Source organism: Acinetobacter sp. YH16042 (assembly GCF_013417245.1).
GTDB lineage: Bacteria > Pseudomonadota > Gammaproteobacteria > Pseudomonadales > Moraxellaceae > Acinetobacter > Acinetobacter amyesii.
Genome location: NZ_VPEJ01000006.1, coordinates 115,343 through 158,503, shown reverse-complemented (window position 1 = coordinate 158,503; position 43,161 = coordinate 115,343). Strand labels below are relative to the sequence as shown.

At 42.3% G+C, this 43,161-nt stretch carries 38 protein-coding genes and 1 rRNA gene (1 of these 39 running past the window's edge); 20 read left to right on the top strand and 19 right to left on the bottom strand.

Annotated features, from left to right (window positions below; translation table 11 throughout):
• The 6 genes from rrf to FTV37_RS06830 form a co-directional block, all read left to right on the top strand.
• Window positions 1–104 (top strand): 5S ribosomal RNA (gene rrf / locus FTV37_RS06855); the annotation flags it as partial.
• Window positions 105–707: 603 nt separating this feature from the next.
• Window positions 708–2,081, top strand: a complete 1,374-nt coding sequence (locus FTV37_RS06850) for an MFS transporter (protein WP_180041594.1) — start codon at window positions 708–710, stop codon at window positions 2,079–2,081.
• 361 nt (window positions 2,082–2,442) lie between these two features.
• A complete protein-coding gene (locus FTV37_RS06845) occupies window positions 2,443–3,888 on the top strand; it encodes an aldehyde dehydrogenase family protein (RefSeq protein ID WP_180063356.1) in 1,446 nt (481 codons plus the stop codon).
• A gap of 117 nt (window positions 3,889–4,005) precedes the next feature.
• Window positions 4,006–4,536 (top strand): DUF1287 domain-containing protein, encoded by a 531-nt coding sequence (locus tag FTV37_RS06840; RefSeq protein WP_373683561.1) that lies wholly within the window; start codon window positions 4,006–4,008, stop codon window positions 4,534–4,536.
• A gap of 368 nt (window positions 4,537–4,904) precedes the next feature.
• On the top strand, window positions 4,905–6,389 hold the full coding sequence (locus tag FTV37_RS06835; RefSeq protein ID WP_180063355.1) for a sodium-dependent transporter: 1,485 nt from the start codon (window positions 4,905–4,907) through the stop codon (window positions 6,387–6,389).
• A gap of 1 nt (window position 6,390) precedes the next feature.
• Window positions 6,391–6,501, top strand: coding sequence for a methionine/alanine import family NSS transporter small subunit (locus FTV37_RS06830; protein ID WP_180005359.1), 111 nt, complete (start codon window positions 6,391–6,393; stop codon window positions 6,499–6,501).
• An 82-nt stretch (window positions 6,502–6,583) separates the two neighbouring features.
• On the opposite strand, the gene rsmB is transcribed toward FTV37_RS06830, so the two are convergent.
• Both rsmB and fmt read right to left on the bottom strand, forming a co-directional pair.
• A complete protein-coding gene (gene rsmB, locus FTV37_RS06825; RefSeq protein WP_180063354.1) occupies window positions 6,584–7,891 on the bottom strand; it encodes a 16S rRNA (cytosine(967)-C(5))-methyltransferase RsmB in 1,308 nt (435 codons plus the stop codon).
• Complete coding sequence (gene fmt, locus FTV37_RS06820; protein WP_180063353.1) at window positions 7,891–8,850, bottom strand: methionyl-tRNA formyltransferase; 960 nt, start codon at window positions 8,848–8,850, stop codon at window positions 7,891–7,893. The genes rsmB and fmt overlap by 1 nt, the downstream gene beginning before the upstream one ends.
• Before the next feature lie 437 nt (window positions 8,851–9,287).
• On the opposite strand from fmt, the gene ilvD (FTV37_RS06815) reads away from it, so the two are divergent.
• The 5 genes from ilvD (FTV37_RS06815) to FTV37_RS06795 all read left to right on the top strand — a co-directional run bounded on the left by ilvD (FTV37_RS06815) (window position 9,288) and on the right by FTV37_RS06795 (window position 16,036).
• Window positions 9,288–11,117: a dihydroxy-acid dehydratase gene (ilvD, locus tag FTV37_RS06815; RefSeq protein WP_111885144.1), complete on the top strand. Its 1,830-nt coding sequence runs from the start codon at window positions 9,288–9,290 to the stop codon at window positions 11,115–11,117.
• 625 nt (window positions 11,118–11,742) lie between these two features.
• On the top strand, window positions 11,743–13,428 hold the full coding sequence (ilvD, locus tag FTV37_RS06810) for a dihydroxy-acid dehydratase (protein ID WP_180063352.1): 1,686 nt from the start codon (window positions 11,743–11,745) through the stop codon (window positions 13,426–13,428).
• 151 nt (window positions 13,429–13,579) lie between these two features.
• On the top strand, window positions 13,580–14,902 hold the full coding sequence (locus tag FTV37_RS06805) for a hypothetical protein (RefSeq protein WP_180063351.1): 1,323 nt from the start codon (window positions 13,580–13,582) through the stop codon (window positions 14,900–14,902).
• Window positions 14,883–15,170 (top strand): chorismate mutase, encoded by a 288-nt coding sequence (locus tag FTV37_RS06800; RefSeq protein WP_078191648.1) that lies wholly within the window; start codon window positions 14,883–14,885, stop codon window positions 15,168–15,170. The genes FTV37_RS06805 and FTV37_RS06800 overlap by 20 nt, the downstream gene beginning before the upstream one ends.
• A 485-nt stretch (window positions 15,171–15,655) precedes the next feature.
• On the top strand, window positions 15,656–16,036 hold the full coding sequence (locus tag FTV37_RS06795) for a hypothetical protein (protein WP_180063350.1): 381 nt from the start codon (window positions 15,656–15,658) through the stop codon (window positions 16,034–16,036).
• Between the two features lie 194 nt (window positions 16,037–16,230).
• Here FTV37_RS06795 and nadS read toward each other — a convergent pair whose 3' ends face one another.
• The 3 genes from nadS to FTV37_RS06780 all read right to left on the bottom strand — a co-directional run bounded on the left by nadS (window position 16,231) and on the right by FTV37_RS06780 (window position 17,581).
• Window positions 16,231–16,503: a NadS family protein gene (gene nadS / locus FTV37_RS06790; RefSeq protein ID WP_004676016.1), complete on the bottom strand. Its 273-nt coding sequence runs from the start codon at window positions 16,501–16,503 to the stop codon at window positions 16,231–16,233.
• Window positions 16,496–16,816: a type II toxin-antitoxin system RelE/ParE family toxin gene (locus tag FTV37_RS06785; RefSeq protein WP_002126330.1), complete on the bottom strand. Its 321-nt coding sequence runs from the start codon at window positions 16,814–16,816 to the stop codon at window positions 16,496–16,498. The genes nadS and FTV37_RS06785 overlap by 8 nt, the downstream gene beginning before the upstream one ends.
• A 156-nt stretch (window positions 16,817–16,972) precedes the next feature.
• Window positions 16,973–17,581, bottom strand: a complete 609-nt coding sequence (locus FTV37_RS06780; protein WP_078194113.1) for an FMN-dependent NADH-azoreductase — start codon at window positions 17,579–17,581, stop codon at window positions 16,973–16,975.
• Between the two features lie 98 nt (window positions 17,582–17,679).
• On the opposite strand from FTV37_RS06780, the gene FTV37_RS06775 reads away from it, so the two are divergent.
• Window positions 17,680–18,591 carry a LysR family transcriptional regulator gene (locus FTV37_RS06775; RefSeq protein WP_078194112.1) on the top strand — a complete coding sequence of 304 codons (912 nt, stop codon included), beginning with the start codon at window positions 17,680–17,682 and terminating at the stop codon, window positions 18,589–18,591.
• A gap of 379 nt (window positions 18,592–18,970) precedes the next feature.
• Complete coding sequence (locus FTV37_RS06770) at window positions 18,971–19,708, top strand: sulfite exporter TauE/SafE family protein (protein ID WP_078194111.1); 738 nt, start codon at window positions 18,971–18,973, stop codon at window positions 19,706–19,708.
• A 3-nt stretch (window positions 19,709–19,711) separates the two neighbouring features.
• Here FTV37_RS06770 and FTV37_RS06765 read toward each other — a convergent pair whose 3' ends face one another.
• The 4 genes from FTV37_RS06765 to FTV37_RS06750 form a co-directional block, all read right to left on the bottom strand.
• Window positions 19,712–20,620, bottom strand: coding sequence for a LysR substrate-binding domain-containing protein (locus FTV37_RS06765; protein ID WP_180063349.1), 909 nt, complete (start codon window positions 20,618–20,620; stop codon window positions 19,712–19,714).
• A gap of 115 nt (window positions 20,621–20,735) precedes the next feature.
• Entirely contained in the window at window positions 20,736–22,040 is a 1,305-nt protein-coding gene (locus FTV37_RS06760) for a solute carrier family 23 protein (RefSeq protein ID WP_180063348.1), read from the bottom strand.
• A gap of 297 nt (window positions 22,041–22,337) precedes the next feature.
• Window positions 22,338–25,022, bottom strand: a complete 2,685-nt coding sequence (gene ppc, locus FTV37_RS06755) for a phosphoenolpyruvate carboxylase (protein WP_180063347.1) — start codon at window positions 25,020–25,022, stop codon at window positions 22,338–22,340.
• A 152-nt stretch (window positions 25,023–25,174) separates the two neighbouring features.
• Entirely contained in the window at window positions 25,175–25,798 is a 624-nt protein-coding gene (locus tag FTV37_RS06750) for a TetR/AcrR family transcriptional regulator (RefSeq protein WP_180063346.1), read from the bottom strand.
• Between the two features lie 151 nt (window positions 25,799–25,949).
• Between FTV37_RS06750 and FTV37_RS06745 the strand changes: the two genes are divergently transcribed.
• From FTV37_RS06745 to dnaJ, 4 genes are all read left to right on the top strand, one after another.
• Window positions 25,950–27,056 (top strand): efflux RND transporter periplasmic adaptor subunit, encoded by a 1,107-nt coding sequence (locus FTV37_RS06745; RefSeq protein WP_180063345.1) that lies wholly within the window; start codon window positions 25,950–25,952, stop codon window positions 27,054–27,056.
• The gene (locus FTV37_RS06740; RefSeq protein WP_078194106.1) at window positions 27,056–30,193 is read left to right on the top strand and encodes an efflux RND transporter permease subunit; all 3,138 of its coding nucleotides are present in this window, start codon (window positions 27,056–27,058) and stop codon (window positions 30,191–30,193) included. Before FTV37_RS06745 ends, FTV37_RS06740 begins: the two co-directional genes overlap by 1 nt.
• A gap of 133 nt (window positions 30,194–30,326) precedes the next feature.
• Window positions 30,327–30,704: a hypothetical protein gene (locus FTV37_RS06735; RefSeq protein ID WP_180063344.1), complete on the top strand. Its 378-nt coding sequence runs from the start codon at window positions 30,327–30,329 to the stop codon at window positions 30,702–30,704.
• A gap of 106 nt (window positions 30,705–30,810) precedes the next feature.
• On the top strand, window positions 30,811–31,929 hold the full coding sequence (gene dnaJ, locus FTV37_RS06730) for a molecular chaperone DnaJ (protein ID WP_111885156.1): 1,119 nt from the start codon (window positions 30,811–30,813) through the stop codon (window positions 31,927–31,929).
• An 84-nt stretch (window positions 31,930–32,013) separates the two neighbouring features.
• Here the strand turns inward: dnaJ and FTV37_RS06725 are convergent, their stop codons facing one another.
• Entirely contained in the window at window positions 32,014–33,657 is a 1,644-nt protein-coding gene (locus FTV37_RS06725; RefSeq protein ID WP_180063343.1) for a PglL family O-oligosaccharyltransferase, read from the bottom strand.
• Between the two features lie 198 nt (window positions 33,658–33,855).
• Between FTV37_RS06725 and dapB the strand changes: the two genes are divergently transcribed.
• Complete coding sequence (gene dapB, locus FTV37_RS06720; protein ID WP_180063342.1) at window positions 33,856–34,677, top strand: 4-hydroxy-tetrahydrodipicolinate reductase; 822 nt, start codon at window positions 33,856–33,858, stop codon at window positions 34,675–34,677.
• A 58-nt stretch (window positions 34,678–34,735) separates the two neighbouring features.
• Window positions 34,736–35,380, top strand: coding sequence for an START domain-containing protein (locus FTV37_RS06715; RefSeq protein WP_168379435.1), 645 nt, complete (start codon window positions 34,736–34,738; stop codon window positions 35,378–35,380).
• Between the two features lie 32 nt (window positions 35,381–35,412).
• Here the strand turns inward: FTV37_RS06715 and FTV37_RS06710 are convergent, their stop codons facing one another.
• Window positions 35,413–35,841, bottom strand: coding sequence for a hypothetical protein (locus FTV37_RS06710; RefSeq protein WP_257224233.1), 429 nt, complete (start codon window positions 35,839–35,841; stop codon window positions 35,413–35,415).
• Between the two features lie 107 nt (window positions 35,842–35,948).
• On the opposite strand from FTV37_RS06710, the gene FTV37_RS06705 reads away from it, so the two are divergent.
• On the top strand, window positions 35,949–37,385 hold the full coding sequence (locus FTV37_RS06705; RefSeq protein ID WP_180063341.1) for a PLP-dependent aminotransferase family protein: 1,437 nt from the start codon (window positions 35,949–35,951) through the stop codon (window positions 37,383–37,385).
• 70 nt (window positions 37,386–37,455) lie between these two features.
• Here FTV37_RS06705 and FTV37_RS06700 read toward each other — a convergent pair whose 3' ends face one another.
• The 8 genes from FTV37_RS06700 to FTV37_RS06665 all read right to left on the bottom strand — a co-directional run.
• The gene (locus FTV37_RS06700) at window positions 37,456–38,478 is read right to left on the bottom strand and encodes an NAD(P)-dependent alcohol dehydrogenase (RefSeq protein ID WP_180063340.1); all 1,023 of its coding nucleotides are present in this window, start codon (window positions 38,476–38,478) and stop codon (window positions 37,456–37,458) included.
• Between the two features lie 25 nt (window positions 38,479–38,503).
• Entirely contained in the window at window positions 38,504–39,073 is a 570-nt protein-coding gene (locus FTV37_RS06695) for a DNA-3-methyladenine glycosylase I (protein WP_168379438.1), read from the bottom strand.
• A gap of 20 nt (window positions 39,074–39,093) precedes the next feature.
• Window positions 39,094–39,339, bottom strand: coding sequence for a hypothetical protein (locus FTV37_RS06690; RefSeq protein WP_078191630.1), 246 nt, complete (start codon window positions 39,337–39,339; stop codon window positions 39,094–39,096).
• A gap of 15 nt (window positions 39,340–39,354) precedes the next feature.
• Window positions 39,355–39,882 carry a M23 family metallopeptidase gene (locus FTV37_RS06685; protein WP_180063361.1) on the bottom strand — a complete coding sequence of 176 codons (528 nt, stop codon included), beginning with the start codon at window positions 39,880–39,882 and terminating at the stop codon, window positions 39,355–39,357.
• Between the two features lie 67 nt (window positions 39,883–39,949).
• The gene (mutY, locus tag FTV37_RS06680; protein WP_180063339.1) at window positions 39,950–40,996 is read right to left on the bottom strand and encodes an A/G-specific adenine glycosylase; all 1,047 of its coding nucleotides are present in this window, start codon (window positions 40,994–40,996) and stop codon (window positions 39,950–39,952) included.
• Window positions 40,997–41,149: 153 nt separating this feature from the next.
• Window positions 41,150–41,509 carry an HIT family protein gene (locus FTV37_RS06675; protein WP_078191628.1) on the bottom strand — a complete coding sequence of 120 codons (360 nt, stop codon included), beginning with the start codon at window positions 41,507–41,509 and terminating at the stop codon, window positions 41,150–41,152.
• Window positions 41,510–41,560: 51 nt separating this feature from the next.
• Complete coding sequence (locus FTV37_RS06670) at window positions 41,561–42,301, bottom strand: dienelactone hydrolase family protein (protein ID WP_180063338.1); 741 nt, start codon at window positions 42,299–42,301, stop codon at window positions 41,561–41,563.
• Window positions 42,302–42,494: 193 nt separating this feature from the next.
• Window positions 42,495–43,161, bottom strand: the 3' portion of a protein-coding gene (locus FTV37_RS06665) for an FKBP-type peptidyl-prolyl cis-trans isomerase (protein WP_180063337.1). It continues 26 nt past the right edge of the window; 667 of the gene's 693 nt are visible here — the last part of the coding sequence; its start codon lies beyond the right edge, outside the window; the stop codon is at window positions 42,495–42,497.

Sequence of the window (43,161 nt, the reverse complement as noted above, 5' to 3'; positions counted from 1 at the left end):
TAGCAAGAGTGAACCACCTGATCCCTTCCCGAACTCAGAAGTGAAACCTCTTAGCGCTGATGGTAGTGTGGGGTTACCCATGTGAGAGTAAGTCATCGCCAGCTCATTATTCGAAAACACCCCCTGATATCTCAGGGGGTGTTTTTTTATGCAAGGAGAAAAAAGGAAAAAGGGAAAAGGAGAAAAATATAGATAAATTGATGCTTGAATCATCTAAACATGGGTGATTATTAGACAATCAATGCATTCAAAAAATCATCAATTTAAGGAATTCTCAGCTTTAAATGCCGTAAAACCTGAATGTAAGTAAGCCAAAACAACCGTTTAAATGCCTAATTATCGACTTAAGTGATGCTTGATGACTTATGATTTAGAAATCTACGACTTAGATCGTAGAGCTGCGATTTTTTTCTATAAAATTTGAGTTTTATTCTGACAATTTTCATATCAAATAATCTATCGTCTGATTGTGATTTAGCTTCTAATAACACATTGATAATTAATCATTATAAAAACTAGACCCGCAGTCCATCGACTTTTTTATGTATAAATATTTCAAAAATATTCGAGTTTTTATGACATTTTATTCCCAAACAACATGGATATATCTGAAAGGTATGGGTCTATACCTTTGTAATTTTGGACAATTTACAGTCAAAAACGGCATTGTAGCGAAAAATAAAACTCACAATTGGAGGTGAGGTTCAATGTCTACAAGCACAATGAATGTGAATAGCGTTGTTGATAACGCTAAGTTCACAAAATCGCATTTCAGCATCATGATGTGGTGTCTAATTCTTATTTTATTTGATGGTTACGACTTAGCGATCAATGGTGTTGCGCTGCCTTTATTGATGAAAGATTGGGGATTAACAGCTGTTCAGGCAGGTATGCTAGCGAGTACAGCACTTGCAGGAATGATGTTTGGTGCCATGATGTTTGGTACTTTGGCTGATAAGATTGGCCGTAAAAAAGTTATCATGATTTGTGTATTTTTATTCAGTACATTCACATTTTTAGGTGGTTTTGCTTCAAATCCTACGGAATTTGGTGCTTTACGTTTTATTGCTGGACTTGGTATTGGTGGGGTATTACCGAACCTTGTGGCATTGACTTCGGAATATGCACCTAAGCATCTACGCAGTACTTTAGTGACAACTATGTTCAGTGGTTATGCAATGGGTGGCATCATGGCGGCTCTATTTGGTTCATGGTTTACTGCGGATTATGGCTGGCAAATCATGTTCTTCATTGCGGGTATTCCACTGTTACTGCTGCCATTTGCTTGGAAGTTTTTACCTGAATCGCTCACATTTTTGGTGAAGGTGAATCGTCACGATGAAGCACGTCGTATGATTCAAACCATTGCACCTGAGCAAACGGTGACTGCAAATACTCAACTGGAACTGACTGAAGTTGCGGTTCCGGGTGGAACGTCTGTTAAAGCGTTGTATAAGCAAGGTCGTGGCGTAAGTACGATGTTATTTTGGCTGTGTTTCTTTATGTGCCTATTAACCCTTTATGCATTAGGCAGTTGGTTACCAAAACTAATGATGGCCGCAGGTTATTCATTAGGTAGCAGTTTGACCTTCCTATTGGCGATGAATATTGGTGCCGTAATTGGTACGATTGGCGGCGGTATTTTAGCGGACAAATTCCACTTAAAACCGGTGATCATTACATTATGTCTCGCAGGTGCTGTGGCACTATCGTTACTCGGCTTTAATTCACCACAACCTGTGATCTATCTTTTGGTTGCAGTCGCAGGTGCATCGGCAATTGGTTCGCAAATCTTGCTGTATAGCTATGTTGCACAGTACTATCCGTTGTCTGTACGTTCGACAGGTATTGGATGGGCATCTGCAGTCGGTCGTACAGGTGCGATTGTTGGCCCGATTCTGATCGGCTATTTATTATCACAAGAATTGCCACATCAAATTAACTTTATGGCCGTGGGAATTCCAGTAGTCATCGCAGCGATTGCAGTGTTCTTTATTCGCAAAGCGCAAACGGATGAAGAGGTTGCCGCTTTAGAAAATGTGAATAAGACTTCAGTGAAAACACAGCGTTCGTATAGCTAAAACATAGATTTAAAAAGCCCGTCATTTGATGGGCTTTTTTTATGTTGTACTCATAATTCTTATCATTGAATTTAGGTTGAATGATTTATTAAAAAATTGATAAATAATGAGATTTAATATTTTAAATAGCTTTTCTAATTTAATTTCATCGTTATATAGAGACTCGATCATACGGTTTTCAGTGCAAGCAGAGATCTGAAAATAGGGGATGAAGTTCAGGGCGTATAAGTAATCAAGTTTGAGGTTTGTGGTTCATTTTGTTACTTAAATATAGTGAACTCTGTGCTCAGTCAGCGCATGATAGAGGGCATAGATTTATTCACATTTATCAATAATGTCTCAAGATCATGGAAATATCGTCATGTCCAAAGCCGTACAAGATATAAAAGATTATCCGCTCTATGTTGCAGGTAAAGCATCGACTACCGATCAATGGTTAGAAGTGAATCATAAATATACCCAAGACGTATATGCACGCGTTGCACTCGCAGATGCTGCAACCATTGAAAAAGCCATTGATTCAGCGGTTAAATCTAGCGCTGCAATGGCGGCATTGGAACCTTTTCAAAAACAAAAAATCTTACTGCACTGTGTTAAACGTTTTAATGAAATGCGTGCAGAATTGACTGAAATTTTAATTGCGGAAGGTGGAAAACCGCGTAAAGCCGCAGCTGCTGAAGTTGAACGTTTAATCAATACCTTTCAAATTGCTGCTGATGCTGTTACACAGATGGATGATGGTCGCATGATCCCATTGGCGGTTACCGCAGCGGCATCTGGCTATCAAGGCATGGTCAAACATGTGCCAATTGGTCCTGTATCGTTGATCAGCCCGTTTAATTTTCCGATCAATCTGACTGCGCATAAAATTGCACCTGCCATTGCCGCAGGCTGTCCATTTGTGTTGAAGCCTGCAAGTTTGACGCCTATTTCAGCTTTAAAAATTGCGGAAGTTTTAGCAGAAACAGATTTACCTAAAGGTGCCTTTTCGGTTTTACCTTGTCCACGTGAACATGCAGATGTCTTGGTCACTGACGACCGATTTAAACTGCTCAGCTTTACCGGTTCCGATGTTGTCGGCTGGGATATGAAAGCGCGTGCGGGGCGTAAAAAAGTGACTTTGGAACTCGGTGGCAACGCTGCTGTATTGGTTGAGCCTGATACTGAAATTTCAGCGGCATTTATTGAACGCTTAGTCGGTGGGGCGTATAACCATGCAGGGCAGGTGTGTATTAGCGTTCAACGCATCTTGGTGCATGCTGATATCTATGCCGATGTAAAGAAAAAACTCGTGGCCAGAATGAAGCAGCTTAAAGCGGCTGATCCACAGTTGGAAAGCACCATGGTCGGTCCCATGATTAAGGAAGCGGAAGCAACACGCGTGCATAAATGGGTCGATAAAGCAGTCAAAAAAGGAGCTAAAGCTTTGGTTCGTGGTGAACATCAGGGTGCTTTGCTCGATCCAATTTTATTGGAAAGTGTCGATGAATCACTGGAAGTGTATAAAGATGAAATCTTTGGTCCTGTAGCGATTTTAGAGAAATACAAAAATTTTGAAAAAGGCATCGCCAAAATTAATAGCAGCCGTTTTGGCTTACAGGCGGGCGTCTATACGCAAAATTTGAATAAAATGCTGTATGCGTGGAATCACTTAGAGGTCGGTGGAGTGATTATTAATGACATTCCATCTTTCCGTGTCGATAACATGCCATATGGTGGCGTAAAAGATTCTGGCTTAGGCCGTGAAGGGATTCAGTCTGCCATTCGAGATATGCAAGAAGAACGCGTATTGGCGATAAAATTGTAGCCATTTAAACATGGGCTTGGTTCAGCATGATTCTGTTCGAAGCCCAGTTTTTGAATCATTTCAAAAATCTAAAGTGAATAAGAAAAAATGAAACGAATTTTATTATTGGTCAGTTTAATGACTGTGAATATGGCTGTCTTTGCTTTTAATGCCACTCAAATGGTGACGGATGCACGCAGCCAGATCGGGAAAACCTTATATTATGATCCTGCGTATACTGCACTGCGTTATCCGATGGGAGATGTCCCTTTAATCAAGGGTGTTTGTACCGACGTGGTAATTCGTGCATTACGACAGCAAGGGATTGATTTACAACAAGCCATTCATGAAGATATGAAAGCCAATTTTAAGCAGTATCCACAAAAATGGGGCTTAAAAGGAACCGATAAAAATATTGATCATCGACGTGTTCCCAATATTCAAACTTGGATGCAACGTCAGGGCTATGTTGTCAAAGATAAGCAGTATTTGGCAGGAGATATTGTCACTTGGGACTTAGGGCGTGGTTTAGTGCATATTGGCGTGGTTTCAGATCGTAAAGTGAAAGCTAGCGATGTTCCGCTCATCATCCATAATATTGGAGAGGGCACACAGGAAGAAGATCTTTTGCATGCCTATAAAATTACCGGACATTATCGAGTGAAATAACTTTAAAAATTTAATAGGAAATAAAACATTCCTAAAAGTTATATTATTGATAACTTAAATTGTATGAAAAATAAGCTGATTAAATGAACATTTAAACTTAAACATATTATAAAAATGGAATATTTGCCGTAGAAATTACAGAAAAACTTAAAAAAAGTGAGTATTGTTAATTCATACAAAGGGAAAGTTATTTGTGGTGTTTTTAACCAAAATGCGCATGTGATTTTTCTGTTTGCAATTTGGTATAGACGCTCATAAGGTATCTCACCAGATCAAACACCCAGAATTTTTATTTTTATGGTTCTTTTTTTGCTCGCGATATAATCATAACAAGCAGCAGTTAAAGATGCCTGAGGTTTAGGTGTTCTATGTCAGATAATCGTGAAAGCTGGTCTGCGCGATCAGGCTTTATTTTAGCGGCGATTGGATCAGCCGTGGGTTTGGGGAATATTTGGCGTTTCCCTTATGTTGCTTATGAAAATGGTGGTGGTGCATTTTTAGTACCGTATTTGATTGCAATTTTTGCAGCAGGTTTACCCTTACTCTTTTTGGACTATGTTGTTGGACATAAGTTCCGTAAAGCACCACCTACAGCCTATAAAAAGTTAATGAATGCTGAATCATTGGGTTGGTGGCAAGTGATGGTGACCCTGATCATCGGGATCTACTATGCCAGCGTGTTGTCATGGGCCGGTAGTTACATGTATTACGCCATTGGACAACAATGGGGCTCAGATACGGAAAGCTTTTTCTTTAAAACCTATCTACAAAATGGTGATGGCTTAACATTTGGTTTTGTTCCGACTTTATTTGTTGGTTTAGTCATTGTTTGGGCTGTGGTGATGTTCATTCTCTATGGCGGTGTACGTCGTGGTGTAGAACTTGCCAATAAAATTTTTATGCCGTTATTGATCGTGTTATTTAGCATTTTAGTCATTCAAGCATTGCGTCTACCGGGTGCGGCAGAAGGCTTAAATGCATTCTTTACGCCAAACTGGGAAGCGATGACCGACTATAAAGTATGGTTAGCAGCCTTTGGTCATATCTTCTTCTCGTTATCGATTGGTTTCGGGATCATGTTGACCTATGCGTCTTACTTAAAAGCAAAAACCAACTTAACCGGTTCAGGTGTAGTCGTTGCATTAGCCAACTCATCATTTGAAATCTTAGCGGGTATTGGCGTCTTTGCAGCACTTGGTTTCATGGCACAAAGTTCAGGTGTACCTGTAAAAGAAGTAGTATCTGGTGGTATTGGTTTAGCCTTTATTGCCTTCCCGAAAATCATTTCGAGTATGGGGGCAGGCGGTGATTTGTTTGGCTTCTTGTTCTTTGCTTCGTTGGTGGTTGCAGGGATTACCTCTATGGTGAGTATCTTGCAAGTGCCAATTGCAGCGTTTCAAGACAAATTGGGTTGGTCAAAAAATAAAGCTGTGAGCATTATTGGTGGCGGTTCAGCAATCGTATCTACACTTTTATTCTCTACACAAAGTGCCATTACTTTTGTTGATATCATTGACTACTTTGCCAATAACATTGGGATCGTGGGTGGTGGTTTACTCTCTATTATTTTGGTGTCGTGGTTCCATCGTCCATTGATGAAACAATTACAAGAGCATGCAAATCAATACTCAAGTATCAAGTTGGGTCAAGGTTGGAATTTCTTATTGACCGTGATCACCCCAATTTCATTATTGGTTGCACTTGTATTGACGATTAAGGCTATCGCAACTGAAGGTTATGGCGGTTATCCTGCAACGACACTTTGGTTGGTGGGTGGTTCGGTATTGGCCTTCTTTGTATTGGGTTCTGTTCTATTAAGCTTGTGTAAAGACAAAGGTCCAGAGGAGAATTAATATGAATACATCTGCAATGATCATGATGATTTTATCAATTGTTTTGCTATGGGGTGGTTTACTTTTAGCGACGATTCATTTGGTGAAAAATCCTGACGAAGCTGAAGATTAAATTTAGAATGACGAAAAAAATGCCCGATGAAATCATCGGGCATTTTTTATGATTGTTTACATCTAAAAAGGTGTTTATTGATTTAGGCCGTTTTTACTATACGGCAATAATAGAAACCATCACCATAACCGACTTTTGGGAAAAGTTGACGGCCATGGATCTGTTCCATACCCCAGTCTGCCTCAATTTTGACTTCTTGAGCATCTGCATGATTAGCAAAAAACTCAACTATTTGCTGTTCATTTTCAGCTTTTAAAATCGAGCAAGTGATGTAAAGCAAGGTGCCGCCGACTTTAAGCTGCTTCCACATGTTTTCCAAAATTTGCTTTTGTAACACTACCGTTTTCGCAATGTCGCCCGATTGACGTAGTAAACGAATGTCAGGATGACGACGCATTACACCCACAGCGGTACATGGCGCATCGAGCACGATGCAATCAGCAAGTTCAGGAGCAGTATAGGTGACGGCATCGGCAGTTTGGATTTCGACATGTTTACCATCGAGATCCAAACGATCAAGGTTTTCAACCACACGTTTCAGACGTTTCTCATCTTGGTCGAGTGCGATGAGTTTCTTTGGTTGGAAGGTCTCTAAAATGTGTGCTGTTTTACCACCCGGCGCAGCACAAGCATCAATCACAAATTTACCGTCAAGATTTGGCAATAGTGTTGCGCAAAGCTGAGCATGTTCATCTTGTACCGAAAAACCACCTGCTTCAAAGCCCGGCAGGCTTGGAATGTGTAGGCTTTCGTCCATCACAATGCCGACATCAGACAGTTCACAGCGATGCGCATCGATACCTTCATCTTCCAAAATATCGAGGTATTCGTCACGGCTGACCTGACGTGTATTGACACGCAAAGTCAGTGGCGCAATTTGTTTAAGCTCATAACTGAGTTCATCAAATTGTTCACCCCAGTCTTTTTTCAGACGTTTGGTTAACCAACTTGGTAAATTGGTCGCTTGTTCAAGTACATCGTAGAACTGTTCTGTTTCACGTGTTGCGCGGCGCAAAATCGCGTTGATTAAGCCACTTAGACTGCCCATACCCAATTGTTTTGCAGCGTCTACCGTTTCGGAAATTGCAGCATGAGCCGCGACACGGGTACACAATAATTGGTACAAACCAAGGTATAAACAGGTTTCAACCACTTGGTTATCTACCGGTTTAGACAGTAGCGGTAAAGTCAGTTGTTTCAATGCATACCATTGACGTAAACAACCGAGCACCAATTCATGGAATAAAGCACGGTCTTTGTCCGATACAATATTCATTTGCTGCGCGAGTACCGATTGCAGCGATTGACCATTTTGGACAGCCAATAACGTCTTCACTACCTGAGCACGTAAATTAAGGTCTCGGGTCGAGGCGTTGGGAGATTGCTTCATTATAAAATTTGTCCAATAGTCAATTTTTGGGTTTGTAAAATTTGTACAGGGTTGAGTGGTTTAGCACCCGGCCATTGTAAAGAGGTCAATATAATCACGCTGTCATTGGCACAGGCAACGTGTATGCCTTTTTTATCGATGGCGATGATTTCACCTGCTTGAGCATTCGGTGCAGATGCAGCAGAAAGTTCAGAATGCCAAACGCGTAAATTGTTTTGTTCATCTAACTGAATAAATGCTACCGGCCACGGATTAAAGGCACGGATGTTGCGATCGATTTGTACGGCATCGATGGACCAATCAATTTTTGCTTCTGCTTTTGAAAGCTTATGTGCATAAACCGTTAACGCTTCGTCTTGGACTTCACGGCTGTCCAGATATTGCTGCAATGTTTGTTCAGTATCTAAAACGGCAGCAATAGCAGTTGCACCTTGCTCTGCAAGTTTGTCATGCAAAGTTGCAGAGGTATCCGTTGCTTCAATCGGGCAGATGGTTTTATACATCATGTCGCCAGTATCAAGTCCAGCTGCCATTTTCATAATGGTGACGCCCGTTTCTGTATCACCTGTAGCGATGGCACGTTGAATCGGTGCTGCACCACGCCAACGTGGCAGCAATGAACCATGAATATTCAGGCAGCCATATTTCGGGGTGTCTAGCACCACTTGCGGCAAGATCAAACCATAGGCTGCAACCACCATAACATCGGCATTTAAGGCTTTTAATTCCGCCTGTGCGGCTAAACCTTCTTCAGTCGATGATTTGAAATGAAGGGGTTGGTAAACGGGAATATCATGTTCAAGTGCTAAGACTTTAACAGCGGATGCTGTTAATTTTTGTCCACGACCTGCTTTGCGGTCAGGTTGAGTGTATACCGCAACAATTTCATGTTGTGTTTTGAGCAATGCAGCTAATGCTGTTGCGGCAAATTCTGGTGTACCGGCAAAGATGATTTTCAAAATGAATGAACCGAATCTGTGTTGAATATGTGGATTATAGCAAAGGATTAAAGCGTAATTTAGAACATTAGAAATTGATTTTTGCAACTTTGAAGCTGTCCAAGCTCAATGATTTCATAACCCAAAATAGAACTTTTGCAATTTTTAAATAAATTATATTTATATAAAATTTAAAAATTATTCATGAAAGTTTTGTATTGTGCAGCCTTTGATGGCGGTATAGTAGATTTCAGTTAAAAGATTTTTGTCGTCAAATCACTCGGTTTTATTTATAGACCCATCTGCCCAAATCTCAGCTTAAAAAGCCATCTTTAAAAACAATGGCTTGGTGTATGATAGGTTTAAAATTCGACTGATTTTACATCATTGTCAGTATGATTTAGCCAGAGTGAATCTGCAGGGTTCATTTCAAGCTCAAACTTTGTTGGAAATATAAAATGCCTGACTATCGTTCAAAAACATCGACACACGGAAGAAATATGGCGGGTGCGCGCGGCTTATGGCGTGCAACTGGTATGAAAGATGAAGACTTCGGTAAACCAATTATTGCTGTCGTGAACTCATTTACCCAATTTGTACCGGGTCACGTTCATCTTAAAGACCTTGGTCAACTTGTGGCGCGTCAAATTGAGCAAGCAGGCGGTGTTGCTAAAGAATTTAACACCATCGCAGTCGATGACGGTATTGCGATGGGCCATGACGGCATGCTGTATTCATTGCCTTCACGTGACTTGATTGCAGACTCAGTAGAATACATGGTGAGCGCGCACTGTGCTGACGCAATGGTCTGTATTTCAAACTGTGACAAAATCACCCCAGGGATGTTGATGGCGGCAATGCGCTTGAACATTCCAGTGGTATTTGTTTCTGGCGGCCCAATGGAAGCGGGTAAAGTCAAAATCCGCGGCAATGACAAAGCGATCGACTTGATTGATGCCATGATTGTGGCTGCAGATGACAACTATACTGATGAAGAAGTTGCTGAATACGAACGCTCTGCATGCCCAACTTGTGGTTCATGCTCAGGTATGTTCACAGCAAACTCAATGAACTGCTTAACAGAAGCATTGGGTCTGTCTTTACCGGGTAACGGTTCTACACTGGCAACACATGCAAACCGTAAAAAATTATTCGAACGCGCAGGCTCTTTAATTGTTGAATTGGCTAAACGTCATTATGAACAAGATGATTACAGCGTATTGCCACGTGAAATGGTAACCAAAGCATCGTATGAAAATGCCATGACTTTAGACATCGCGATGGGTGGTTCAACCAATACCGTTTTACACTTGTTGGCTGCAGCCAATGAAGCTGGCGTTGATTTCACGATGGACGACATTGACCGTTTGTCTCGCAAAGTGCCTGTACTCTGTAAAGTTGCACCTGCGAAAAACGACGTACATATGGAAGATGTACACCGTGCTGGCGGTATCATGTCCATTCTCGGTGAATTAGACCGTGCAGGCTTATTGGACACATCTGTGGGTACTGTTCACGAAGCAAGCTTAAAAGATGCTTTAGATAAATGGGACATTATCCGTACTGAAAATGAAGACGTTTACCAATTCTTCCGTTCAGCGCCGGGCGGTGTACCAACGCAAACTGCATTCTCACAAGATCGATATTACCAACGACTAGATGGTGACCGTGAAAATGGCGTGATCCGTAATGCTGAACATGCGTTCTCGAAAGATGGTGGCTTAGCTGTGCTTTACGGCAACATTGCGCTCGATGGTTGTATCGTAAAAACTGCGGGTGTAGATGATTCAATCTTGAAATTCAACGGTACTGCACGTGTGTTTGAAAGCCAAGATTCAGCAGTAGAGGCGATCTTGGGTAATGAAATCAAAGCCGGTGATGTGGTTGTGATTCGCTATGAAGGCCCACGTGGTGGTCCGGGTATGCAAGAAATGTTGTACCCAACCAGCTACCTGAAATCGAAAGGTCTAGGCAAAGAATGTGCGTTATTGACTGACGGTCGTTTCTCTGGCGGTTCGTCAGGCCTGTCTATTGGTCACGTTTCACCTGAAGCAGCAGAAGGTGGTGCAATTGGTTTGGTGGAAGATGGCGATTTAATCGAAATTGATATTCCAAACCGTACCATCAACTTAGCTGTTGATGAAGCAACCATGGCCGCTCGCCGTGCAGCGCAAGAAGCAAAAGGCTGGCATCCAGTTGAAGAGCGTCCGCGTAAAATTTCGAAAGCATTGAAAGCGTATGCAATGCATACCACAAGTGCAGCGAAAGGCGCAGTACGTGAAATCTAAGCTTTAGATTTTTAAATAAAAAGCACTCCAAATGGGGTGCTTTTTAAATTTGCATCTACATAACTTGCAATGGATACGAGGAAACGTCATCCGCAACTGTTTGAGGCAAACGGTAATTTAAAAGTGAATGTTTCTGCGATCATTTTTTTAGTTGCAATCAGTTGCCGAGTTTTGCGGATGACAAATGGTTTTGGTTACTTTTGCCAAAACAAAAGTAACATACGAGCTCCGAAAATTTGCTTTGATAGAGATAAGACTCCGTTATAACCAGCTTTTTAATGAAATAATGAGCAATTATTATTTATTTTAAAACTCTTGATCTGATTGAAAATAGAACCAAAGATCACAGCCTTGGATAGTAGCTGTAAAATATATGGCTTTTTGTAGGCATTCCCTTACTTTTTAAAGGAGAGGGCTAGGGAGAGGATTCAAGTGAAAATCCTCCCTTTATTCAAATCTTCTCATACGCCTTATATAGCTTTGCCATGTGATTGAAAAGTGTTGAATACACTAAAAACTTTTTTTGAGATCTAATTTCTTTTACATGCTGAGCGCTTTCTATACAATAAATTTAAAAGAATCCGCCAAGGCTGAAGCCAAAATCAGCCATCGCCAAGGAAGAACAATGAGTAAAAATAATATTCGCGAACATTCCGCTCCTGTTTATGAAGGTATCGAAAATGCGCCTGCACGTTCCATGATGCGTGCAACAGGCTTCCAAGATGCCGACTTTAAGCGCCCATTTATAGGTATTGCCTCGACTTGGGCCAATGTCACGCCGTGTAATATGCATATTGATGGATTGGCGCGTGAAGCTGAAAACGGGGTCAATGCTGCAGGTGGAAAAGGTATTATTTTCAATACCATTACTATTTCTGACGGCATTTCCAACGGTACAGAAGGCATGAAATATTCTCTGCTGTCGCGGGAAATCATTGCCGACTCTATAGAAGCTGTGGTGGGCTGTCAGGCCTATGATGGGGTGATTGCTATAGGCGGCTGCGACAAGAACATGCCGGGCTGCATTATGGGCTTGGCACGTTTAAATCGTCCGGGCCTATTTATTTATGGCGGCACCATTAAACCCGGAGCAGGTCATACCGACATGATCTCGGTGTTTGAGGCAGTCGGTCAGCATGCCAAAGGCGAGATTAATGAAATTCAAGTGAAGCAGATTGAAGAAGTCGCGCTGCCGGGGCCGGGTTCGTGCGGCGGTATGTATACGGCCAATTCGATGGCTTCAGCGATTGAAGCCTTAGGCATGAGCTTGCCAGGTTCATCGGCGCAGGAAGCAGTTTCAGCAGATAAAATTGCCGATTGTCAGCGTGCAGGTGAAGCCGTGATGAACCTGCTGCGTCTCGATATTAAGCCGCGCGACATTATGACCAAAGCCGCTTTTGAAAACTCGATTAAAGTGCTGATTGCCTTAGGCGGTTCGACCAATGGCGTACTGCATTTGATTGCTATGGCGCATACCGCAGGTGTGGAACTCTCTTTGGATGATTTTGTGCGCATTGGTAAAGATATTCCTGTGGTGGCCGATGTGCGCCCATCGGGTAAATATTTAATGTCGGAACTGATTGCCATTGGCGGCATTCAACCGCTGATGAAGCGCATGCTGGATGCAGGCATGCTCGATGGCTCTTGCCTGACCGTTACGGGTAAAACTTTGGCGGAAAACTTAGCCGAGGTAGAGGATTATCCTGAAGGTCAGCAAATTATTCTGCCATTTGATGCGCCGATCAAAAAGGATTCGCACTTAGTGGTGCTAAAAGGCAATCTGTCACCGACAGGTGCCGTGGCTAAAATTACCGGTAAAGAAGGACTATATTTTGAAGGGCCTGCGCGGGTATTTGAGGGTGAGCAGGGTGCCATGCGCGGTATTTTAGATGGCGAAGTACAAGAAGGTGAAGTGGTGGTGATTCGCGGTGTTGGGCCGAAAGGCGGGCCGGGTATGCCGGAAATGTTAAAACCGACTTCAGCGATTATTGGTAAAGGTCTAGGCAAATCCGTCGCACTGTTGACTGATGGGCGTTTCTCGGGCGGCAGCCATGGTTTTGTGATTGGGCATGTGACACCAGAAGCCTATGAAGGAGGCCCAATTGGCTTGGTTAAAAACGGCGATAAAATATCAATTAACGCTGAAACCCGTGAAATGACTTGGCATGTGGCTGAGGATGAACTTGCTGCACGTCGTGCGGCCTGGGTCAAACCGAAACCGAATTATACCCATGGCGCTTTGGCTAAATTTGCCAAGTTGACCTCTGGTGCGGAAAAAGGTGCGGTGACTGACCTAAATCTAGACGTCTAATCCATTGTTAAACATTGAACATTCAGCCCTGACTTGATATAAGTTTTGCACAAGGCTTATATCTCATTTAAAACAGCTTCATAATAGAAGTTGAATTTTAAGTATGTGCTGGAAGGTTCGGCACAATTCATCATTTTGAGGCAAAAAACGCATGTCACTGTTACGCCGTTGGTTCGATCCAATCCGATCGAGTTGGTTTTATCAGAAACCGACCCGACAAGCGGTGTTACCCACGGAACAAGGTCTGAGTGTTTATCTTCGACTGGATGATGTTTATAGCTATTTGGCTGCGCAGCAACTGCCTCAATTAGAAGAAATTCTCAGTGATGAAATCAAACCACTGAAAGTGATTATTTGTCGTCAGAGTGCTGAACCTCCAAATCAAATGTCATCGATAGAATGGCAACAATATTGTCTGAATGATGCTCAAATTTTAGCGCGGCAGCATCGTTTTAGCTTTCATGAAACACCTGAACAACCGACCGCTGAAGCTTTAGAACAAGCCGAAATTATTCTAAAAAATACCCCATTACGCGGCCAAGATTTTCTTTATTTACTTGAAGATGTGTTCCACATGCTGTGGCAAAAGCAGTATGGCAAGCTGAGAACACTGTACGCGATGGCCAGCCGTCATCATAAAGCGCAAGATTTTCCAGAACGGATCTTTTCTGACTTAGCAATTTTGACGGGGTATTTTGAGTTTGGTGAACGTAAGTACCATGCCGTAGATGATTTACTACGTTTAACGCGCCGTTTAAAACAACAAAAACTCCTGACAGATAACCCGATCTTTATGATCAATCATATTGAATGGCGTGAGCACCTGATCAGTGATGCAGAAGAGTTGAATGAAATTCAGGGACTCGATCCTGAGCTTGATCTCTATATCGCGATGGAAGATCCGATTTCATGGTTATTGCTAGCCTATATTCGTGAAGAATTGGCGGACTATTACAATATTCAGTTGAATGTGTATCCATTGTCGTATCACGGTCGTGATTTGTTTGACTGGAGTTTGGCAACACGTCTGTCTAAACGGACCGAAGTTAAGTTCACGCCATTTTGCCGGCCTACAGAAGCTGCGACATTAGCTATGTCACAGCTTTACTACAGTGCGCCCGAAGAGCAGCGTATTGAGGTGATGTATCGCATATTGGAAGCCGTATGGACCAAAGGGCGTGATTTATCCTTTAAAGCACATTTTCAGGCTTTACAGTATGAGTTAGAGATTTCTGAACTGACTACTGACGATATTGCTGAAAAATTAAAAGAAAATGATATGCACTGTGAGATGAAGTCACAGCCGGATTTTCCCGTCTTGGAATTACGTATTGCAGGTCAAAGCTATGTATTTAATAGCTTATACCGCGTATGGATGATTGAAAGTATTTTCAGTAATGTGTTAGAAGAGAAGTATAAAAGTGAAAACACCGCTGAAAGTGAAGCCAGAGAAGATGAAGAAAGAAAAAGTTGAGTCATTAGAGCAAGCCCGCGCACAGATTGATGTGATTGATCAGGGGATTATTGAGCTCATTGCAGCACGTCAGTTTTATGTCGATCAAGCGGTGCGTTTTAAGCGTTCAGTACAGGATGTTCAATCACCAGAACGTGTCGAAGCGGTGATAAGTAAAATTCGTCTACAAGCCACAGAGCACGGTGTAAATGCAGATATTGTGGAACGTTTATACCGCGATATGATTCAGCATTTTATTCAACGTGAGTTGAAAGAGATTCGTCCATAGTTGGGACCGATTTGAATTTCGTATAAGAGATTTTATGTTAAATAGATTCGATTAGGTGTTTATCTCTATACATCGTAATCTCAGCCTCCATTATAAAACTCAATAAATTCTGAGTTTATGCACGAGTCGTGGTGCCGTACATGATTTTGAACTATTCAAACGCCATTTAAATCAGATTCCTGCAGGGTGTTTTCTCCTTATAAGGGCTACCAAGTGATCTATACCGTGTATCCAAATAGTCTATTGCCATTAAAAGCAAAAAAGCACTGTAGACTAGAGCCTGAGCTAAAACTTTATAACTAAGAAATCAATAAAAGAAGAATTGGAATTGAGCATGTATTTGGGATTTTGAAAACCTTCAAAATTCTTGCTTAACGATATCGCAACCGTGGTAAAAGACTGGGATTAAGATTCAATTTAATTGCAGGAATCTATAATTTGGAACTGAGTAAAAATGGCTTATGAAAAAGCTTTAATGGTGTTTTATGGAATCTAATAAAGGTTATCCTCGTTTTTATATTTTTGCTTGTTTAACTCTAATTCCTGTTGTGTATTTTGGTTATTTTGCCAAGGAGTATTTTCTTATGGAAAAAGCAAGAAAATATAAAATAAAAAATAAAGTAAATGTGGGATGTTTGTTTTTGGAGAAAAAATATCAAACTAAACATGGTATTGATAAGTTTGAGGTAAATATTGATGGTAATAAATATTTGCTGAGCGATGTTGTTGTTAAAGGTTTTCCATTTAAAAAAAAATATTATAATTTTCAAAAAGAAATTAGTAATGAAAAAGCTTGTTATAGGGTTTCCTATGTAAAGGTTAAAATTCTATTTTTTGAACGGAGTTTTATTTATGATTTAGAATAGACCTCTTAAATTGGTTAAAATTTAAATATTATTCAATTATATTTTATAATGATTTAGCTAATAAAAAATTAGATAAAAGCCATACTTTCGCAAGGGGTCTATTAATTTGAATGTTAACTTACCCTAAATTAACATAATACACGTTATACGAATTCAAAAAATGGGAGCTAAGCTCCCATTTTTAATGCATTTTTTTAAATAAGACTAGGATGTGCATCTAAAATTCGAATCAATGTTGCTGCTGGTCCTGTTGGATAGCGTCGGCCTTGTTCCCAGTTTTGCAGAGTACGATGGCTAATGTGGAGACGTGCTGCAAATTCGCTTTGACTTAAACCAGTTTTTTCTCGCACTTCCTTAATATCTGGTAATTCAAGTTCGGTCGTTCGACTAGCTTGGATCTCTTTGCGCTTGATTGCTCCTGCTTCTTTAATCGAAGCAACTAAGTCATCAAATAAGTTGTTATCCATGAAATTGCTCCTTCACGAGTTGGCGCAGAATGGCGGTTTCTTTATCCGTTAGATTATCTTTTACAGATTTTGGATAAGCCACCAAGAAAAAGATTTGATCATCCTCATTTACCCAATAGTAAATTACTCTGATACCGCCACTTTTGCCTTTATTACCTTGAGCACAACGTACTTTTCGAATGCCACCGCCATTCTTGATTAAGTCACCTTTATCTGGCTGAACCAATAGATCTTGTTGAAGTTGACGATATTCCTCATCAGATACAAGGTCTTTGATTTGCTTGGTAAAGATACTGGTTTCAATGAATAACATAGATTCTGTGTACGTCAATGGCGTACAAGTATTCTAGCAGTTTCCACATCAAAAAACGAGAGCTGCTGCTCTCGTTTCGTATAACCGCCATTATGTTAAATAGGAACCTTAGAACAATAGAAAATTATAATTTCATTGCCATAAGGAAGAATACACTTACAATCCTACGTTCGTTTGTAAAGCAATTTGCTGTGAAGCTAATTCAAGTGCTTTAGATTTCCCTAATGGTTTAATATCAGTGCCTTCAGCATATATAAAATCTACCTTATCAATACCAATTAATCCTAATACTGCTATTAAATATGCTGTAACAGCATCTGTTGGAAGATCTTGATGAAAACCACCACGTGAACTAAAGATAATTGATTTAACACCTTTAATTAATCCTACGGGTGCGGTTTCTGTATATTGAAAAGTTACTCGTGCTCGTGCAATTAAGTCGAACCAGTTTTTTAATTGGGTTGGTACATTTAAGTTATACATTGGTGCTGCAATCAATAATAGATCACAATCTTTCAGCTCTTGAATAAATTGATCAGAGAGAGCTACTGCTGCTTTTACCTCAGGTTTTTCATTCGCCTCTCCACGTAAGGCATTAAATATCTCTAAGTTTAATACTGGTAAGTTCATAGCTCCTAGATCATGTTCAATTATTTGGTCAACATAACCACTTTGCTTACGTCTATATAAATATTTATTAATGAGCTGATTACTTAGAGATTTTTCCTGCATAAAACTAGATTTGATAACTAAAATTCTGTTCATAGTAAGGTTCCTAATATGAATTTTAATTAGATTATCATTGATAAATTGGATACAAAAGTGATAATAAATCAACTCATTGATTCCCAATTGGAACTAATATGCGTGTTAATGATCTGAAAAGTTTGATGGCATTTATTAGTGTTGTTGAACAAGGAAGTTTTACTAAAGCATCAGAAAAATTACATCTGACTCGTTCCGCTGTCAGTAAGATGATTTCAAAGCTTGAGGTACAGCTCGGAGTAGTACTTTTTAACAGGGATACACGTCATTTAGCTCTCACAGAAGAAGGTAGTATTTTCTATGAACATAGCCAGCGGGCTGTACAAGAATTATTAATAGCTGAGACATTATTTGAAAGTAATAATCAAAATATTCAGGGAATGATACGTATCTCTATGCCTGTATTATTTGGACAAAAGTTCATAGTTCCGATATTAAGAGACTTAGCAGATGAACATCAAAATTTGAATATGGTTCTTTCTTTTAATGATCGTTATATTGATTTAATTGAAGATAATTATGACCTAGTGATAAGAATTGGTAATTTAGAAGATAATAGTCAATTAATGGTTAAAAAGATTTCTGAGCATGCAATGTGGCTCTGTGCCACACCTGAATATTTAAAAAGATACCAGGTTCCTGAGAGCATCAAAGATTTAGATAACCATCAGACTATTGGATATTTGAAAAATGGGCAGCTTGAAAAGTGGATATTTCAAAGTTCTCATCATAAAACTATGAAATATTTGCCAAAAAATAAAGTTCAAATGGATGACATAAAAAGCATATTAGATTATGTACTAATGCATGGAGGAATTGGTTGGTTACCTTCCTGGTTGATTCAAGAATATATACAAAGTGGTCAATTAATACACCTACTTACTAACTATTCAAGTACTAACTATCCTATTCAAATTGTATGGAAAAGATCAAATTTCTTACCAATACGTGTTCGTACTACCATTGATAAAATAGCTTCATCAATACAAAAAGATAGCGTCATTAAATAAGATTTATAAGAGAGGAATTCTAAATTGATAGTAATACAAAATCTTTCTAGTTTAATTTTTAAACACGGATTTATTAAGCTTTCCTAAAATTAACATAATACACGTTATACGAAATTCTTGAAATTTTCCTATAAGTATCAATATTTTATTAAAAACCGTTCTAGTAAACAGCATATTGGAACGGTTTTTATATCACTATTCCACCAATACGCTTATAACTTATTCGAAATCAAAAGAGTTTGTTTAGCCCATCTACGCTATCTGCTTTAGACGCTATAACCTAGCCTCAACTTTTTATTGAGGCTCTATTCCAAAAACACTGATTTTTCAAAGCGCCTGAATTGCATAGCATAGAACCAATTCTTCAGCGAGTTTCGCCATGATTTGGTTCGTCATCACAGTTTTTGCAATCGCAGGTCTAATTAAAGGCACGATTGGGTTAGGCCTGCCTGCGGTATCGATGGGCTTACTCACCATGGTGATCAGTCCATTTCAGGCAGCTACGTTATTGATCATTCCATCTATGGTGACCAACTTTTGGCAACTATTTGCCGAAGGGCAGGTGTTGCGACTAATTCAACGCTTTTGGCCCTTGTTACTTGGGATTATCGTCGGTTCAATTTGGAGTATTTTTCCAACTTTAGGACATGGTGAATTTAAAAGTGAAGCATTACTGGGGGGCATGTTGGCACTATACGGACTGTATGGGCTTTGTGCCAAAAGCTTGCCGAACTTTGCACCACATGAAAAATGGCTATCTCCAATGATCGGTTATCTCGGTGGAGCGCTGACTGTTGCGACCGGTGTGGTGGTGATCCCTGTGGTGCCATATTTGCAAGGTTTGCAACTGAAACGCGATGATCTCGTACAGTCACTCGGTTTGGCCTTTACCACGTCGACTATTTGTTTGGCAGTGTTCTTACAGCAAAATCCAGTGGAAGATCTCCCGATTGATTATGCCATGTCAGCCATAGCACTGATTCCAGCGCTCATTGGCATGTGGGCAGGGAAAAAAATCCGTTACCGCATTCCAGAACAAAAATTCCGTAAGGTGTTTTTTATCGGGTTGATTGCCCTCGGTGGCTATATGATGCTGCACCAGTTTGGCGTGATTTAAAGCCTAGACTTGGCCATCTAAAGTAGATTTTTCTGACAGTAGAAACTGACTAAAATGCTGATAATTTAAGGGTAAATCATCAAAATTACGTGCGGTTAGGAGCAGTTTTCGATTGGCCCATTCACCGCTGAGCTCAACTTGGGCAAAGGCATACAAACTGATTAATCGTCCGGCCGCACGTTTTGGCATGATGGCAATGCCCACACCATTCGCCACCACTTGGGCGATCGCGGCAAAGTTCGGCAAACGCAGCCGATACTGAATTTCACAGCCGAATAATTTGGCTTGTGCCTCGATCGATTGTTGCAAGGAATGATATTGCATCAAACCGACAAAGGGATAATTCAAAATCTCTGCGGGTTTTAGGCTAGATTTCGAGGCCAATTCATGAGTTATAGGACAAATCAGTACCAAAGGATCATTTGCAAACTCAAGTGTTTGTAACTTTTCGGATTTAAAGAAACCTGAAATTAAGCCCAGTTGTGCATTACCTTGCTCTATCGCTGCAATGATGTCTTTAGACTCGGCTTCATGCAGCTCAATTTGTGTGTTGGGATTTTCTAGCAAATAACGTGGCAGCAAGACCGGCAAATATTCACTTTGTGCAGATGAATTACACCATAAGGTCATGCTCGAGCTTAGACCTTCGGCAAAAGGCAGCATGGCTTGTTCGAGCTGTTGTCCTTGGCGCAAGATTTGCTGTGCATGATCAACCAAGGTTTGACCGGCAAGAGTCAGTTTGACCCCTTTGGCTTGGCGAATGAACAGGGCGGTGCGGTAATGCTGTTCGAGTTTTTTAATCCGTTCACTGGCTGCTTGTAGCGAGATGGCAGAACGAGCAGCGCCTTTGGTCAGACTACCGCCGTCTACAATGTGCAGCACCAATTGGAGGTCGAACAAATCCAGTCGCATATGGTGTATTCCTTGGCTAATGCCTTATCTTACCGAAAGAGCAGCTATAAAAAAAAGCGACCTTTCGGCCGCTTTTCAAATGAATGTTGTATTCTTTTTTAAATGCTTTGGAGGCTTATTCTGATTTATCGCCCAAACTAAAGAACCAGTTCAAAATCAGCGCTGCAAATGTAGCAGTACCAATACCGCCTAAGTTGAAGTTACCGAATTGAAGTGCAAAGTCACCTGTACCTAAAATAATCGTGACTGCTGCCACCATCAGGTTTTTATTTTTTGAGAAATCGACTTTGTTTTCAATCCAAATTTTCGCACCTGCAATGGTAATTAGACCAAATACAACAATCGATGCACCTGTCAAAATGGCTTGCGGAATGGTATGAATAATCGCACCAAACTTTGGAGAAAGACCAAGGAAGATGGCGAATACACCTGCAAATACAAACACAATGGTCGAGTAAACACGCGTTACTGCCATCACACCAATATTTTCGCCATAAGTGGTCATACCCGGACCGCCGACACCGCCTGAAAGTGTGGTTGCAACACCATCTGCAACGAAGGCTTTACCAATGTGCGGATCGAGGTTTTCACCTGTCATCGCACCTACAGCTTTGATGTGGCCAAGGTTTTCAGCAACCAAAATCAACGCAATCGGTGCAATGATCAGCATGGCATTGAAATCAAAAACAGGCGAATGGAATTGAGGAACACCAAACCAAGCTGCATCTTGTACTGGAACGAAGTTGATTGGTGTGCCATGACCCATGACATTGGAAATGATGTAATACACCAAGTAAGCGAGTAGAAGGCCAACTAAGAGTAATAGACGTTGTAATAAACCTTTGGTGAACACAGCAATTGAACCCATACATACTACGGTTACTAAAGCCATCCACATATTAAAGTTATTACCGGCAACCCCTTTAATGGTCACTGGGGCAAGGTTGAGACCAATGATCATCACCACTGCACCTGTAACGACAGGCGGCATGAGTTTTTCAATCCAACGGGTACCCGTTGCCATCACGATAAAACCAAAAATGGCATATAAAATACCGCAGGCCATAATCCCGCCAGCAGCCAATGCGATATTGGCATTTGCTGCGCCAGTACCTGACGCTGCATAACCTGTTGCGGCAATGACCACACCAATAAAGGCAAAACTAGAGCCTAAATAACTTGGTACACGACCACCTGTCATAAAGAAGAACAGGATGGTACAGATCCCCGACATTAAAATCGCAAGGTTGGCATCAAAGCCCATCAAAAATGGCGCAAGGACCGTTGCACCAAACATTGCAAAGGCATGTTGTATCCCCAATACAACACTTTGCACAGGAGGTAGGTACTCATTTGTACCTACAGGACGTGCATCAATATTGCCTTCGTACGGGCGCCATTTGGGAAACCAATTGGACATAAAATGAGCACTCAATAGATAAATTGTGCACATCATACTCTTGTTTTTTAGAAGATTTAATCTCTTTTAAAAATATTTTGTTCAAACTAATTACATGACTTTACATATAAATTTACCAAATGGTAAAAGTTTTAAGGGTATAAAAAAGGCATTAAATCATGCAATTAATCAAATAGGCTTGGAGCCAATTCTTCATAAATTTTTCTTATTTTATATATTCCAAAATAAATTAAAACCAATATGACTGGTCAAAAAAAAAGCACACAGTTCTGTGTGCTTTTTGAAAACTTGGAAGATTTAGCCAGTGTTACGCAAACCTGCCGCAATACCCGCGATGCTGACCATCAACGCATGGTCGACTGGGGTATTTTCAGCCTGACGCTCGGCAAGGTAAGCGCGGCGGCGTTTCATTAGCTCGGCTTGCAGTAAATGTAGTGGCAATAAATAAGGTTTACGCACCTTCATGGATTGGTCGAGCACATCGTTACTGCTGAGTAATTTCGATTCACCTTTGAGTGCTAATAGCGTTTGTACCGCATCACGTAAACGCTGACGTAACTCTTCGCCCAATTGTTTGAGGTCTGCGTCATCCGTCAGATGAGACTCATAATACAGCGCCACATGACCATCGGCTTTGGACAAGACCATTTCCAACATATCAATCAGGGTTTGGAAATAAGGCCATTGCTCTAACATTTCTTCGAGTGTCTGCTTTTGACCTTGATCAATCACTTGATTAATCGCAGCACCTGTACCGAGCCAAGCAGGTAACATCAAACGGATTTGCGTCCATGCGAACACCCAAGGAATCGCACGTAAAGACTCAATCCCACCGCTAACTTTACGTTTGGCTGGGCGTGAGCCGAGCGGTAACATTTGTAGTTCCAGTTCTGGCGTTACAGTCCGTAGGTATTTTACAAAATGCGGATTTTCACGCACGGTTTGACGATATACCTGTACCGACAGATCCGTCATGCTGTGCATGAGCTGACGCCATTCCTGTTTCGGTTCAGGCGGTGGTAATAAGGTGGCTTCTAAGGTCGCTGCGGTGTAAATTTCCAAGTTTTGTAAGGCAATGCCTTCTAATCCAAACTTGAAGCGAATCATTTCCCCTTGTTCTGTGACACGAATCGCTCCTGAAATTGAACCCGGTGGCTGTGAAAACAGCGCTTGCTGTGTCGGCGCTCCACCACGGCTGATTGAACCGCCACGGCCATGGAATAATGTCAGTTGTACATCATGTTTTTTCGCAACCGCGGTTAATTCTTCCTGCGCACGATACTGTGCCCAGTTTGCCGACATAAAGCCCGCATCTTTGGCAGAGTCTGAATAGCCAATCATCACCTCATGTTTACCCTGAATATGCTGCTTATACCAATGCATATTGAATAGGGTATTCATAGTACGGGCGGCACCATCCAAATCTTTTAAGGTTTCAAACAGTGGAACGACGCGTAGCGCTTGTTTGATGCCGGCTTCTTTTTGCAGTAACAATACGGCCAAGACATCGCTCGGATGTTCGGCCATGGAAATAATATAAGCCCCTAAACTTTCAGGTGGCTGTTCTGCCAAAGTGCGCATGGTCTCAAAGACTTCTTGTACATCCGGATGTTCAATCAGGCTTTGTTTCGGCTCATTTAAAAACTTTGGTAGCAGTGGACGTTTGCTTTGGAGTTCCTGAATCAAGAAGTTTTGACGGGCTTGCTCCGTCCATGTTTCAAAATTGCCTAAACCTAAATATTCCGTAATGGCAGAAATCGCTTGGCGATGACGAGTCGACTCCTGACGAATATCGAGTTTGAGTAATTCGATACCGAAACAATTCACTCGATGAATAAAGTCGAGTAACTGACCATTGGCAATTTCAGGTAAACCGCTGTCAATCAGTGAACGGTAGCAAACCAATAGTGGATCGAGCAGCTCATGGCGACTTTTAATGACTTGGCTATCGTCAGCATCTTCACCACGGAGTTTCAGTGCCAACCAGTGACGAGTGGCTTTGAGGCGTTCACGCGCATCACGTAGATATTCACGATAGGGTTCAGGGTGGAAATGGCCTAAGGCATCACTAAGTTCTTTACTGCATTCTTGAATCGAAAGTTCCCAGCGCAGGTCTTCGATATCGCGTAAATACAAGTCGGCAGCTTTCCAACGTGAAAGCCACAGCACTTCTTGAGTAATATTATGGGTGACGTTTGGGTTGCCATCACGGTCACCGCCCATCCATGATGCAAAGCGCACAGGGGCAACATTTAAAGGCAAGGTCTTGCCACAATGATCTTGAACCATGCCATCCAATTCACGCATGAATTTGGGTACAGCATTCCACAAGGTCTGTTCAATGGTCGTGAAGCCCCATTTTGCTTCGTCGACAGGCGTCGGGCGATGTTGACGAATTTCATCCGTTTGCCATGCCGAGCAAATCAGTTGTTTTAAATCATCCAGTACGGCTTTGCGTTCGCGTGGCGTAAGTTTTTGTTGATCCATTTTAAACAGGCAATCATTAATCCCATCATATTTTTGGATCAAGGTACGGCGGCTAACTTCAGTTGGATGTGCAGTCAGTACCAATTCAATTTTTAATTCACAAATTTGTTGGAACAGTTGTTCCGCACTGATGTTATTGCTTTTAAATTTTTCAAATAAATGATCAAGTGGATTCGGTGATGGTGCTTGCTCATCAAACTCACTTTGGCGACGGCTGCGCACCACATTGTATTGTTCGGCAATATTGGCAAAGTTGAGAAAGTGCGTAAATGCACGGGTCAGTGGCAAAATTTCTTCATCTTTTAAATTTAAAAATAATTGTTCTAACTGTTTTTCAGCTTCAACTTGTCCATCGCGTGCGCCTTTAGATAAAGCACGAATTTGCTCTACCTGATTAAACAAATCTTGTCCTGCATGCTGCTTTAGGGTTTCACCTAATAAATTGCCCAGTAAGCGCACGTCTTCACGTAATGGAGCATCAATTTGTTGAATCATTTGTTATTTCTCCGCGTATTCCTGTCTCGACTATACCCCGAAAGTGCTGTGGCAAAAGGGGGTACAGACAAAAGTCGGATGACTTTTCTAGGTAAATGAGCAATAGCCATGCCATTTGTTTCAGTTTAGCGTTGAAATATTTCAGAAAATGCTTAGCTCTGTGTGCCGAGTTGATATTTCAGCATAAAGATGTCGATGGCAGAGTGAATAATGGCCTGTCGCTCTGCTGCTTCAGGTACTGGGCGCATGCCCAATAAGACTTCTTGATGGCGTAGTCCCATCAGTAGCGACACAATCAGTTCAGTTTGTCGGGCAGGGTTATCCTGCTGAATGAAATTTAAAGCTGCTGCGTCTTGAAAAAATTTTTCCCAGACTTGGCGCATTTTCAAATGTGAGGCACGGAAAAACTGGTCGACCAACGGACTGTGTTCGGCAGCCAACTCCAAAAGTAATAAATCCAGTTTAATGGCTTCTGGCAAATTCATGATGTTCAGCCCCAACTCACAAATTTCAACGAAAGCCTGCATAAAATGACTTTCGCTGTGCAGGTGTCGCGGGCGAGTATTCAAAATATATTCACAGGTATCTTCAATCGCACTGGTAAATAAGGTGGCTTTGTCCTGAAAATGGTTATAGACCGTCAGTTTGGTGACCCCTGCATGTTGCGCAATCTGATTCATGCTGCAACCGTGATAGCCCATTTCTAAAAATAATTGTTTTGCAGACTCTAAAATCCGTTGTCGTTTTTCTAAGTCTTTCGGGCGGCCGACATTCATTTGCTGAAAAAATTCCAAAAAAGGCGAAAAGGTCATTGATTTAGGATAATTAATCTAATTAATGTACCGCATGGTTTATTAATTAAAAAATAACCAAATTAATTGAATAATATTCTGCCCTAAAAAAGACTTTTTATTAAGAGCGAACTTCATGAGTACGATTAAGACCACAGTTGTCAGCATGATTATCGTTTGCAGTGTGACCTTATGGGGATGCAGCAAGGATAAAGCCCAAACGGAACAGGAAGTGCCATTTGTGATGGTGACTCAGCCGGGTGCCACACATTTTGAACAGAAAAGTTATGCGGGTGATGTACAAGCCCGCCAGCAAACAGCTTTGGCGTTTCGGGTTGGCGGTCAAATCACTGAGCGCTATGTCGATGTTGGAGACCAAGTCCGAGTCGGGCAAGTCTTGGCAAAATTAGACGTCAAAGATGCACAGTTGCAACTGAATGCAGCACAAGCGCAGCTTGAAAGTGCGCGTTCCGCTGCACAAATTGCTGAAGACGAACTAAAACGCTTTAAGCAATTATTGCCAGTCAATGCTGTGAGTCGTTCGCAGTATGATGCAGTGGAAAACCAATATAAAGCAGCACAGTCGAACTTAAAGCAAGCTCAATCAAATTATGATGTGAGTCGTAATCAGACCGGTTATAACCAATTAATTGCCAATAAAAATGGGGTCATTACTGAGCGTAATATTGAGATTGGTCAAGTGATTGCAGCAGGACAACCGGCATTTCAATTGGCGATAGCAGGTGAACGTGAAGTGGTCATTGGTGTGCCTGAACAAGCGGTTGCTGAAATTAAAACGGGGCAGGATGCATGGGTCACCTTGTGGTCTAAACCACAGGAAAAATTTGCAGGCTATGTACGTGAAATTAGTCCTGCTGCCGATCAGTCTCGTACTTATAGTGTCAAAGTGGCATTACGTGAAGGCAATAGCGCCATTCAACTGGGGCAAAGTGCACGGGTATTTTTAACCAAAGCACAGCAGAATGTTTTGCATGTGCCGTTATCGAGTGTGTCTGCGAGTGGTCAGCAGGCATATGTGATGGTGGTCAATGCAGATAATACGGTACGTAAAGTTCCAGTGAGTTTAGGTGAATACGGACGTGACAGCGTGCCCGTACTCAGTGGTTTGCAAGCAGGGGATTTTGTGGTGGTTGGCGGCGTGCATTTGCTCCGCGAAAAACAAAAAATACAACCTGTTGATCGTGAAAATCGTGCGGTACACATTCAGACAGGAGTTAAATAATGAATTTTAACTTGTCTGAGTGGGCACTGAAAAATAAAGGCTTAATCCTTTATTTTATGATTCTGCTGGGCATCGTTGGGATATTTTCCTATTCCAAATTGTCGCAGAGTGAAGACCCGCCATTTACCTTTAAAGTCATGGTGATTCAAACCTATTGGCCTGGTGCAACAGCCAAAGAAGTTTCGCTACAGGTCACCGATCGGATTGAAAAAGAACTGATGACTACGGGGCAGTATGAACGCATCATGGCGTATTCACGTCCGGGTGAATCCATGGTGACCTTTGTGGCCAAGGACAGTCTACGTTCGCAGCAAGTCCCCGATGTTTGGTACACCGTGCGTAAAAAGGTCAATGATATTCGCCATCAATTACCATCTGGGGTGCAAGGTCCTTTCTTTAATGATGAGTTTGGTGACACCTTTGGTAATATCTATGTGCTGACCGGCAAAGACTTTGACTATGCCACCATGAAGGAATATGCCGACCGTTTACAGCTCCAGTTACAACGGGTCAAAGACGTTGCGAAAGTGGATTTGATTGGTCTACAAGATCAAAAAGTTTGGATTGAAATTTCCAACACCAAAGCTACGCAAATGGGCATACCCGTGACGGCGATTCAACAAGCCTTGCAGCAGCAAAACACAGTTGCCAGTGCCGGCTTTTTTGAAACTAATTCAGACCGAATTCAAGTGCGTGTCAGTGGTAATTTACAAAACATTGATGAACTGCGTCAGATGCCCTTATTGGTGAATGGTCGAACGATTCAATTGGGTGATGTGGCAGATGTACATCGTGGCTTTAGTGATCCACCACAGCCGCGTATGCGTTTTATGGGCGAAAATGGTTTAGGCATTGCCGTGTCGATGCGTAAAGGTGGCGACATTCTGGCTTTGGGTAAAAACCTAGAAACAGAATTTGCCCGCCTGCAAAAAACCTTGCCTTTGGGCATGGAACTGAAAAAAGTTTCTGATCAGCCTGTAGCCGTGAAGCGCAGCGTCAATGAGTTTATGAAAGTCCTCGCTGAGGCCGTGATTATCGTCCTATTGGTGAGCTTCTTCTCCTTGGGTTTCCGTACGGGATTAGTCGTAGCATTTTCCATTCCATTGGTCTTGGCCATGACCTTTGCAGGCATGCAGATGTTTGATGTCGGGTTGCACAAGATTTCTTTGGGGGCATTGATTCTCGCACTCGGTTTATTGGTGGATGATGCGATTATTGCCGTCGAAATGATGGCGATCAAAATGGAGCAGGGCTATAGCCGGTTACAAGCCGCCGGACATGCATGGCGGACCACTGCATTTCCAATGCTGACAGGCACACTGATTACTGCTGCAGGATTTTTGCCGATTGCCACAGCCGCATCGAGCACAGGGGAATATACCCGCTCGATTTTCCAAGTGGTCACTATTGCATTGGTGGTGTCATGGTTTGCAGCGGTGCTGTTTGTTCCCTATCTGGGGGATAAATTACTACCCGACTTCAACAAAGATTTGGTACAAAAAGCCCCGTGGTATCAGCGCCTGTGGGCACGTTTGCGCAAACAACCTGAACCTCAGCCGATGGTGCATCATGCCGGCGAACATCATGATCCTTATCAGTCTCCGTTTTATCAACGTTTCCGTGGTTGGGTTGACACTTGTGTGACTTATCGCAAGACGGTGATTGCAGCGACGGTGGGCATTTTTGTGTTATCGATTTTAATGTTTAAAACCGTACCACAGCAGTTCTTCCCACCGTCAAACCGTGCTGAAATTTTAGTGGATTTAAAGCTTGAGGAAGGCGCCTCACTGAAGGCCACAGAAGCGGCCGTAAAAAAAGTCGAAGCGTTCTTGTCGAAAAAACAAGGCATTGATAATTTTGTGGCTTATGTGGGGACAGGTTCGCCGCGGTTTTATTTACCTCTAGATCAGCAGTTACCCCAAGCCAGTTTTGCTCAGTTTGTGGTATTGGCTTCATCTTTAGATGATCGCAATGAGATCCGCCAGTCATTAGCAGAAGAAATTCGTAAGCTCTTACCTGAAGTACGTACTCGGGTTTCACTTTTAGAAAATGGGCCACCTGTGGGTTATCCATTGCAGTTCCGCGTGTCGGGTGAAGATCTAAGCTTAGTGCGTGAGTGGGCACAACGGGTGTCTGCAAAAGTCAGTGAAAATCCGAACACCACCAATGTGCATTTGGATTGGGGTGAGCCAAGCAAAGTCATTAAACTGGACATCGACCAAGATCGCGCACGTCAAATGGGGGTTTCCAGTCTAGATCTGTCGAACTTCCTGAATAGTTCAATCAGTGGTGCAGTGATTAATCAGTATCGTGAGAAACGAGAGCTGATTGAAATTCGGATGCGTGGTGATCAAGCGGAGCGATTGGATGTCGGTTCGCTCAGCAGTTTGGCTGTACCGACCAGCAATGGTGGTTCAGTACCATTGGCGCAGATTGCGAAAATTGAGTATAGCTTTGAAGAAGGTTTGATTTGGCATCGTAACCGTTTACCGACCATTACTGTGCGCGCGGATATTCGCAGTAAATTGCAACCTGCAACGGTGGTGGGTGAGTTAAAAGATTCATTTGATCAGTTACGTGCAGAGATGCCGAATGGTTATCTACTCGAAGTAGGCGGCACTGTGGAAGAGTCAGCACGAGGTCAAACTTCTGTAAATGCGGGCATGCCATTATTTCTCGCAGTTGTCATGACTTTGTTGATGATTCAACTACGCAGCATGTCACGGGCGATGATCGTATTTTTAACTGCACCTTTGGGCATTATTGGCGTGGTGTTATTCCTGTTATTGTTCAATAAACCCTTTGGTTTTGTGGCAATGCTCGGCACGATTGCACTGTCAGGCATGATCATGCGCAACTCCTTAATATTGATTGATCAGATTGAACAAGATATTCAGTCTGGGGAGTCGGCTTGGGATGCGATTATCAATGCGACTGTACGTCGTTGCCGTCCAATTGTGCTGACTGCATTGGCCGCTGTATTGGCGATGATTCCACTTTCTCGCAGTATTTTCTTCGGTCCAATGGCCGTGGCGATTATGGGCGGATTGATCGTGGCGACCCTGCTGACCTTGTTCTTTTTACCTGCGTTGTATGCACAGTGGTTTAAAGTGAAAAAAACTCAGCAGAATCCTTAAAAGTGTCATAATATTGGGTGCGAAATATTGAATTTTTCTCTATAGTAGCACCTGATCTACAAAGACATTTTTAAAAAGTAAAACTACCACAAGTGCAGCGCGGCATATTGTGGTGTACGGGGTTGAATCACAGATGACAGCAGAGAGTTTAGCTAAGTATCGCCGTTATGTTGCGATTTCTTATGTCTTCATGTTTTTCGCTTTATTTACCCTGATTAGTGGTGTATTTGCCTACTGCTTTGCACGCAAAGTGACTCAAATCGATTCTGCAGAAGTTTGGCTCCAAGCCCAAGCGCTTTGGGTCATGCGCACCGTCGTGATTTATTCCATGATGGCCATTTTTGCCGCACTGTGGTTTATTCCTTTATTTTTCTATTATTGGGACACCTATCTTTGGGTGACTGCATGCACGGTAATTGGCGTGGTCTTTTCTGCGATTGCCTTTTTGTATCTATTAAATGCATGGATCCAAGGTCTATCCAAATTCGTTAAAAATAAGGCTGTCTTCTAAGTCGATTTATTTTTTTCCTGCCTACCCCTTGAAAAAATGGTTTGATTCCCCAATTTCAGACCACAGTTAAGTATTAAATTAAATTCCGTGAGGAGCATCGCCAGACATGGCTAAACGTGATTATTATGAGGTTTTAGGTGTATCTAAAACCGCAAGTGATGATGAAATTAAAAAAGCCTACCGTAAGTTGGCGATGAAGTATCACCCTGACCGTAATCCAGATAACCCAGAAGCTGAAGAAAAATTCAAAGAAGCTGCAGAAGCATATGAAGTTTTATCGGACAGCGAAAAACGTAGTATGTATGACCGTATGGGACATCAAGCGTTTGAAGGCGGCATGGGCGGCGGCGGTGGCTTCGGTGGCGGTTTTAGCGCAGAAGATATCTTTAGTCAGTTTGGTGACATATTCGGTGGCGCATTTGGTGGTGGTGGCCGTGGTGGTCAGCAACGTGCACGCCGTGGTTCAGACTTACGCTATGTTATGGAGCTTACCCTTGAGGAAGCTGTGAAGGGCGTGAAAAAAACCATTACCTTTACTGCGCCAGCGCCATGTGATGCCTGTGATGGTAAAGGATCTAAAAATCCGAATGACGTTGAAACCTGTAAAACCTGTCATGGTGCCGGTCAAGTGCGTATGCAACAGGGCTTCTTCTCTGTGCAGCAAACCTGTAGCACCTGTCGTGGTCAAGGTAAAATCATTAAGAACCCATGTAATAAATGTCATGGTTCAGGGGTTTCTGACCGTCAGCAAACTTTAGAGGTGACCATTCCTGCAGGTGTGGACAATGGCGACCGCGTACGTTTAAGTGGCAAAGGCGAGGCGATCCGTGATGGCCAAGCAGGCGACTTATATGTAGAAGTGGTGGTACGTGAACACGAAATCTTCCAACGTGATGGCGCTGACTTATATATGGATGTGCCTGTAAGCATTGCAGATGCTGCATTGGGTAAAGAAATTCAAATTCCGACACTCGATGGTCGTGTGAGCTTGAAAGTGCCTGAAGGGACTCAAACTGGTAAATTGTTCCGCTTACGTGGTAAAGGTGTGAAACCTGTACGTACCAGCATGACTGGTGACTTACTCTGCCGTATCGTGGTGGAAACGCCAGTGAATTTAACGGCTCGTCAACGTGAATTGTTAAAAGAGTTACAAGACACGATGGATGGCGATGACAATAAATCATCTCCGAAGAAAAAATCATTCTTCGACCGTTTGTTTGATTAATTGAAATGATTTGCTTGAGTTCGCTGTAATGTGAACTCAGGTATAAAAAAGCCTGCATAATTGCAGGCTTTTTTATTGAGCGTTTTAAGGTTTCGGCTGTGCTGTAGGCGGTAATAAACTCTCATAGCTCATGTCGAGCCTATAGATATTTTTAAGACGCTGTAGCTGATGACGTGCTTCAGCCTCACGACCATTAAATGCCAATAAACGTGCATATTTAATGATGTGGTATTTCGCTGGATAGCTGCGAACCAATTTTTCAGTATCCTGAATGGTTTGTTCAGAAACGATGGAATATGGATTTAAACGAATAATCGCTACCCGATGTCTAAATTCCGTGAGTAAATAGATCGGCGCATGGTTGGTGATTTTCTCCGGTGTTTTTTCATATTTTGATGCCTGACCCAGCTGAATCGCTGCATTGGCATAATCGCGATAAATCACCGTAATCAGCACGGCGCCAATCACGAAAACAATGCGGATAAACCACGGAGACAGACTCAATGTAGCCGTCTCTGGCTTCGCTGCTTGAAGAATGCCGATAATAAAACCCGCAGGCAGTAAGAAATATGCGTAGTTTTGCGGAAACTCCAACATGGCATGAATAACGAAGACACCGACCATCAATAGGCCAATCACAGATAATGCAGACTTGGCTAACTTCTGTAATTGGATGCCCCAATAAGCGAAATAGGCCAAGAACGGCACACCAATAATGGCGCCATTCCACAATAAGAAATCCAAAATAAAATTGTGTGAGCTACGAATCCATACAGGCCCTTGCACCGTGTCAGAGATCGAGACAAAAGCGCTACTGGTTTGATGCCAACCATAGCCAAACCAAGGCTGTGCAGCCACGGCATGCGCCATTTGTTGCCAAATGGCTAAACGCGACATATCGCCACCAGCACGTTTGACCACGTCACGACTTTCTTGAATATTCATGTCGGACATTTGGCTCATGATTTGACTTAATTTTGGCATCAATACAATCAGTGCCACAAAGCCGATAAACCATGCCAAGCTGTAAAACCAGCGAAGACGGATATAATCTTTGTACTGTGCATAAGCCAAATAGATTAGGACACAAATACTTGCTACCCAAGAGGTGCGAGATTGGCTGAGCGCGACCCCAATTAAAATAGGAATTGCACAAGCGACCAAATAGCGGGTTTTAACTTTTTGCTGTTCATAAACATATAAGCAGGCTAACAAGGACATGAGCAGAAACGTGGCCATGTTATTCGGCTGAGCAAAGTTTGCAAATGGGCGTGTAGTTCCACTAATTTTCATCACAAAAGGAAGAAACGAGTCGAAATCTAACCACTGACATATTGCGATGAGCCCTGTCATGACCCCAGAAGCAACAAAGGTATAGCTCAGGAATAGGAAGGTTCTTTCGCGTTTTTCCGTACCTTGAGATAGGCTAAAACCAAGATTGATACATAGCCAGAAGCTGAACACAAACAGCATACAGAGTAAGGCAATACTAAAATAATACACCTGCCCAAAAGCCAATTGGACGAAGGGAATCAGCGCTAAGAGCAACAGGGGCAAGGAAATTTTTGCCACCATGAGCTTTTCTTTAAAGAACGTTGCCGCTAAAGCAAACAGGGCAAAGAAGGTATAAAGCTCACCGGTATATGTGGCCCAAGGTCGGTAATGAATCGGAATCAGCCATGCCAGTGCAATACAGACTGCCGCACAAAGATACAATAGGGTTTTCATGAATATTCAAGATCAATAGAACGCGCCTATCATACCGTGAAAATGCTCAAACTTGGTGAGGGAATAGTCAGCGTCTGTCGTAGAGCTTGATTTGCAAAAGTCCTTCGGAAAATACAGGATTTTTTTGTTTGTAACTTAGCCTGCGCATGGAGTTTTGATATAGTAAGACCAATTTCGAATCAACATTAGGAAAATGTTATGTCAGCAGCTCCACGTATTGGTATCTTGGGCGCAGGCGGTCGTATGGGACGCATCTTAATTCAGGCGGTTCAGCAAGCTGGTTATCAATTGGCTGCTGCGGTAGAACGTCCTGAAAGTAGCTTAGTCGGTGCGGATGCCGGTGAACTTGCAGGGATTGGCGCGGTTGGCGTAAAGGTTGTCGGTAACCTTGCTGAGGTTTTAAAAGATTGTGATGTCGTGATCGACTTTACTGCTCCTGCAGCAACGGCACAGCATCTTAAACTTTGCCGTGAAGCAGGCGTTGCGATTGTCATTGGTACCACAGGTATGAATGATGAGCAAAAAGCTTATCTCGATGAAACAGCTACAGAAACTCCAGTGGTCTATGCAGCGAACTATTCTGTCGGTGTAAACGTTTCAATCAAACTTCTTGAATTGGCGTCAAAAGTGTTTGGCGATACAGTGGATATTGAAGTGATTGAAGCTCATCATCGTCATAAAGTTGATGCACCATCAGGTACAGCGCTAATGTGGGGCGAAGCCATTGCCGGTGCTTTAGGACGTGACTTAAAACAAGATGCTGTGTATTGCCGTGAAGGTCATACGGGTCCACGTGAACGTCAAATCATTGGCTTCCAAACGATTCGTGGTGGTGACATTGTCGGTGAACATACTGCGATGTTTATTGCGGATGGCGAACGTGTTGAAATTACCCATAAAGCGACTAACCGTATGAACTTTGCCTCTGGTGCAGTACGTGCAGCTGCATGGGTAGTTGGTCGTGAAGCACGTAAGTACGATATGAAAGATGTACTGGGTTTTAACGATATTGACGTATAAAAGCGCGTTAAAATCCGTTATAACAACAGCATAAAATTAAAATAAGACGATCAATGGAATGAAAAAAGTCATCTTTATGGCCTGTGCTGTCGCATTCACTGCGGCAGTACAAGCGAAAACTATGGATAATGCCAAACTCACGATTAATAAAAATAATATTAAAGTTTGGACCTACCAAAATGCTCAAAATCCTGTCTTTCAATACAAAGCTGAAACCAGTTTTGATGTGCCCATTGAAAAAGCGGTTTCCCTGATTTTAGATGTGGAAAATGCAGTGAATTGGGTCCCTTATATGGGCAGTGTCAAAGTCTTATCCCGTGATGACCAAAAAGGTGAATTCAGTTTATATATGGTGCTGGATTTTCCTTTTCCCTTAAAAGACCGTGATTTGGTGGTACAAGGCAAAATGCGTAAAGATGCACAAGGCATCATTAGCATCCAAAATAAAGCGGTGAAAAAAGGTTATCCGATCAATCCCAATTATGTACGCCTCACCGACTATGAGGGCGATTGGACCTTCCAGCGTTTAGGCAATCAAAAAGTCAAAGTGTCGACCTATGGCTATGCCAATCCGGAAGGTTCCATTCCGCTCAGTTTTGTGAATATGTTCGTGCAGCAGCAGCCTTATCAAATGCTACAAAAAATGAAAGTGCAGTTGGGTAAAAGCAAAACTATTGCGACCTTTCCCGAAATTTTAAAATAAGCACCAGTAATGATTCAGTTCAATATGAACGATCAATGACTTTGCATCTCAGGCAGGCGAAAAGCAGTCAACTGCTGCATGTGCTGTGCTTCTGGAAGTTCGATACTGAGTAAGGTCTGTTCTGGAAATGGATGTGGATGTAACTTGATTTGAAATTGCCGCGCGGTCATTTGTTCACAGGCAAAGCGAAGTTTGGCTTGCTGCGGCATGATATTCATGCCGTTTTCAGACTTGGCTTTATAGATATATAGCTGCTGATGTAACCCACCATTAGTAATCGGTTGGATCTGCTCAAGTTCATATTGCGTCAGTTTTTGGGCACTCAAAAAACCTTGAATTAAAGATTTACAGATAAAATTTTGCTGGCTTTGAGCTTGAGTGTGCTGTTCGGGTTGGCACGCCATAAGCGTGAGTGTACTGATGATGATTAGACCCGCTCGAAGCTGCGTGAAGTCATTCATTTAATTTTCCCCCTATCGTTATTTTTGAGATATCAACCTGATGCCATCAGCTTAAATCTGTTAACTTAATGGGTACAGATACAAGAATGATTAAAAAATGGGTACAGATGGCTTTTCAATATCAGCAGCTTGCGCAGCAGTTGGCACAGAAAATTTATAGTGGTGAATTGGCCGCAGGGCAGCGACTGTATGCGCTACGTCAATTTTCACAGCAGCATCAGATCAGTTTAAATACCGCGAAACGCTGCTATGAATTACTTGAAGCCAAAGGCCTGATTTATGTCAAAGAAAAGTCTGGTTATTTTGTGCAATCCTCACAGAAAGCCCAGCAAATTGCCGTGCCGAATCATCCTGATTTTGATTCCCGACCTCGTGAAATTTCGAATTTAGAATTGCAAATTCAGATCCATGAAGCATCTGCAAATAGTCGCCTGATTCATTTGGGTTCAATTCAGTTGTCCCCCAATTTTGTTCCTGTTGAAGCAATCAGACGTTCAATCCAAAGGGCATTAAAGCATTGTAAACCAGAAGATTTTTTATATAACAATCGGCAAGGTCATCCACAATTGCGTGAAGCGTTGTCGGCACATTGGGCTGAAGATGGTTTTTACATGCCTAAGGATGATATTTACATCAGCAATGGTTGTATGCCTGCTTTGTCAGTGATGTTGCAAAATCTGAGTGCGGAAGGGGAGAGTGTCATTGTTCCGACGCCGAACTATAACGGGCAATTGCAATTATTGGCTTTATTGAAGCGGAAAATTGTTGAAATTCCTGCCAATACGGAAGGTTTTGATTTAGAGCGTTTAGAGCAGGCAATGCGGGATTCAGGCGCGAAAGTATGCTTATTGACTGCAAATTTTCAAAATCCTTTGGGTTTTTGTTTAAGTAATGAAGATAAGGAACGAATTGCACAACTGGCTGAAAAATATCAATGTTATGTGATTGAAGATGATATTTATGCTGAGTGTAGTTTCAATGCAAAGCGACCATTGCCTATCAAATATTGGGATCGGGCGGGCTATGTGATCTATTGTGCGTCGATTTCAAAATCTTTATCGCCTTCTTATCGGGTGGGGTGGTTTTGTCTTCCACCACATTTGCAACATTTGCGTCCCAAATTACTTTTGCAAAATGATTCGGTGAATACGCCTTTGCAGTTAGGACTTGCAGATTTGATTTTTAGTCGTGCTTATCGCCAACATCTTGCTGAATTGCGTCCTAAATTAATGGTGCAAGTCGAGCAGTATCGTCAGTATATTTACGATGCTTTTCAAGGGGTTGATATCCGTCTAAATCGGCCTCAAGGCAGTTATGCACTGTGGTTGCAGATGCCTGAACAAATAGACAGTTTGGCGCTGTATTACCATGCGCAAAAACATGGCATCAATATTGTGCCAGGTTTAATTTTTGGTGAGGACAATCGTTATAACAACTGTATTCGTCTAAATGCCGGGCATGAGTTGTCTGTAGATATTCAGCAGGCCATTTTATTGCTTGCAGATTGGGTGCGTAAGGAATGCAGAAACTCAAATACCGTCTAATTTTGATGAGTGTATAAAGGACACAAGAAAGCCTGCATGCAGCAGGCTTTTTGGGCTTATATTTTTACCGTTAAAAATCAGCTTTCAGCACAATTCGATAACGAACATTTCCTGAATGCAAACGTTCAATCGCTTCATTCACCTGAGACATGGGATACATTTCAATTTGTGGTGCAATATTTTGACGTGCAGCGAATCGAAGTAATTCACGCAGTGCTGCAGGAGAGCCTGTTGATGATCCAGTGACCGATTTAGCACCGCTGATCAGCATACCTGCGGGGATTTGCATCGGCTCAAGTGCTAGGCCAAGCATGTGAACGCTTCCATTCGGTGCCAAAGTCGAAAGATAGGCTTGCCAATCCAATGTTACATTGACCGTGCTTAAAATCAAATTGAATTTCCCACGCTGCGCTTTAATCGCGGCAAGATCACGACTATTCACCACATGGTCAGCACCCATCGCTTTAAGTTCATCGGTTTTATCTAAGTTTGAGCTGAACGCAGTAATTTCACAGCCCCAAGCTTTGAGCAATTTAATCGCCATATGACCTAAACCACCAATGCCGATCACGGCAATATGGTGAATGGCCTGAATTTGGTGCTGTAATATGGGATCAAATACCGTAATCCCGCCGCAGAGTAGAGGACCAGCACTGGTTGGATCGAGATCATCTGGAAGGGGAATAACCCATTGCCAGCCCGCACGGACTTTGTTGGCAAAGCCACCCGCATGACCGACGATTGTCGCCGTCTTGGTTCCAGTACATTGCACTTGGCGACCATCGATACACGAGTCACAGTGTTGACAACTTTCTGCTGTCCAGCCAATGCCTACACGTTGTCCGACTTTGAGTCCTTTTGCTTCGCTGCCGAGTTGGGTAATGGTTCCAATCACTTCATGCCCTGGGACCACAGGATATACCGAAGATTTCCAATCATTTTGGATAATAGAAATATCTGAGTGACAAAGACCGCAATACTCGACTTTGACTTCAACCTGATGGGCTTGTAATTCACCTGCATCAAATTGGTAGGGAACAAGGGCTTCACCACTGTTCATTGCTGCATAGGCGTGGATCGTGTTGTTACTCATTATTCTATCCTTTCTGTTTTTGAGGTCATTCTTCGTGCGTGTATTTAAAGTCACAGTGATTTTCATGATCATTGACCATGCCGATGGCTTGCATCAGAGCATAGCAAGTCGTCGGGCCGACAAATTTAAAACCATGCTTTTTTAATGCTTTGGACATGGCCTGACTTTGAGCGGTTTGTGCAGGAGCTGTGCGATATTCAACTACATCATTATTGGCAATTTGTCCTTCGACAAAACTCCAAAGAAATTCCACAGGATGAATCCCTTGGGCTTTTAACTGTTGCCATGCTTTGGCATTATCACGAATGGCAGTGAGTTTGCCGATATGGCGAATCAAACCTGAATCTTGCAATTTTTCTTGTAATTGTAGGTCACTCAACGCTGCAATTTCGGCAATGGGATATTGAAAAAAATGCTGCTGATAACAGGCCCGCTTTTTCAGCACAGTAATCCAAGACAGCCCCGCTTGTTGTCCTTCAAGACACAGCATTTCAAAGAGATGCTGCTCATCAAAACTGGGTTTAGCCCACTCAGTGTCGTGGTAGGCAATATATAAAGGATCTTCGGAGCACCAAGCACAGCGTTGTATCGTCATGTTGAATGCTCCTTTTTGACTTAAATTTTAAAGACAGTCCATTGATCGTTTTTATTGTCCCAATACAACAGTTCCGCTTGATCGAGATCGGCAAATTGAATCCATACATCTTTACCTGATTTGTCTGCGTAGCCGGTGCTGATGAGTAATGCTTCTTCAGTAATCTCCATGATCCAGCCCTGATAAGACTGTCCATTGAGGCTGATTTTTTGTTGATTACCAGATTCTGCAAATTCCACCAGACGATTGATCAACGCTTCTGACATGTATGTTTCCTAAAATTAACGTAAATACGGATAGGGGTTAACGGCATTGCGACCTTTACCACCCAAGTAAATGCCATAATGCAAATGTGGTGCAGTATGTCGAGCATTGCCAGTATTACCTACATAGCCAATGACATCACCTTTTTTGACATAGTCGCCGACGTTTAAGCCACGTTTATGACCATCAAGATGCGCATAATAATGCCAAGAACCTGCGGGCCCCATAATCCATATCACTTTACCACCCAAATTGTTATTACGTAAGTCAGCAACTAAACCTTCTGTAGCACTGAGGACTTTTGTTCCACGTGGAACAATAATATCAATACCTTCGTGGCTTCGTCCTTGGCTACGCGCTGCCCCCCAAGTATCTTTGAGCGCACTCCGTTTGATTTGATGAACTGGAACAGCCAATTGATTGGATAAACGCATGTTTTGTAATTTTTTCACTTCATGAGCAGGCAATGTACTGCTAGATGGTTTGGGTGGAGTCGACGTACAGGCGCTGAGTAAAAGCAAAATAAAACCAATACCGCCGAACAACCCTTTGCGAAGCTGAAAAAATCCTTGAGTCACATTTGTCCCTATACAATTGATGAGCAGTTCAAAACTATGGCATAGAATGGCTTTCGAGTTCTAGCGTAGAAATGAGTTTTTTCATGGCGGTTGGAATACCGAGTGCAGTGGCTTGTATCGGGGTATACCACTGTGCGTTGCATTCAATGGCTAAATGCTCTTTTTGATCGGCGGCAACGCTAAACACTGTAGCCTCTAAAAGCCAAGTGAAGTGGGTAAAGCTATGTGATATTTGCACTTGAGTGGTGGTAGGTTTCAGACCAAGCTGCTGAGTGTGGGATTGAAACTCATGGGGTTGATCAAAAATAGGTAAACACCACAGACCGCCCCATAGACCGCTATTCGGACGTTGTATCCACAGCCATTCTCCTGCAGATTGAATCAGCATGACTTGAGCCTCTCTCACTGGAACAGGCTTTTTAGGCTTTTTATAAGGTAATTCAGTCTCGAAACCTTGTGCATGTGCTTTGCAGTGCTGTTGCATGGGACAATATAAACAGAGCGGTTTTTTCGGCGTGCAAACGGTTGCACCCAGATCCATAATCGCTTGGGTATAATCGTGGTTGCGTTCAGTGGGGCAGAGCTCTGTCGCCAGTTGCCACATGGCCCGTTCATTTACAGGTTTCGATAAATCATCTTCAATAGCAAAGAAACGAGACAATACACGCTTGACGTTGCCGTCCATAATCACGCCATATTGTCTTAAACCTAAAGACATCAGCGCACCCGCGGTAGACGGGCCGATGCCCGGTAGTTCCATCCACTGCTCAAGATTGATTGGAAAATGTCCCTGACGTGCAACAATTCCTGCGGCTTTGTGTAAGTTCCGAGCCCGTGCATAGTAGCCTAAGCCAGCCCAATAGGGCGCCACATCATCCCAAGAAGCATGGCCTAAATCTTCAACAGTCGGAAATCGTTGAATAAATCGATCAAAATATTGTAGGACAGTTTTGACTTGGGTTTGTTGCAGCATAATTTCTGAAACCCACACTTTGTAAGGGTCATCCTTCACTTGCCACGGTAAGTCATGACGACCATGGACATCAAACCAGTCGAGAAGGGCATCAGAAAAGTTAAACATGCAATACAGTCAAAATTGAAAAAACCTGCCTAGTATACATCTTTCAATAGGTATTCTTTTTGTTCAAAACGAAATCTGTATATCAGGGGAAATGCAAAAATAGCGGCTATCAAAAAAGGAGCCGAAGCTCCTTAGTGAGTGTAAATTTAAAGTTTAGCTTTTAAAGCCCCAGCGGGTATCAAGCGCCAATGTTTGGTTTTCATAACGTGGAATAATGTGAATATGCACATGTTCAGTGGCTTCGCCAAAAACTTGTCCATCATTAAACCCAATATGAAAGCCAGTGGGTTGATAGCGTAAATTTAATTCATTACGCGCTTGTTCAAGTAAGGACATTAAACTTTTACGTTCTTTATCAGTAATTTCAAAAAATGAACCAACATGACGTAGCGGGACAATGACAGCATGCCCTTTAGACAGTGTATGTGGTTCAGGAAGTACAACACCAAAATCATTTTTTGCAATCACGTCATATTCGTCAAAATTGCAATATGGACAATTGAGTTCTGTCATTGTGCTCTCCTCATTTTTATAAATTAAATATTGGTAGTGGTTCTTATGGCTTTAAGAACCAAGCTGGCGTGCTAACAAGGCATACATGGCCGCTAAGCTTTGCTGTTCTGCAGCAGCGTTATAAGCTAAATCTACGCCGTTGGCTTTGGCACGTTCATCCGCCATCGGGTTGCTAAAGCCGTGTTTTGCGCCTTCAAAAATATTGATTTGATACTGCACTTGGGCAGCATCCATTTCATTTCTAAAGGTCGCAACATCTTCTAAGCTCACCATCGAGTCGAGCTCACCATGTTGCACTAAAATCTCTGCTTGGACTTGTCCTGTTTGTGCAGGAGTCGCTGTAGCAAGTGTTGCATGGAAGGTCACCACTGCTTTTAATTCAGCACCTGAACGAGCTAAATCCAGCACGACTTTTCCGCCATAGCAAAAGCCTATAGCTGCGAGTTTATCTGCATTTACTTCCTTTTGCTGTGCCAAAGTGTTTAATGCAGCAGACGCACGGGTCACGATGGTGTCAGCATGATCAAAAGTCTGCATCATCCATTCATAAGCTTGTTTGGCATCAGTGGTGACTTTTTTGTCACCATACATATCCAAAGCGAAAGCAGCATAGCCTTGTTCTGCCAATTCGCGCGCACGTTGTTCGGTATATTCATTGCGTCCCCACCATTCCGGGGCAACTAACACACCTGCGATCGCAGTGTCTGACTCTGGTACGGCAAAATAGCCAAAAAGTTGAGTTCCATCCGCTGCTGTATATTGAATTTCGCGAGTCTTAATTTTAACGGTCATGGTCAAATCCTTATGTGCGGCTACGCAGTTGATGAAGATTTAAAATAAATGGAAATTGGTTTTTGTGAAATAAATATAAGATATCAATGTGAATTTTAAGTCAAATCAATCAAAAAAATTGTAAAAGAAAATAATGGAAAGAAGAAATATTGAGGAGCACCGAGATTTGTCGATGCTCCTAAAGAGAGTATTGTTATTTCGGGAGAACTTCAATGAGCTCTACATCAAAAATCAGCGTGCTATTTGGCTCAATGACGTCTGCTGAACCAATTTGACCATAGCCCAAATTGGCAGGAATGAAGAAGCGATATTTTGCACCTTCTTTCATCAACTGTAGACCTTCTGTCCAACCCTGAATGACTTGACTCACTTGGAACATCGCAGGTTGGTTGCGTGCAATTGAACTATCAAAAACAGTACCATCAATTAAGCGACCTTCATAGTGAACTTTCACTGTTGAATTTGCTTTGGGTGACTTACCTTTGCCAGCTTGAATGACTTGATACTGCAGGCCAGATTTCGTGACCTGAATGCCCGGTTTTTTGGCATTTTCAGCAAGGAAAGCGGCACCAATGGTGGCATTCGCATCCGCTTTTTGCTTCAGTTCAATCAGTTGTTTCGCTTCGGTTTGCTTTTTATATTGGGTTAAGGCACGGGTCATTTCTTCATCTGTTAATGACGAAGCTTGACCTTTAGAAGCTGCCTTTAAACCTGCAACAAATGCATCAATATCCAAATCCTTAATGGATTCAGCATTACTGCGTCCCATTAAATAACCAAAACTATAACCCACTTGTTCTGCAGCACTACTTTTATTACTGACATCTTTGGCAAATACAGTGCTTGAGCAGAGTGCCAAA

Bases quoted from the DNA above. Each gene is read 5' to 3' on its own strand.
- FTV37_RS06765 (WP_180063349.1), bottom strand. From the start codon at position 20,620: ATGCGACTGGATTTGTTCGACCTCCAATTGGTGCTGCACATTGTAGAC.
- FTV37_RS06775 (WP_078194112.1), top strand. From the start codon at position 17,680: ATGCGTGTTAATGATCTGAAAAGTTTGATGGCATTTATTAGTGTTGTT.
- FTV37_RS06695 (WP_168379438.1), bottom strand. From the start codon at position 39,073: ATGACGATACAACGCTGTGCTTGGTGCTCCGAAGATCCTTTATATATT.
- FTV37_RS06795 (WP_180063350.1), top strand. From the start codon at position 15,656: ATGGAATCTAATAAAGGTTATCCTCGTTTTTATATTTTTGCTTGTTTA.
- mutY (WP_180063339.1), bottom strand. From the start codon at position 40,996: ATGTTTAACTTTTCTGATGCCCTTCTCGACTGGTTTGATGTCCATGGT.
- FTV37_RS06785 (WP_002126330.1), bottom strand. From the start codon at position 16,816: ATGTTATTCATTGAAACCAGTATCTTTACCAAGCAAATCAAAGACCTT.
- dapB (WP_180063342.1), top strand. From the start codon at position 33,856: ATGTCAGCAGCTCCACGTATTGGTATCTTGGGCGCAGGCGGTCGTATG.
- ilvD (WP_111885144.1), top strand. From the start codon at position 9,288: ATGCCTGACTATCGTTCAAAAACATCGACACACGGAAGAAATATGGCG.
- FTV37_RS06705 (WP_180063341.1), top strand. From the start codon at position 35,949: ATGGCTTTTCAATATCAGCAGCTTGCGCAGCAGTTGGCACAGAAAATT.
- dnaJ (WP_111885156.1), top strand. From the start codon at position 30,811: ATGGCTAAACGTGATTATTATGAGGTTTTAGGTGTATCTAAAACCGCA.
- FTV37_RS06835 (WP_180063355.1), top strand. From the start codon at position 4,905: ATGTCAGATAATCGTGAAAGCTGGTCTGCGCGATCAGGCTTTATTTTA.
- FTV37_RS06740 (WP_078194106.1), top strand. From the start codon at position 27,056: ATGAATTTTAACTTGTCTGAGTGGGCACTGAAAAATAAAGGCTTAATC.
- FTV37_RS06805 (WP_180063351.1), top strand. From the start codon at position 13,580: ATGTCACTGTTACGCCGTTGGTTCGATCCAATCCGATCGAGTTGGTTT.
- rsmB (WP_180063354.1), bottom strand. From the start codon at position 7,891: ATGAAGCAATCTCCCAACGCCTCGACCCGAGACCTTAATTTACGTGCT.
- FTV37_RS06700 (WP_180063340.1), bottom strand. From the start codon at position 38,478: ATGAGTAACAACACGATCCACGCCTATGCAGCAATGAACAGTGGTGAA.
- FTV37_RS06690 (WP_078191630.1), bottom strand. From the start codon at position 39,339: ATGTCAGAAGCGTTGATCAATCGTCTGGTGGAATTTGCAGAATCTGGT.
- FTV37_RS06780 (WP_078194113.1), bottom strand. From the start codon at position 17,581: ATGAACAGAATTTTAGTTATCAAATCTAGTTTTATGCAGGAAAAATCT.
- FTV37_RS06735 (WP_180063344.1), top strand. From the start codon at position 30,327: ATGACAGCAGAGAGTTTAGCTAAGTATCGCCGTTATGTTGCGATTTCT.
- FTV37_RS06770 (WP_078194111.1), top strand. From the start codon at position 18,971: ATGATTTGGTTCGTCATCACAGTTTTTGCAATCGCAGGTCTAATTAAA.
- FTV37_RS06840 (WP_373683561.1), top strand. From the start codon at position 4,006: ATGACTGTGAATATGGCTGTCTTTGCTTTTAATGCCACTCAAATGGTG.
- ilvD (WP_180063352.1), top strand. From the start codon at position 11,743: ATGAGTAAAAATAATATTCGCGAACATTCCGCTCCTGTTTATGAAGGT.
- FTV37_RS06845 (WP_180063356.1), top strand. From the start codon at position 2,443: ATGTCCAAAGCCGTACAAGATATAAAAGATTATCCGCTCTATGTTGCA.
- FTV37_RS06745 (WP_180063345.1), top strand. From the start codon at position 25,950: ATGAGTACGATTAAGACCACAGTTGTCAGCATGATTATCGTTTGCAGT.
- nadS (WP_004676016.1), bottom strand. From the start codon at position 16,503: ATGGATAACAACTTATTTGATGACTTAGTTGCTTCGATTAAAGAAGCA.
- FTV37_RS06710 (WP_257224233.1), bottom strand. From the start codon at position 35,841: ATGAATGACTTCACGCAGCTTCGAGCGGGTCTAATCATCATCAGTACA.
- FTV37_RS06675 (WP_078191628.1), bottom strand. From the start codon at position 41,509: ATGACAGAACTCAATTGTCCATATTGCAATTTTGACGAATATGACGTG.
- FTV37_RS06800 (WP_078191648.1), top strand. From the start codon at position 14,883: ATGAAGAAAGAAAAAGTTGAGTCATTAGAGCAAGCCCGCGCACAGATT.
- FTV37_RS06760 (WP_180063348.1), bottom strand. From the start codon at position 22,040: ATGTCCAATTGGTTTCCCAAATGGCGCCCGTACGAAGGCAATATTGAT.
- FTV37_RS06750 (WP_180063346.1), bottom strand. From the start codon at position 25,798: ATGAATGTCGGCCGCCCGAAAGACTTAGAAAAACGACAACGGATTTTA.
- FTV37_RS06715 (WP_168379435.1), top strand. From the start codon at position 34,736: ATGAAAAAAGTCATCTTTATGGCCTGTGCTGTCGCATTCACTGCGGCA.
- FTV37_RS06830 (WP_180005359.1), top strand. From the start codon at position 6,391: ATGAATACATCTGCAATGATCATGATGATTTTATCAATTGTTTTGCTA.
- ppc (WP_180063347.1), bottom strand. From the start codon at position 25,022: ATGATTCAACAAATTGATGCTCCATTACGTGAAGACGTGCGCTTACTG.
- FTV37_RS06850 (WP_180041594.1), top strand. From the start codon at position 708: ATGTCTACAAGCACAATGAATGTGAATAGCGTTGTTGATAACGCTAAG.
- FTV37_RS06725 (WP_180063343.1), bottom strand. From the start codon at position 33,657: ATGAAAACCCTATTGTATCTTTGTGCGGCAGTCTGTATTGCACTGGCA.
- FTV37_RS06670 (WP_180063338.1), bottom strand. From the start codon at position 42,301: ATGACCGTTAAAATTAAGACTCGCGAAATTCAATATACAGCAGCGGAT.